Below are 45,669 nucleotides of genomic sequence, written 5' to 3' on the forward strand. Positions count from 1 at the left end.
CCGCCTTCGTGCTGCGCGTGCCGGTCGCCGGCTTGCGGCTGGCCGTCGTGGCCTTCGTGCTGCGCGTGCCCGCCGTGGCCTTGGCCGAACGGCTGCTGGTCGTCGCCTTCTTGGTGGTGCCGGCGCTTTTGCGCGCGGCCGGCTTCTTTGCCGCCGGCGCCTTGGCGGCCGGCTTGCGGCCTGCGGTGCTCGCCTTGCGCGTCCCGGCGCTGCGGCGGGTGGTGCTCATGGCCATGGGCTGCGCCCGGGGCGAGCCACTCTCGTTGTTGTCGCTCACGTGCTGGATCTCCTTACCCACTTAAATGCGGCAACGGTCGCCGTTATGGCGGCTGCTCCGCTGCGCAGATCCGGGGAAAGGATGGAGGCAGGTCCCTCAGCCTCCTCGCCCGATCGATCAGGCTTCCCGAACCGCGATGCGTCGCCGCGGACATAACGCGCACGGCGCTCTTGACAGTCGCTCGTGCGAATCGCGCTCAACCGGTGCGCGCCTGCAACACGCTATCTTCACGCGCAATCTGCTTGTCAACGAAATCCGCCGGGACCCGTTGCAAATTCGTGGCGTCTCGCTCCGCTGCTCCGCATCGCGGTGCCTGGAAGCAAGAACGCGGCGCCCACCGGCGCCGCGTTCCCGCAGGCATGGAGGTGTCTGCGCCGCGTCTAGCTGCGCTCCGTCAGTGCCGGAACCGTGCGCTGGGCGACGCCCGTGTAGTTCGACAGCGGCCGGATCAGGCGGTTGTCGGCGGCCTGCTCGATGACATGCGCCGCCCACCCGGTAATGCGGCTGGCCACGAAGATCGGGGTGAAGAGCGGGATGTCGAAGCCCATGAGGTGGTAGGCGGGGCCTGCGGGGAAGTCGAGGTTGGGGTGGATGTTCTTCTTCTCCACCATCTCGGTGGCGAGGATGCGGCTCATCTCCATCCAGCGCCGGTCGCCCACCACCTCGGCCATCTTCTCGGCGTACTTCGTCATGGTCGGCACCCGGCTGTCGCCATGCTTGTAGACGCGGTGGCCGAAGCCCATCACCAGCGCCTTGTGGTCGAACCGCCCCTGCAGCCACGCGGCCGCCTTCGCCGGGTCGCCGATTTCCGCCAGCATGTGCATCACCGCCTCGTTGGCGCCGCCATGCAGCGGCCCCTTCAGCGCGGCGATGGCCGCCGTGACGGCGCCGTGCAGGTCCGCCCCCGTGCTGGTGACCGTGCGCGCGGTGAAGGTGGAGGCGTTGAAGCCGTGCTCGGCATAGAGGATGAGGGAGACGTCGAAGGCCTTCACCACCTCGGGCTGCGGCACCTTGCCGAGCACGACGTGAAAGAAGTTCTCGGCGAAGCCGAGGCCCGGGTCGGGCGCCACCGGCTCCTGCCCCTTGGCGGCACGGTGGGCGGCGGCGATGGCGGTCGGGATCTTGGCCAGCAGCCGCATCGCCTTGCGGCGCGTCGCCGGCTCGCTGGTGTCGGCGGCTTCCGGGTCCTCCAGCCCCATGAAGCTCACGGCGGTGCGGATCGCATCCATCGGATGAGCATCGTGCGGGAAGGCCTTGATCACCTGATGCAGCGCCGGACTGATGGCGCGGTTGCCGGCCTCCTCCCGGCGGAACTCCGCAAGCTGCGCGGCAGTTGGCAGCTCGCCATTCCAGAGCAGGTAGGCAACCTCCTCGAAGCTGCACTGCTCCGCCAGGTCCTGCACGGCATAGCCGCGGTAGGTCAGGCTGTTGGTCTCCGGCATCACCTTGGAGACCGCCGAGACGTCGGCGACGACGCCGACCAGGCCCTTGCGGATCTCGGGCTGGGTATCGCTCATGGACTGGGTTCCCTGTCGTTGGAGGCGGTGGGAAGGCTGTCGCGGCGGAGCAGGAGGTCGGGCTCGCCCTCCTCGGTCCCGGCGCCGTCGCTCTGCGCGACGACGCGGAAGCCCTGCCGCCGGTAGAAGCGCAACGCAGCCGCGTTGCGGGCGATGCAGTGGAGGCCGAGGCGCGGGCCGAGCGCGGCGCCGGCGGCCGCCAGCAGCCGCGCCCCGATGCCCTGCCCGCGCCACGCCGGCGCCAGATAGAGGTGCAGCACCATCGGCCCGTGCCGCGCATCCTCGCCGAAGCCGATGTAGCCGAGCGGCATGCCGTCCTGTTCGGCCACCACCACCCGATGCTCGCGCATCAGGGTCGTCGCGATCCAGTGCGCCACGTCGGCTTCGTCATGCGCCTCGTGCAGGCCGGGCATGGCGGCCTGCCGGACGCGCCGGTGGATCGCCGCCAGCGCGGGCGCATCGCTGGCGCGCCCTTCCCGGAGGATGATCGCACCGGCGCCGGGCATCAGAAGATGCCCGGCTTGCCCTCCGCCAGCGCACCGCGCGGCAGGGCGATGTTGAGCAGGTTCAGCTCGCCCGCCGCCAGGCGCGGCAGGTCCTGCACCACCTCCAGGAAGCGGTTGCTTTCGCGGGGGGAGAGGATGCCCTCGGTCAGGATCTCGAACTTGCGGATGTAGTCCTCCCGCACGAAGGGCTTCGCCCCGAGCGGGTGGGCATTGGCGACGGCCATCTCGTCGGTCAGCGTGCGGCCATCCTTCATCACGATCTCGACGCGGGCGCCGAAGGCCTTCTCGTTCGGGTCGGTGGAGTGGTAGCGGCGGGTCCACGCCTCCTCCTCCCGGGTTTCGATCTTGTGCCAGAGGCGGACGGTGTCGGGCCGGCCGGCGCGCTTCGGCGCGTAGCTGTCCACGTGGTGCCAGCGCCCGTCCTGCAGCGCCACAGCGAAGATGTACATGATGGAGTGGTCGAGCGTCTCGCGGCTCGCCTTGGGGTCCATCTTCTGCGGGTCGTTCGCCCCGGTGCCGATCACGTAGTGGGTGTGGTGGCTGGTATGGATGATGATCCGCTCGATCGCCTCCAGGTCGGGGATCTGCTCCCGCATCCGGAAGGCCAGGTCGATCAGCGCCTGGGACTGGTACTCGGCCGAATGCTCCTTTGTATAGGTGTCGAGGATGGCACGCTTCGCCTCGCCCTTCTCCGGCAGCGGCACCTGATAGAAGGGCTGGTCATAGACCACCTCGCGATGGCTGCGGCCGTCCAGCACCCAGGCGATGACCGAATCCTCGCCCTCGTAGATCGGGCTCGGGGCGCCCTCGCCGCGCATCGCCCGGTCCACCGCCTCGACCGCCAGCTTGCCGGCATGGGCGGGCGCGAAGGCCTTCCAGGAGGAGATCTCGCCCTTGCGGCTCTGGCGGAAGGTGACGGTGGTGTGCAGCGCCTGCTGCACCGCCTGGTAGACCACCTCCTGCTTCAGCCCAAGCAGCGTGCCGATGCCCGCCGCCGCCGAGGGGCCGAGATGGGCGATGTGGTCCACCTTGTGCTCGTGCAGGCAGATCGCGCGGACGAGGTCCACCTGGATTTCGTAGCCCGTCGCGAGGCCGCGGATCAGCTCCCGGCCCGAGCGCTCCATGCTCTGCGCCACGGCCAGGATGGGCGGGATGTTGTCGCCGGGGTGGGAATAGTCGGCGGCGAGGAAGGTGTCGTGCATGTCGAGCTCGCGCACCGCCGTGCCGTTCGCCCAGGCCGCCCATTCCGGCGAGACGCCCTTGCTGGCCGGCAGGCCGAAGACCGCCGCGCCGCCCTTGCGGGGATGGCCGACCGCCATGGCGCGGGCCGTGGTCGGCGCCGAGCGGTTGATCGCGGCGATGGCGACCGAGGCGTTGTCGATGATGCGGTTGATGATCATCTCCGTCACCGCCTTGTCCACCGCCACGCGGTCCGTGGCGACGCCGGCGATCTTCCAGGCGAGTTGCTCCTCACGCGGAAGCAGCGCCTTGGACGGATGGACCTTCACCGGATGCAGTTTCATGGGTCGGCGTTCTCCCTCACCCTGTCTGAACGGATGCGAAGTTGTGCGCCGCGCCGGACGGATCGTCCATTCCGATTGAGGGGCGCGCAGGATCGCTTTTCCGTATCGCCACCATGGAATTTCGCCTCCTGCGCCGTGTCGGCCATTCCCTCGGCGTTGCCGAGGAAGGGCAATTCGGCCGCGCCGCCACTCGCCGCGCCGGTCCAGGCGCTGGAAGCGGAACTCGGCGTGAAGCCGCTGGAGCGCACCTGCGAGGGCGCGCGTGCGAGACGCGCGGGCGAGGCGCTGCCTCTCCTCGCCCGCCGCCAGGCCGAGGATGCCGGCACGCTGCAGGCGCTGGCGCACGAACTGCGCGCGGAGCGCCCCGAAGCGGCCATCATCGTGCGAGAACTCGACACCACCGATGCGCTGGAGGCGCTGCGCCGCGGCGAGGTGGACATCGCGCTGCTCCGCCCCGGCCGTGACCGCCCGCCGGGGCGCGTGCTGCCCCTCGGCGAAGATCATCTTGTCGCCGCGCTGCCGGAGGACCACCCCCTCCTGGCGCAGCCCGCCCCCTTGCCGCTCGCCGCGCTCATGGAGGAGCCGCTGCCGTTCCTGCCGCGCGCGATCAGCCCCGCCTGCTTCGATTCGCTGGTCGCCGCCTGCCGCGCCGCCGGCTTCGGGCCGCGCGGTGTCCGGGAGGCGGGTTCGGCGATGGCCCAGCTGAGCTTCGTCGCTTCCCGGCTAGGCGTCGCGCTCGTCTCGTCGGGCACGGCTCGGATGCATCCGGCGGGCGTGGTGTTCCGTCCCCTGCACGGCCCGATCCGTGCGGTTTCCGTCGCGCTCGGCTGGAACGAGGAGCGGCAGAGCGAGGCCGCGTGCGGCGCCGTCGCGCTCGCCGGCCGTGTCTTCGCGCGGCCGCCACACTGAGGCCGGGACCTTTCACACGCGCTTTTTCTCGCTGAATCAGTCGATAAGCGCTTTCTTCTCACGCACGATCTCGGCATGTTGCGACTTGGCCCGCTTCCGCAGGGGAACCTGATAACCGCAGTCCTTCCGAGGGGTGTGGCAGGTGCGGATCCGGGCGCGGTCCGGCCGGCGGTCGCCAGCCGGGCATTGGGGACGTGCGGCGTGCGTCGGGGGCGATGGCGCGCCGCACCGAGGGGGGATGCCCATGATGCTGCAGAACGGCCTTGCCGCCGTGTGCCGCGCGGCTGCGCTCGGGTTGACGGCCGCGCTCCTGTTGTTCCAGTCCATTCCAGCCGCGCAGGCGCAGATCGGCAGCAGCCGCTACGCCGCGATCGTGATGGATGCCGGCACCGGCCAGGAACTCTACGCCATCAATGCCGACGAGCCGCGCTATCCGGCCTCGCTGACCAAGATGATGACGCTCTACCTGACCTTCGAGGCGCTGGAGCGCGGGCGGCTCAAGCTCACCTCGCGCGTTCCCGTCTCGCGCCACGCCGCGGGGCAGGAACCCTCCAAGCTCGGGTTGCAGGCGGGCACCAGCATCACCGTTCGCGATGCCATCCTGGCGCTGGTGACCAAGTCGGCCAACGATGTCGCCTCGGCCCTCGGCGAACGTCTGGCCGGCGGCAGCGAGGTGGCCTTCGGGCGGATCATGACCCGCAAGGCGCGCCAGCTCGGCATGCGCAACACCAGCTTCCGCAACGCGTCCGGCCTGCCGGACGCCAACCAGGTGACGACGGCGCGGGACATCGCCATCCTCGGCCAGGCCCTGATCCGCGACTTCCCCCGGCGCTACGCCTATTTCAATGCCCGCGAGTTCGACTGGCAGGGCCGCAGCATCGGCAACCACAACAACCTGCTCGGCGAGTATGACGGAGCGGACGGCATCAAGACCGGCTATATCCGCGCGAGCGGCTTCAACCTGGCCGCCAGCGCGGTGCGCGGCGGCACACGGCTGGTCGCGGTGGTGCTCGGCGGCGCCACCACCGCCGAGCGCGACAACCACGTGATGGCCTTGCTCGATCGCGGCTTCGCCCAGCGCGGCCGCCCGGCCGACATGCTGGTGGCCGGCAACACCCCCCGGCTGATCGGTACCGCGCATGCGGCAGCCCTTGCCGCGCCTCCGCTGCCCAAGCCGCGGCCAGTGGGCCGCGCAGCGCCGCGCAAGCCGGAAGTGGCCAAGGGCGACTGGGCGGTGCAGGTCGGCGCCTTCGTCCGCTCGGCCGATGCCCGCCGCACCGCGCGGCGCGCCGCCCGCGAGCTCGGCGAGGCGCATGTCGAGCGGGTGCGGGTGGATGGCAAGTGGTTCTACCGCGCGCAGGTCACCGGCCTTTCCGCCAGCGCCGCCCGGCGGACATGCGAGGCGCGGCGCGGCCCCTGCATGGTGGTCGCCCCCTGACGCCCTGCGCCGTGGGGCGGGTTGAGGCCAGGGAGAGGCAGGCTTAGTGTCGCTCCCTTGACCGGCCATCGACACTGGACCCACGGACCCATGCAGCTCCCCTACGACCGCGTTCTGCGCGGTGACCTCGTGCTTCCCGACGGCATCCTGCGCGACGGCTATGTGGCGGTGCGCGGCGAGACCATCGCCGCCATCGGCCAGGGCGAGCTGCCGCCGACCCGCGAGGTGAACGACTTCTCCGGCAAGGTGGTGCTGCCCGGCCTGGTGGACGGCCACATGCACACCGGCAGCGCCATCGGCTGGCCGGGCATCGAGGGCGCCACCATGTCGGCCGCCGCCGGCGGCGTCACCACCGTCTGCGACATGCCCTATGACGTGCCCCGCGCCGTCACCAATGCGGGCATCTTCGGCGAGAAGGTGGAGGCGGTGAACGCGCTCTCCCATGTGGACGTGGCGCTCTACGGCACCATCACCAAGACCGGTGGCGTGGACGCCATCGCCGGGCTGGCGGAGGCGGGCGCCTCGGCCTTCAAGCTCTCCACCTATGAGTATGATGCCACGCGCTTCCCGCGCATCGACCACCCGACCATGGTGGCGGCCTTCAAGGAGATCGCCAAGACCGGCCTGATGGTCGCCGTGCACAACGAGGACCAGGAGCTGGTCGAGCGCCTGACCGCCGAGGCGAAGGCGACCGGCCGGGTGGACCCGATCATGCACGCCCGCACCCGCCCGCCGCTGGCCGAGACCATGGCGGACCTGGAGATCTTCGAGATCGGGCTGGAGACCGGGGCGCATGTCCACATCGCCCACTCCTCGGTCGCGCGCGGCTTCGAGATCGCCGAGAGCTTCCGCGGCATGGGCGGCAAGGCCAGTGGCGAGGCCTGCATCCAGTATCTCTGCATGACGGAGGAGGACCTCGTCCGCCTCAAGGGCTTCGGCAAGTGCAACCCGCCCTTCCGCACCGCCGCGGAGGTGGAGCGCATGTGGGGCGCGCTGGTGGCGGGCAAGGTGGCCTATGTCTCCACCGACCACGCCCCCTGGCAGCGCGACAGGAAGCTCGGCGACGACATCTTCGCCTGCGGCGCCGGCCTCACCGGCATGCAGTCCTTCGCGCCGCTGATGTACAGCCTGCTCGCCGAGCGCGGCCTGCCGCTGACCCTGATGGCGCGATACTGCGCCGAGCGCAGCGCCCGCTTCCACGGCCTCTATCCGAAGAAGGGCGCCATCCGGATTGGCTCCGACGCCGACTTCGCGGTGATGGAGCCCGGCGACTTCACCTTCGACGAGTCCACCATCCAGGACCGCGAGGATGCCCGCTGGTCGCCGTATAACGGCCGGCCGATGAAGGCGCGCGTCGCCGCCACCTTCCTGCGCGGCGCCTGCATCTGGGACGGCGCCTCGGTGCTGGCGCGGCCGGGCCAGGGCCGCTTCGTGCCCCGGCAGCATCGCGAGGATTATCTCGGCTGATGCGCATGGTGGTGGTGGCGGGAGCGGCGGTGGCCGCCTTCGCCCTCTGGATCTGGCTCACCGGTCCCGGCACCAGCCTGCCGCTGGCGCTCATCGGCGGGCTGATCGCCGTGGTCGCGGGCCGCCTCGCCTATCGGCTGCTGATGCCACGCTCCGCCGAGAACGACACCGCGCCGCCGCCATCGGCGCCCGCGCCAGGAGAAGGAAACCGCGATGTTTGAGGTGCGCGAGGAAAAGGATGGCAGCTTCTCCGTCTGGATCACCGGGCGCGAGCGCGTCGCCATGCTGAAGAGCGCCGCCGCCGCCGAGGCGCTGATGGACGCGCTGGAAGATGCCTGGGACGACGCCTTCATGCGCGCCGTCGCCGAGGTGCAGGAAGACTACGGCGCCGACTTCATCGATCCACTGCCGCCGGGTGGCGGCCACTGACCTGGCATCCGGCTTGCCAGCGTGTGATTGTCGAAGGCGGAGCCAGCCGGCGACATGAGCCGCGCACGCAGAAGAGGAGCGGGAGCATGATCCATGCACCAGCCTGCCTGGATCATGCTCCCGCCCTGCCGCCAGTCTGCCTGCCGCCAGTCTGCCTGCCGCCAGTCTGAAGGAGTGACCGCCCCCATGGCCCGCAACCTGACCCTTGCCGCCGCCCAGCTCGGCCCGATCCAGAAGGCGGAGGGGCGCGACGTCGTCGTCGGCCGCCTGGTGCGGCTGATGGAGACCGCGCGCAAGCGTGGCGCCGAGGTCGTCGTCTTCCCCGAACTGGCGCTGACCACCTTCTTCCCGCGCTGGTACGAGGAGGACATCGCCAAGGCCGAGCACTGGTTCGAGACGGCGATGCCCTCGAACGAGACCGCCCCCCTCTTCGAGGCCGCCCGCAAGTACGGTATCGGCTTCCACCTGGGCTATGCCGAGATTGCCCATGAGGCGGATGAGGCCGGACAGGTCCGCAAGCGCCGCTTCAACACCGCCATCTACGTCCACCCGACGGGCGAGGTGGTGCTGAAGTACCGCAAGGTGCACCTGCCCGGGCACGCCGAGTTCGACCCCAGGCGCAAGGTGCAGCACCTGGAGAAGCGCTACTTCGAGGTCGGCAACCTCGGCTTCCCCGTGGTGCGGGCGCCGATTGGGCAGGCCGGGCCGGTGAACATCGGCATGATGATCTGCAACGACCGCCGCTGGCCCGAGGCCTGGCGCGTCATGGGGCTGCAGCAGGTCGAGCTGGTGATGCTCGGCTACAACACGCCCTCGATCAACCAGGACGCCAAGGGCTTTGAGGCACACCATCTGCGGGTGCTGCACTCGCACCTCTCCATCCAGGCCGGCTGCTACCAGAATGCCTGCTTCGGCGCCGGCGTGGCCAAGGCAGGCGTGGAGGATGGCTGCGAGCTGTTCGGCCATTCCATCATCGTCAACCCGCAGGGCGAGATCATGGCCCAGGCGACGAGCTGGGACGACGAGCTGATCGTGGCCGACTGCAACCTCGACCAGTGCACCCTAGGCCGCACCAGCATCTTCAACTTCGCCGCTCATCGCCGGCCGGAGGCCTATGGCCGGATCGTCGAGCAGGTCGGCAGCGTGGCGCCGCCGGAATGGCAGCCGGCGGCCAGGGCGGCGGAGTAAGACTCCCCGGGGGAAGGAGTTCCCCCTGTTCCCCTTCCTTCTTCTGGCAGTTCCCCGCGCGGACGGCGGGCGCAGGCCAAACTGACAAGAAGAAGATGGGGGCTTGGGGGAATTCCTTCCCCCGATCTTTTTCCGCAGGGGTTGCCAGTACCGCCCCCCGGGTCAAGGCTACCGGCCGGACCGAGATAGCCGGAGCCTGCCGAATGCCTTCCGAGACCGAATCCCGCATCGCCGCCGTCGCCTCCGAGGCGACGGCTTGGCGCCGCGACATCCACGCCCATCCCGAGCTGGCCTTCCAGGAGCACCGCACCAGCGACCTGGTCGCCGGCCTGCTCCAATCCTGGGGCATCGAAGTGACGCGCGGCATCGCCGGCACCGGCCTGGTGGGCACGCTGCGCGGTGGCAAGGCGGCGAAGGGCGGCGCCAATGCCGGCCGCGCCATTGGCCTGCGCGCCGACATGGACGCGCTGCCGATGCAGGAGATCACCGGCCTGCCCTACGCCTCCACNCAGGAGATCACCGGCCTGCCCTACGCCTCCACCGTGCCGGGCAAGATGCACGCCTGCGGCCATGACGGGCACACCGCCATGCTGCTGGGCGCCGCCAAATACCTCGCGGAGACGAAGAACTTCGACGGCACCGTGCACTTCATCTTCCAGCCGGCCGAGGAGGATGGCGGCGGCGGCCGCGTCATGGTCGAGGAAGGGCTGTTCACCCGCTTCCCCTGCGACGCCGTCTTCGGCATCCACAACGATTCGCGCAGCGAGGCCGGGCAGTTCATCGTCACGCGCGGCACCACCAACGCGGCGGCGGACTCCATCAGCATCCGCGTGCTCGGCCTGGGCGGCCATGCGGCGCGGCCGCACCAGGCGGTGGACCCGGTCGTGGCGGCGGCGCATGTGGTCGTCGCGGCGCAGACCGTCGTCAGCCGCCACACCGACCCGCTGGATTCCGCCGTGGTCTCGCTCTGCATGATCCACGGCGGCACGGCGCGCAACGTCATCCCCGAGGAGGTGACGATCGAAGGCACCGTGCGCACGCTGAAGGCCGAGACGCGGGATGCCGTCGAGCAGCAGCTCCGGGAGGTGATCACCGCCACCGCCGCGGCTCATGGCGCCAAGGCCGAGATCACCTATGAGCGCGGCTACCCCTCGGTGGTGAACAGCGACGCGCCGGTGGAGCGAGCCCGCCTCGCCGCGGCGAAGCTGGCGGGTGAGGAGCGGCTGGTGCGCGAGCGCCCGCCGACCATGGGCGGTGAGGACTTCTCCTACATGGCGCAGACGGTGCCGGGCTGCTTCATCCGGCTCGGGCAGGCGGACCCGTCGAAGGAGAACTTCTCGACCCACCACCCGCGCTACAACTTCAACGACGCCATCCTGCCCACCGGCATCGCTTTCTGGGCCAGCCTGGTCGAGCAGGAGCTGGCGCCGGAAGGCTGAGGGGCGTCGCTCAGGCGGTCGCCAGCAGCGCCTGCACGGCGGCGGCCTGGCAAGGCTCAATGACCGGCACGCCGGCGGCATCCTCGACCGCCGCGCGGTGCCCCGCCATCCCGGCGCAGCCCAGGATCACCGTTTCGGCGCCCTGCCCGACCAGTTGCCGCGCGGTGTCGCACAGTGCGGCGCGCGCGGCCCGCGGATCGGTCAGCGTTTCCATCGGCAGGTTCAGGGCGAGGCTGGCGGCCAGCCTCCCCTCCGCTCCCATGGCCTGCAGCGCCCGCCGCTGGCGCGCTTTCGATGCTTCAACGAAGGCGATCACGCCGAACCGCTCCGCCCGCGCCAGCGCCGCCGCCACCGCCGCGCGGAAGGGGCCGAAGACCGGGCGCCGCGTCGCCGTCCGCACCGCTTCGAGACCGGGGTCGGAAACGCAGGCGATGATGTAGGCCAGCGCCGGCTCGGCCTCGACCATGCGGCAAAGCGGCTCGGCAACCCCGAACCAGTCGCGCCAGGTCACGATTGCCGGCGGTCCTTCCGGCAGGGAGACGACCTCGAAGGCTGGCCCGCCGGGCAAGGCGAAAGGCGCCAGGCTTTCCGCGATCCCGCGTGTGCAGCTTTGCGAGGAGTTTGGGTTGATGACCAGGATTCGGTTGCCCATCTGGTCAGCATCCTCGCCACGGCCTGCCCGTGCAAGCCGGGCGGCGCCGTGCCTTCCCTTGATCGGGACAGCGGGGCATGCCCTAGTGTGCGGCGCACACGGAAACGACCCGGTTACGGGGCCCAGAACGATAAAGTCAGGATCATCAGCCCATGGACCGCCCCACGCAGCGCTGGGAACCCGACCGCAGCGCCGAGCAGCCGCAGCCTCTGCCGCCCATGACCACCATGCTTGGCCGTGGCGCGACCAACCGCTGCCCTGTTTGCGGCCAGGGCAAGGTGTTCCAGGGCTTCCTCCGGCTGGCGCCGGAATGCACGCATTGCCACACCCGGTTCGCCGGCCTGCGCGCCGACGATGCGCCGCCATACTTCACCATCTTCATCGCCGGTCATCTGCTGCTGCCGCCGGTTTTCTGGGTGGAGAGCGCCTACCAGCCGCCGATGTGGGTGCATATGGCCGTCTGGCTGCCGCTCTTCGCCATCGTCTGCACGCTGATGCTGCGGCCGGTGAAGGGCGCGGTGGTCGGCTGGATGCTGCGCCTCGGCTTCACGGGGGACGACCATGACATGCCGGCGCTGCCGCTGAGCAGCCCACCCGACCAGAAGCCCTCGTCGGGGCGGCATGACGGCTGAGCAGCGCCTGCACCGCATCGAGTTGCCGGACAGCGCTCCCCTCCCGAGCCCTTATGCCGAGGCCGACCGCAGCCAGGCGGTCGCCGACCTGCTGGTGTCCAACCGCTTCGATCCGGTCGGCCTGCCCCCCGGCCCCTTTGCGCTGCACCTGGAGGTCCGCGACGGGCGGCTGGTGCTCGACATCCGCGATGATGCGGACCAGCCGCTCCGCATCATCGCCCTTGCGCTCGGCCCTTTCCGCCGCCTGATCAAGGACTACCACATGGTGGTGGCCAGCCACGAGGAGGCCGTGATGGAGGGCAGTTCTGATGCCCGCATCCAGGCCATCGACATGGGCCGGCGCGGGCTTCACAACGAAGGGGCCGAGCTGCTGTGCGAGCGGTTGAAAGGCCGCGTCGCCCTGGATTTCGAGACCGCCCGCCGGCTTTTCACCCTGGTCTGCGCGTTGCACCAGCGCATCTGATCCGGTGGCGCATCCCTCCCCCCCGAAGGCAGCATGACGGTGGCGGGCGGGAGGGCCTATATGCGCGTCACACCGCATTTCCCCGCCCGCCCGCGCGCGGCCCCACGGACGGAGCCTTGCCCCCATGAAGATCGACGGCGTTCCCTATCGCAGCGTCTGGGTTGACCCGGAGGACGGCTGGTCGGTGCGCATCTTTGACCAGACCCGGCTGCCCTGGACGGTCGAGATCCTGCGCCTGACGGACGAGAAGCAGGTGGCCCATGCCATCAGGTCCATGCAGGTGCGCGGTGCGCCGCTCATCGGTGCCGTCGCCGCCTATGGCCTGGCGCTGGCGCTGCGGCGGGACGCCTCGGACGCGGCGCTGGAGAATGTCGCGGCCATGCTGGGCAAGACCCGCCCGACCGCGATCAACCTGCGCTGGGCGCTGGATCGCATGCTGCGCGCGCTGCGCCCGGTCCAGGCCGAAGGCCGCGCCGCCGCGGCCTATGCCGCCGCCGGCGAAATCGCCGAGGACGACGTGGAGACCTGCCGCCGCATCGGCCAGCACGGGTTGCCGCTTCTGCAGGCGATCGCCGCCCGCAAGCCGGGCAAGCCGATCAACATCCTGACCCACTGCAACACCGGCTGGATCGCCACGGTGGACTACGGCACGGCGCTTTCCGTGGTGTACCAGGCGCATGACGCCGGCCTGCCGGTGCATGTCTGGGTGGACGAGACCCGCCCGCGCAACCAGGGTGCCGCGCTCACCGCCTGGGAACTCGGCAAGCATGGCGTGCCGCACACGGTGGTCGCCGATAATGCCGGCGGCCATTTGATGCAGCATGGCGAGGTGGACATCGTGCTGGTTGGCACCGACCGGGTGACGCGCCAGGGCGATGTGGCCAACAAGATCGGCACCTATCTCAAGGCGCTGGCGGCGCAGGACAATGGCGTGCCCTTCTGGGTGGCGCTGCCGCACTCCACCCTGGACATGATGGTGCGCGACGGCGTGAAGGAGATCCCGATCGAGGAGCGCGACGCCCGCGAGGTGCTGGAGACCACCGGCCAGACCTGGGACGGGCGGGTGGAAACGGTGCGCGTCGCCGCCCCCGGCAGCGCCGGCGCCAACCCCGCCTTCGACGTGACGCCGGCGCGGCTCGTCACCGGGCTGGTCACCGAGCGCGGGCGCTGCGACGCCAGCGAGGCCGGGCTGCTCGGCCTCTACCCGGAGTTCGCTGCCGCCGCGGCCTGAGCCGGGCGGCCGCGCCGTGCGATTCCGCAGGCAGGGCGCGGCCGCCGACCGACTTCTGAGACGTTGCACACTTCTTGCAGACCTGTACGGTCTTTTCCGGTCGAAACCCCGGCCGCAGGGAGTGTTCCGTCTGATGCGTTCCTTTGCCTTCGCCCTCCTGTTCGCCGCGCCGCTGGCGCTCGGCGGCGCGCGCCTCGCAGCGGCCCAGGAGCCGCTGCGCACCGCCGTGGATGGCACCTTCGCGCCCCACGCCTTCCCCAAGCTCGGCGGCGGCACCCAGGGCTTCAACGTCGATCTGTTCACCGAGGTGGCCAAGCGCCTCGGCCGTCCGATCACCATCGACAGCGCCAGCTTCTCCGGCCTGATCCCGGCGCTGAACGCCGGCCGCTACGACTTCCTCGCCGCTCCGGTGACGGTGACGAAGGAACGCGCCGAGAACCTGCTCTTCACCGAAGGCTATCTGTACACCGCCTTCCAGTTCGGCATCCGCAAGGGCTCAGACCCGATCAAGAGCCTGGATGACATCCGCGGCAAGGCCATCGCGGTCAACAAGGGCTCCGCCTACGACGCATGGGCGCAGCAGAACGCCGAGAAGTACGGCTTCACCGTGCAGACCTTCGACACCCAGCCCGACGCGGTCCAGGCGGTGGTCTCCGGCCGCGCCTATGCCACGCTCGGCGGCAACACCACGGTCCGCTACGCCGCCACCCGCACGCCGATGCTGGTGCCGGACTTCGTCATCAAGGAGACGCGCGCGCACTGGGCCGCCCCTTTCCGCAAGGACAATGCCGAGTTGCGGAACAAGGTGGAGGCCGTGCTGGAGTGCATGAAGAAGGACGGCACCGTGGCCGCCCTTTCCGAAAAGTGGTTCGGCGACAAGCCGGCGCCGGATGACGCCGAGAACACCGTCTTCCCCGGCTATGGCGTGCCGGGCCTGCCGGGCTACGACCCCGCCCCGCATGAGCTGAACTGCAAGTAATCGCGCGTCCGGGGAGTTTCCGCTCCCCGGATCCTTCGGCCGCAGGCGCCGCGGCTCAGCGCTGCCGCCAGGGCAGGCCCTCGGCCTTCCATCCGGCCACGGTCCCCCGGTGCCCGTCCGCATCGGGCGGTCCTTCGAACCCGTCGGCGACGTTGAAGGCGTGGGTGAAGCCCGCCGCCTGTGCGGCCTGCGCCGCCGCCAGGCTGCGCGCGCCGGAGCGGCAGATGAAATAAAGCTTGTTCAGCGGCGTCAGCCCCGCCTTGCGCAAGTGATCGGCGAAGGCGCCGTTCACCTGCATCGAGGGGTAAACCTGCCAGGGGATCAGCACCGGCTGCTTGCCGGCGTCGCCGAGATCGGCAAGGCCCACGAAGTTCCACTCGGCATCGGTTCGCACGTCCACCAGAACGGCTTCCCCATCGTTGCGCAGCACATCCCAGACGTTGCGCGGCGGCACATCTTCAACGCTCATGGCAGCTCCTCCTTGAGCACGGTCGGTCCGGCGGAGTGTGCGGCGCGCGCGGCGCTTCGTCCATGCCGCTGGCCCTTCTTCGCCTGGACGGGCAGGATAGTGATCCGGCGGCAAAAGGGGCAGGCATGGCATTCGTGGTGGCGGTAGCGCAGCGCAAGGGCGGCGCCGGCAAATCAACCGTGGCGGCCACGCTGGCAACCACCCTCGCATTGGCCGGCCGGCGCGTGACGCTGCTCGACACCGACCCGCAGCAGACCCTCAGCCACTGGCACCAGGCGCGGCAGGGCCGGCCCCAGGCAGCGCCGCTGCATTTCGAGGCGCCTTCGGGGTGGCGCATCCCCGCCACGCTCGGCCGGGTGGCGTCGGAAAGCGACGTGGTGGTGCTCGACACGCCGCCCCATGCGGACACCGACTCCCGCATCGCGATGCGGGCGGCGAACCTCGTCCTGGTCCCGCTGCAACCCTCGCACGCCGACCTCTGGGCCATGCAGGCGACGCTGGAGCAGGCCGCCGCCGAGCACCGCCGCGTGGCGCTGCTGTTGAACCGCGTCCCTTCCAGCGGCCGGCTGCGCCAGGAGATCGCGGCTGAGCTGGCACGACGGGAATTGCCGCTCCTGGAGCCGGTGCTCGGCAACCGGACCGCCTTCGCCACCGCCTTCGGGCAGGGTCTGGGGGTGGCGGAAGCCGCGCCGCGTGGTACCGCAGCGGCAGAGGCCCGCGCCTTCGCGCAGGCCATCGAGCAAATGGCAGGGAACTAGGCAGGGATGACGTTGCTTTTCGTGCTGCACCTCGTGGGCGCCGTCCTTTGGGTCGGGGGCATGGCCTTCGGCATCCTGGCGATGCGGCCCGCTCTCGCGACCCTGCCGCCGCCGCAGCGGCTTGAGGCCAGCGCCGCCGCCCATCGCCGCTTCTTCCTGGTGGTGTGGCACGTCATGCCGGTGATGCTGGCCACCGGCTACGCCCTGCTGTTCGGCTGGTTCGGCGGGTTTGCCGGAGCAGGCTGGCACGTGCATGTGATGAACCTGACCGGGCTGCTCATGTCGGCCGTTTTCCTGGCCATTTTCTTCGGGCCCTGGCGACGGATGCGCGCGGCCCTCGCGGCCGGCGAGGCGGCCGATGCGGCGGCGGCGAACAACAAGGTCCGCCAGATGGTCACGGTGAATCTGCTGCTGGGCCTGCTGACCGTCATTGTCGCGGGTTGGGGGCGCTTCGGCGGGTGATGCCGGCCATCCACTTCAGCACGGACAACCAGGGACCGGAGGCGGAGGCGGTTCTGCGCGGCCTGCGGCAGCATCGCGCGGCTGCGCTGGCAGGACGGCCCGACGGCACCGCGACGCAGCCGCTCTGCTTTTTCCACCGGGACGGCGCCGGCACGCTGCGCGGCGGACTCGTGGCCGAGCTGGCGCTGGAGTGGCTGCTGATCGACAAGCTCTGGGTGGACGAGGCCCTGCGCGGCCAGGGCCTCGGCACCGCGCTGCTCCAGGCCGCCGAGATGGAGGCACGGCGGCGCGGCGCCACCGGGATGCATCTCTACACCAGTTCCTTCCAGTCGCCCGCATTCTACCGGCGGCATGGCTTCCAGGAGATCGGCCGGCTGGAAGGCCGCCCTGCCGGACACGACCGTTTCTGGCTCGCCAAGCGGTTCTGACCGGCTCCCAGCCTGGCTGGCGCTGACGGCGTGGCGCTCCCGCGCGGCGGGACGTCAGCCCGTCGGCCGCGCGCCGGGGGCGGGTGCTGCCAGAGCCGCCTGGATCGCCTGGCGGAAGGAGGCGGAATCCGGCTCCGTGCTGCTTGGGAAGCCCTGCAGCAGGCGACCATCCCGCCCGACCAGGTATTTGTAGAAGTTCCAGCGTGGCGCCACGCTCTGCGCCGCCGCCCAGACAAAGAAGGGATGCGCCTCCGGACCTTTCACATGCGTGGGCGCCGCCATCGGAAACTGCACGCCCCAGGTGGCCTCGCAGAAATCCTTGATGGCGTTGGCGTCCGCATTCTCCTGGTTGAAGTCGTTCGAGGGGACGGCCAGCACCAGCAGGCCGCGCGGGCCATAGCGCTCATGCAGTTCCTGTAGCCCGCTGAACTGGCGGGCATAGCCGCAGAAGCTGGCGGTGTTCACCACCAGCATCGGCTTGCCGCGCCAGTCGGCGAGGTCGATGACCCCGCCCTCGATATCGTCGAAGCGGAAATCATGCCCCCGCTCCGCCGGTGCGGCCGCCAGCAGCAGCGGCGTGGCCAGCAACAGGGCGCGGCGCGTTGTTTCAGCCATAGCGCTCCTCCAGCCAGGGGTCGCCGCGGTCATGATAGCCGCGGACTTCCCAGAAGCCGGGCTTATTCTGCGCCAGGAAGGTGATGCGCTTCACCCATTTCGTGCTCTTCCAGAAATAAAGATGCGGCACGACCACGCGGAGCGGGCCGCCGTGCTGACGGCTCAGGCGCTCGCCCTCCCAGGAGTGTGCCAGCAGGTTCTCCGGCCGCGCGAAATCGTCCAGCGTCAGGTTGGTGGTGTAGCCGTCATAACCTTCGAAGCTGACGAACTTCGCCTCCGGCGCCGGCTTCACGAGGTCCAGCAGCGCGCTCACCGCGACACCCTGCCAGGTGTTGTCGTAGCGGGACCACTGGGTGACGCAGTGGATGTCGTTGAAGCGCGTCTCTTGCGGCAGGGCGGTGAAGGCCGTCCAGTCCAGCGTAACGGGATTCCCGACCAGCCCGTCCAGCGTCAGGCGGAAGCTTTCCTCGGGCAGGTTGGGCTGGATGCCGAGGTCGAGCACCGGGTAATCCGTCACCAGCCGCTGGCCGGGCGGCAGGCGCTGCTCCGGCGTGGCATGCTGCCCTGTCAGCAGCCGCCCGGCCTTGGCCCAGGCCTGCTTGGTTTCCACCAGCTTCTGGCGGATGCCACCCGCCTCCGGCTTCTCGTCCTGGTCCATGCTGCGCGTCCCGCTGAGGTTCCGAGGTTTGCACCCATAGGTGACGCATGGCCGCCGGGATGCAAGAGCGCCTATCCTGGCGGCTGCAACAGGGAATTGCCGGATGCGACGTCTGCTCCTCTCCTTCTGCCTTGCCCTGGTAGCGGCGCCCGCGGCGGCGCAGGACCTCGCCTCCACCCCCGGCGCGTTGGATGCCCCGCGGCCCCCTGCCCGGGCGACGCGGCAGATGGTCGCGGCCGCGCATCCGCTGGCGGCGGAGGCGGGGCTGGCGATGCTGCGGGCCGGTGGCTCGGCCGTGGATGCCGCGGTCGCCGTGCAGGCGGTGCTGTCCCTGGTGGAGCCGCAATCCTCCGGCCTTGGCGGCGGCGCGCTGCTGATGCACTGGAACAGCGAGGCCGGCCACATCACGGCCTGGGATGGCCGGGAGACCGCACCGGCCGCGGCCACAGCCGAGCTTTTCCTGCGGCCGGACGGCACCCCCCTCACCTTCTACGAAGCCGTGCTCTCCGGCCGCAGCGTCGGCGTGCCCGGCGCGATCCCGATGCTGGAGGCTGCCCATCGTTCAGCGGGGCACCTGCCATGGGCCGATCTTTTCCAGCCAGCGATCCGCCTCGCGGAGCAGGGCTTCGAGGTTTCCGAGCGGCTGGCGCGCTCCATCGCCGCCGATGCCGAGCGGCTGCGGCGCGATCCGGCAGCCGCCGCCTATTTTTTCACTGTTGAAGGCGTTCCCCTCGCCGCCGGCCAGCGCCTGCGCAACCCGGCCCTGGCCGAAACCCTGCGCCGCGTCGCCGCCGGAGGCGCGCAGGCACTGCAAACCGGGCAGGTCGCGGCGGAAATCGTCGCCGCCGTGGCGCGGCATGGCGACCGGGGCAACGGCATGACGGCCGAGGATCTCGCCGCCTACACGCCGAGGCGGCGCGAGGCGGTTTGCACGCCCTACCGCATCTGGCGCGTCTGCGGCTTCCCGCCGCCAAGCTCGGGTGGCGTGGCGGTGGCCCAGATCCTTGGCGTGCTGGAGCACTTCGACATGGCACGGCTCGATCCGGTGGGCGCCGAGGCCGCCCACCTGCTGACCGAGGCCAGCCGCCTCGCCTTCGCCGACCGGAATCTCTACCTCGCCGACAGCGACTTCGTCCCGGTGCCCGTCCAGGGCCTGACGGAGGACCTCTACCTCACCCTGCGTGCCCAGTTGGTGGACCGCCTCCGCGCCAACCCCGCGCCGCGCCCAGGCAACCCGCGCTGGCGCGGCGCGATCTCCGCACCGCAGCCGGCGCAGCCGGAGCACGGCACCAGCCAGGTCGCGATCGTGGACGCCGAGGGCAACGCGATCTCGATGACCACCACCGTGGAGGATGCCTTCGGGGCACGTCTGATGGTCGGCGGCTTCATGCTCAACAACGAGCTGACCGACTTCTCCTTCCGCCCGACCGTCGATGGCCGGCCAGTGGCGAACCGCGTCGAGGGCGGCAAGCGCCCGCGCTCCTCCATGGCGCCGACGCTGGTCTTCGACGGCGAGGGGCGGCTGGTGGCGGCGCTGGGCTCGCCGGGCGGGGCGCGCATCATCGGCTACGTCGCGCAGACCCTGCTCGGCCTGCTGGACTGGGGCCTCGACCCGCAGGCGGCGGTTTCCCTCCCGCGCATCGGCAGCCTGGGCACCACGGTGGAACTGGAGGAGGGCACGCCTGCCGCCGCCCTCGCCGCCGACCTGCAGGCGCGCGGACAAAGGACCGACATCCGCCCCTCGCCTTCCGGCCTGCAGGCCATCCTCGTGACGCCACAAGGGCTGCTGGGCGGCGCCGATCCACGCCGTGAGGGCGTGGCGATCGGCGATTGAAAAAGGCCCGGGGAACGCCGTCCCCCGGGCCCTCGCGGCTCAGTGCTTCTTGCCGCCGCCCGCCTGGGCGCGCAGGTCGGCGATGGTGGCGCGGTGCGTCACCTGCTCCGGGTTCACCCGCACCTCGATGATGGCCGGCTTGCCGCTGGCCACCGCCCGCTGGAAGGCGGGCACCAGCTCGCCGTCCTTCTCCACCACCTCGCCATGCCCACCGAAGCTCTCGATGAACTTGGCGAAGTCCGGGTTGGTCAGCCTGGTGCCGGAGACGCGGCCGGGATAGGCGCGCTCCTGGTACATGCGGATGGTGCCGTACATGCCGTTGTTGAACACCATCACCACCGGCGCCACGCCGGCCTGGAAGGCGGTGGCGATCTCCTGCCCCGTCATCAACGCGCCGCCGTCGCCGACCAGGCCGATCACGGTGCGGTCCGGGTAGGTGATCTTGGCGCCGATCGCCGCCGGCACGGCATAGCCCATGGCGCCGTTGGTCGGGCCGATGAATTCCTGCTCCGCCGTCACGTGCATGAAGCGGTTCGGCCAGGTGGCGAAGTTACCGGCGTCGCAGGTGAAGATGGTGTCCTTCGGCAGCACCTTCTCCAGCGCCTGCAGTTCGCGGGCGAGGTTCAGCGGGCCGGCATAGTCCGGCGCCTCGGCCTGCTTGACGCGGGCGGCATGCACCTCCTTCGTCCAGGCGGACCAGCGCGCCCCGCCCTTCGCGGCCGGCAGCCTGGCGAGTGCCTCGGCGAAGGCGTTGATCTCGGCGGTGATGCCGAGCGCGGGGCGGTAGACGCGGCCGATCTCGGCCTGCTCCGGATAGACGTGCACGATCTTTTGGCCGCCATTGGCCGCCCCTTGGCCCGCCATGTCGAACAGGGTGTAGCCCTGGCTGACGGGCTCGCCGATGCGGGTGCCGATGGCGAGGATCAGGTCCGCCTGCTTGGCCTTGGCCACCAGCGCGGCATCGGCGCCAACACCGAGGTCACCGGCGAAGTTCGGCAGGGTGCAGTCATACAGGCTCTGGCGGCGGAAGCCGACGGCCACCGGCAGGTCCCGCGCCACGCAGAACTCGCGAACCTGCCGACGCGCCTCCTGCGTCCAGCGCGAGCCGCCCAGCACCACCAGCGGGCGCTCGGCCGCGTCGAGCATGGCCAGCATCCGCTCCATCGCCGCCGGCGCGGGAGAGGCGGGCGCCACCTCGGCCGGGCCGATGTCGGGGACCGCCACGCGCGCCTTCTGCATCTCCTCCGAGATCGCCACCACCACCGGGCCGGGGCGGCCGGAGGTCGCCACGTCGAAGGCATGCGCCATCAGCTCGGGGATGCGCGCGGCGTCGTCGATCTGCGTCACCCACTTGGCGACCGAGCCGAACATCCGGCGGTAGTCCACCTCCTGGAAGCTCTCGCGGTCGGTCTCGGAGAAGGGGATCTGGCCGACGATCAGCACCAGCGGCGTGCTGTCCTGCATGGCGATGTGCACGCCGATGGCGGCATGGCAGGCGCCGGGGCCGCGCGTCACCAGCGCCACGCCGGGGCGGCCGGTGAGCTTGCCATGCGCCTCGGCCATGTTCACCGCGCCCGCCTCGAAGCGGCAGGTGACCAGCTCAAGCTTGTCCTGGTTGGCGTAGAGGCCGTCCAGCAGATCCAGATAGGACTCGCCGGGCACGCAGAAGGCATGGGTCACGCCCTGGGCCACCAGCGCGTCGGCCAGGAGCTGGCCGCCGGTTCGTGTTGCTGTGCTCATCCCGTCCATGACGCTTGCATTCCCTCCGCTGGTCGTCAGACAAGTGGCGGCACGCTAGCCGAGGCGGCGGTGCGCGGCTACCCCTGGCAAGCGGCGTCTCGCGGCCCTTCCCTGCCCACCCTCTCCGCGCCATGGTGCGCGGCATTTCCCAATCCTGGAGGCCCGAGCGATGCGAGCGATCTTCGTCATGATCAAGTGCGAGATGGGCCAAGCCTATCAGGTGGCGCGGGAGATGGCCGACAGCATCGAGGAACTGTCCGAGATGCACTCCATTTCCGGCCAGTACGACCTGCTCGGCAAGTTCTACCTGGAAGGCGACCGCGATATCGGCCTCTTCGTGGTGGAGCGGGTGCAGACGGTTCCCGGCGTGAAGGATACCTATACGGTGCAGACCTTCAACGCCTTCTCGCGCGCCGCGGGCTGAGGCGCGCCGCGCGGCCGGCCTGCCCAACGGCCGCCTCGATCCTGCCTCAGGAGTGCCTTGCCAGGGAACGAGGATGCATCGCATTGGAGGAGCCACGCCCATGCGACGCATTCTTCCCGCCTTTGCCCTGGCCGGTGGCCTGCTGATCGCCGGCTGCCAGAATGCCGACGGCACGACCGATTGGGGCAGCACCCTGGCGCTCGGCGCCGGCGCGGGACTCGCCACCGGCCTGCTGATCGGCTCAATCGGTGACGATGGCGACCGCCATCACTACCGGCGTCCCCCGCCGCGCCGCGGGTACGGCTACGGTTACGGATATGGCCGCCCGCACGGGCATCGCGGCTATTACGGCCGGGGCTGGTAGCGGCCCCGGCCCTGCAAGGCCTCAGCTCTTCAGCGAGTCCGGCACCTTGCCGCCGTTCTCGGCCAGCTTCTGCATGACCTGCTTGTGCAGCCAGATGTTCATGGCAGCAGAGTCGTTGGGGTCGCCGCTGTAGTTGAGCTCCTTTGCGAGCTCCTTGCGGTTGTCGAGGCTGCTGTCCAGCCCGAGCAGCTTCATCAGGTCCACGATGGAGCGGCGCCAATCCAGCTTCTGCGGGTTCTTTTCCGCCATTTCCGTCAGCACCGCCTCGACGTCCACGGACTGCTGGCCCGCCGCCCCGGGCGCCGGCGTGGCCGCTCCCGCCCCGCTGGGCATCGGTGCCGCGCCGGGCGCCACGGGCGTCGCCGTGCCGGCTTCCGTACCGGGCGCCGAGGCAGTGGTGATCTTGGGCGCGTCGTCCGTGGCGCTGGGTGTTCCGCCCGCCGGGGCTGCGGGCGCGGCGCCGGTGCCGCTGCCGGAAGCCGGCGAGGCGCCGTTCGGGGTCGCGGCGCCGGCCTGGCCGTGGCCGAAAATCCTGGACATGATGGAACCAAAAACGCTCATGCGACTCTCCTCGAAAGCGGACCCGAAAGGGTCCCGGCCTTCAACGCCGCGCTTGGGGTGAAGGTTTTGCCTGCCGCGCCGGCCGGTTTGCCGCGCGGCCGCCCTTGCCGCGCCCAGCCGGCGGTGCGATTGTCCGCCCCGACCCTGCCGCCGGCGGGCTTGCGGGCGCGCCCCTGCGTGTCGCCCGGGCAGCTCCCCGGCGGCGAACCGATGGCGTCCAGACGAGGATCAGCATGGCCAAGATCAAGGTGAAGAACCCTGTCGTCGAGCTCGACGGCGATGAGATGACCCGCATCATCTGGGGGTTCATCAAGGACAAGCTGATCGTCCCCTATCTCGACATCGACCTGAAGTACTACGACCTCGGCATCGAGTACCGCGACCAGACCGACGACCAGGTGACGGTGGATGCGGCCAACGCCATCAAGCAGTACGGCGTCGGCGTGAAGTGCGCGACCATCACCCCGGACGAGGCGCGGGTGAAGGAGTTCGGCCTGAAGAAGATGTGGCGCTCGCCCAACGGGACGATCCGCAACATCCTCGACGGCACCATCTTCCGCGAGCCGATCATCTGCCAGAACGTGCCCCGCCTGGTGCCGCACTGGACGAAGCCGATCGTCGTCGGCCGCCACGCCTATGGCGACATCTACCGCGCGGTCGAGATGAAGGTGCCGGGCGCCGGCACCGTCAAGATGACCTACATCCCCGAGGGTGGCCAGCCGCAGGAGATCGGCGAGTTCGCTTTCAAGGGCGCCGGCGCTGCGATGATGCAGCACAACCTGAACAGCTCGATCGAGGGCTTCGCCCGCGCCTCCTTCAACTATGGCCTGGCGCGCAACTTCTCGGTCTACTTCAGCCACAAGAACACGATCCTGAAGGCCTATGACGGCAACTTCAAGGACATCTTCCGCTCGATCTACGACGCCGAGTTCAAGGCCGAGTTCGAGAAGCGCGGCCTGACCTACGAGGACCGCCTGATCGACGACATGGTGGCCTCCGCCCTGAAGTGGGAAGGCGGCTACATCTGGGCCTGCAAGAACTACGACGGCGACGTGCAGTCCGACATCGTGGCGCAGGGCTTCGGCTCGCTCGGCCTGATGACCTCCGTGCTGCTCTCCCCGGACGGCAACACGGTGGAGTCCGAGGCGGCGCACGGCACCGTCACCCGGCACTATCGCGAGCACCAGAAGGGCCGCGAGACCAGCACGAACCCGATCGCCTCGATCTTCGCCTGGACCCGCGGCCTGGCCTATCGCGGCAAGTTCGACGGCACGCAGGATGTGGTGGACTTCGCCAACGCGCTGGAGCAGGTCTGCATCGAGACCGTCGAGAGCGGATACATGACCAAGGACCTCGCCGTGCTGATCGGCAAGGGGCAGTCCTGGCTGAACACCCAGAACTTCCTGGCCAAGCTGGACGAGAACCTGAAGAAGAAGATGGGCTGAGGCAGCTCAGGCGGCTTCCGGAACCGGCGGGCACCCCCAGGGGTGCCCGTTTTGCGTTGGTCCCTTGCCGTTACGGCGGCGTGCAGCGCCGCCGCGACGGCACCGGCGGGCTCATTCCGTCACGGCCCGGGTCGTGCCGGCCCGGCGGTTCCAGAACAGCGTCACCTTTGAGACGCTGCACAGGTTCAGCGCCTCCCATTCCGACTCATCGCCATCCTCATAGACAACCTTCAGATCCCATTTGCAGGTGCGCGCGCGCGGATTGAAGGTGACGTTCACCGTGCTGCCGTCGGGCACCGCGTCGCGGCCCATGATGTCATCGCCCCATGAGGAGCTGCTCGCGGGACTGACATAGACTTCGTCGATCTGGTAGCCGGTGCGGTTGACGAGGCGGAAATCCAGCGCGCTCTGGGCATGCGCCACGCTGGACACGGCCAGCGCCAGCAAGGCGAGGGCGAACGGAACGCGCATGACAATCTCCTGTCGAGGCCGGCGGTTCCGCAATTGTCCACGGAGTTTGTCAACAAATACCTTCTTCTGCGCCGCCGGGATCAGCGGCGGACCAGGCCGGCCAACGCGGCCACGCCCAGCAGCAGCACCCCCACGCCGCCCAGCGCCACCGGCAGGCCCACCGCCTGCGCCACGAAGCCGATCAGCGCCGGGCCGCCGAGCAGGCCGGCATAGCCGAGCGTCGCCACCGCCGCGATGGCCGTCCCTGGTGCGCTGCCGGGCAGCCGCCCCGCGGCGCTGAACAGCAGCGGCACCGCATTCGCGAGCCCCAGCCCGATCAGCACGAAACCCAGCAGCGCCGCCCAGCTCCAGGGCAGCAGCGTGGCGCCCAGAAAGCCCGCCGCCGCCAGCAGGGCGCCGCCCGCGAGCACCGCCACGGGGCCGAAGCGCTGGTTCACCCGGTCCCCGAGCAGCCGGGCCGCCGCCATCGCCAGCGAAAAGGCCGCGAAGCCGACCCCCGCCAGCCGCAGCGGCTGCCCGCGCTCCTGCGTCAGGAAGATGCCGCTCCAGTCGATCATGCTGCCCTCCGCCATCAGCGCGACGATGGCGAGCAGCCCCAGCCCGACCACCGGGCCGCGCGGCAGGGTGAAGGCGTGGCTTTCGCCGGGCCGGTCGGCGGCGCGCGGCAGCAGCGCGGTGAACTGCGCCGCCAGCAGCACCACCCCGCCCGCCGCGATGAGCAGCGCCGCCTGCACCGGCGGCAGGCCCAGCGCCAGCAGCCCGGTGGCCACGCCCGCCCCCAGCAGCCCGCCCAGGCTGAACAGGCCATGGATGGAGGACATGATCGGCCGCCGCCCGCGTGCCTCGACCGCGACGGCCTGCGCGTTCATGGAGACGTCCATCAGCCCGCCCGCGGCGCCGAACAGGAACAGCGCCAGCGCCAGCAGCGGCCCGGAGGGGGCCAGCGGCAGCACCGGCAGCATCGCCACGAAGCCGAGGCCGGCGGTGACCGAGACCGCCCGGCTGCCATGCCGCTCCACCAGCCCGCCGGCCAGGGGCATGGTCAGGATGCCGCCCGCGCCGAGGGCCAGCAGGATGAGGCCGAGCGTCGCCTCGGCGAGGCCGAGCCGCTCCCGCACCAGCGGGACCAGCGGCGCCCAGGCGGCGAAGATCGTTCCGCTGGCCAGGAACACCAGGCGGATGGCGCGCTGCGCGGCTCGGGGCTCGGCGGTGGTCAGAATCGCTTCCGGGTTCATGCCGCCCCGCTTGAACGCCCGGCGAGCGCGACGCAAGCCGCGCCGCGTGAAGACTGCCGCGCGCGCCGGCTTGTGCTATGCCGCGCGGCATGGACCTGCCGCTCGCCACGCTGGACTGGATCGCGCTTGCCGTCTTCGCCCTGTGCTGGGCGGGCTATGCCATGGTGGTGGACCGGGTGCCCTCCATCCGCGCCCGCAGCGTCATCGCCGCCATGGACGAGCACCGGCGCCGCTGGATGCGCGCGGCACCAGGGCGGGAGAACCGCATCGCCGACATCAGCATCATCGGCAACCTGATGACCTCGACCTCCTTCCTGGCCAACACCAGCATCTTCATCCTGGGCGGGCTGGTGGCGATGCTGGGTGCGCCGGATCTCGGCCGCCGCATCTTCGGCGCGGTGCCCTTCGTGCAGGCGCCCGTGGACGACGCCGGCTGGGAGATCCGCATCTTCCTGCTGATCTTCATCTTCGTGCGCGCCTTCTTCGAGCTGACCTGGGCGCTGCGGCAGTTCAACTACTGCTCCATCTGTGTCGGCGCGCTGGGCAAGCCGCCCGAGGCGCTGGCGGACGCGGAGGTGGCGGCCGAGGTCGCCAACCGCGCCGCGCGCCACTTCAACACCGGCCTGCGCGCCTATTACTTCGGCCTTGCAGCCCTGGCCTGGATCCTGCACCCCCTGGCGCTGATCGTCAGTAGCCTGCTGGTGCTGCGGGAGCTGCATCGCCGTGAGTTCCGCTCGGTGGTGCGCGACGCGCTGAACCAGGCTCCCGCCGGCTCCCCCTGAGCAGCGGCCCGCCATTTGCTTGACGGCTCCGGGTGAAGGGTCTTCAACCCGCCTGATCCAGGAGTCCCAGCGACCATGCATCGCCGCTCGCTTATCGCCGCCGCCGGCCTCGCCCTCCCCGCCCTCCGCGCCGCCCGTGCCCAGGGCGCGACGCCGCTGCGCTTCTCGCTGGACTGGGCGCTGCAGGGCAACCACGCCATGTTCACCATCGCCGCGGAGCGCGGCCTGTTCCGTGATGCCGGCCTGGCGCCACGCATCGACCGTGGCTTCGGCTCGGGCGACACGGTGGTGAAGGTCGCCTCGGGTGCTTATGACCTGGGCTATGCCGAGGTCTCGGCGGCGGTGAAGTTCAACGCGGAGAACCCGGAGCGGCGCGTCGTCTGCATCTATCCCGTGCTGGACCGCACGGCGGCCGCCGTCATCACCGTGAACGGCCGCGGCATCGCGGCGCTGAAGGACGTCGCCGGCAAGCGCCTCGGCGCGCCGGAGGGCGAGGCCTCGCGCGTGCTCTTCCCCACCTTCGCCCGCGCCGCCGGCATCGACACCGGCAGCATCCAGTGGACCAGCATGGCCGCCAACCTGCGCGACACCATGCTCGCGCGCGGCCAGGTGGACGCGGTGACCGGCTTCCTGTTCACCACCCACTTCAACCTGCTGGCCGCCGGCGTGAAGGAGGATGACATCCTCGCCTGGCCCTATGCCGAGAACGGCCTGGACCTTTATGGCAGCGGCATCATCGCCCGCGCGGACTGGCTGGAGAAGAACCCGCAGGCGGCCAGCGGCTTCGTGCGCGGCTGCGTCGGCGGCCTGAAGCTGCTGCTGGCCGAGCCGGACGCGGCTATGGAATCGGTGAAGGCGCGCGAGCCGCTCTTCGACGTCGCGCTGGAGAAGCGCCGCTGGGCGATGACGCGTGACCGCTGCATCCTGACCCCCGCCGTGCGCGAGCACGGCACCGGCCATCTCGACATGGCCCGCGCCGAGACGCTGGTGCGCGCCAATGCCGAGGCCTATGGCCTGAAGAACCCGCCAGGCGCGGAAAGCCTGTTCACCGACCGCTTCCTGCCGCCCGCCGCCGAACGGCGCCTCGCCTGATGCACCGGCGCGCCGGGAGGGCCGCCTGCCTCGCCTTCGCCCCGGCGCTGCTGCTGGGCGGCGGTGCGCTGGCCGAGGCGCTGCGGGACGCCGGCAGCGGCCTCTCCGTAACCCCGCCGCCCGGCTATGCGGCCGCCGCCGCCCCCCCGAGCGGCGCGCAGACCGCGCGCTTCACCCTGCGCCAATCGCAGGACCAGGACACCGGCTGCACCATCGCCTATGTTCCGGCGCCGCAGAACGCGCTCTACACCCAGGAGCAGATCAACAGCCGCACCCGCCTGCCCGGCTGGCAGACCATCGAACGCACCCGGCTTGCCGCCGTCTACACGCTGCGGGAGCAGTCCCTCTTCGAGCAGGCCGGCGTCGCCGGCGTGGAGATCGTGGGCGACCTGCGGCCGGCGGCGAAGCTGCCGGAGCGGGCGCAGGCGCTTCGCTCCTTTTTCGCCACCATGGAGACGCCGCGCGGCCGCATCACCTTGGTCTGCGTGGCCGAGAAGGAAAGGTTCGCGGCTCGCCGGCCGGGGTTCGAGGCGGTGTTGCGCGGCGTCATGCCCCCCGGCTGACAGCGAGCCGGCCCGCCCCCCCACACGCGATAGCGATGGCTTGCCCGGCATCCGCCGGCCGCCCTGGCGGTTGCCTTCGCATCACTCGCATCGAGGGGACGCAGGCATGATCCCGACCCGGCTGCATGGCGCGATCGACTACGCTGTTTCCGCGGCGCTGATCGGCCTTTCCGCCTCGCGCGCCTTCCCGGGGCCGGTGCGGCGGGTGCTGGCCACCGCCGGCGCCGGCCATGCGAGCTACTCGGTGCTGACGGATTACGAAGGCGGCTTCCATCCAGCCCTCACCATGCGTGAGCATCTGGCGCTCGACACGGCCGGCGCCCTGGCGCTCTGCGGAGCCGGCCTGCTGATGCGCAGCCAGCCTGCCGGCGCGCGCGCGCTGCTGCTCGGCATCGGACTGGCGGAGCTGGCGGTGATCGCGACGAGCGGCGCAACCCCGGTCAGCGGACCAGGCCAGAATGCCAGCCCGGCGGCACGCCTGACGGGGCATGACGAAGCCATCTCCGCGCGGCAGGTCGGCTATCCGCCGCTCGACACGCCGAAGCCTGTGGCGGAGAACGTCTTCATCGTGGACAGCCTGCTGCCCGGCCCGCTCGGCGCCGTGCTGCCGGTGCGGATGACGGTGATCCGCCTGCCCGATGGCAGCCTTCTCGTGCACTCGCCCACGCGGTTCAGCGATCCGCTGAAACAGAAGCTGGAGGAGCTTGGCCCCATCCTGCACCTGGTGGCGCCCAGCCTCGCGCACTGGCGGTTCCTGGAGGAATGGCAGCACGCCTGCCCGAGTGCCATCACCTGGGCCGCGCCCGGCCTGGGCGAACGCGCCGCCGTGCGGCGAAGCGGCGTGCGGCTGGACCATGAGCTGCGCGATGCGCCGCCCCTCACCTGGGGCGACGCCGTCAGGCCGGTGACGGTGGAGGGCGCCATGGGGTTCCATGAGGTCGCGCTGTTCCACACGCCGACGCGCACGCTGGTGCTCACCGATCTGGCGATGCGGCTGGAACCGCCCAAGGTCCCTGCATTGTTGCGCCCGCTGATCCGGATGTTCGGCACGATGGCGCCGGACTCCATGCCGCCGCCCTACCTGCGCGCGGTGGTGAAGCAGCGGCGGCGGCAGGCGGCGGACGCCGCCAGGCGGCTGCTGGACCTGCGGCCCGAGCGAGTCATCTTCGCGCATGGCCGCTGGTTCGACCAGGACGGCGCCGCCGAGCTAAGGCACTCCCTGCGCTGGCTGCTGGACTGAGCCGGCCTCAGGCGAGCGGTGCGCCCGGGTCGCCTGGCGCCGTCTCGTGCCCAAGTTCCACCAGCGCCACGATGCGGCGCCCGGCGGCATCGGGGCGGCAGACGATGGCGCCCTGCTCCTCCATATAGGCCAGCAACCGCCGCGCCCGGCCGGGCGAGCGGGTGCCGTAGGCCTGGGCAATGGTCGCATCCGAGGGACACGGCAGGCGCTCCAGCGCGGCGCGGGCGAGCAGCAGGTAGACGCCCTGGGCGTCCTCCGGCAGGGCGGCGGCACGCGCCTCGACCTCCTGCCAGGCATCGCCCTCCGCCGCCTCCGCGCTGACGCCCGCGCGCGCGACGGCCAGCATCCGGCGAAAGGCGGGGATCTCCGGCGGCTTGCCGGAAATCGCGTGGATCCGCAGCCGCACCAGGAAATCCTGGTACAGCACGCTGACGGAGCGGAAGGCGGCCTCCGGCTCGGCCAGGATCTGCCGCAGGATCTCTTCGAGGCGCCGCTTGCGGGCGGCGCGCTCCTCGGGCGTCGGCTCCGGCTCGGCGCGTGGCGCGGCAACGGCGGGACGGGCCTGGGCGAGCTGCGTCAGGATATCCGGCGGCGGCGGCGCGGCAGCGCGGCGCGGCGGCGGACGCATCGCGGGCTCCGGCTCCGCCGCCGCCGCCAGAACAAGCTCCTTCGCCTCCTCGGGCGCCGTTTGCGGCAACGGGATCAGCCCGGGATTGGTGCCGCGCGATTCGGTTTCCACGACGCCGATGCGGATCGGCAGCGGCCGCCGTGAAAGGGCCGGCCCGAGGGCGACGAAGGAGCCGCGCGGCAGGTCGCGGAACATCTCCGCCTGGCGCCGCTCCATGCCCAGCAGGTCGGCGGCGCGCGCCATGTCGATGTCGAGGAAGGTGCGGCCCATCAGGAAGTTGCTCGCCTCGGCGGCGACGTTCTTCGCCAGCTTGGCCAGGCGCTGGGTGGCGATGACGCCGGCCAGCCCGCGCTTCCTGCCGCGCGACATCAGGTTGGCCATGGCGCCGAGCGAGGCGCGGCGAGCCTCGTCCGACACCTCGCCGGCGGCGGCGGGGGCGAAGAGCTGCGCCTCGTCCACCACCACCAGCATGGGCGACCAGTGGTCGCGCTCGGCGTCGAACAGGCCGCCGAGAAAGGCGGCGGCGTGGCGCATCTGCCCGTCGGCGTCGAGGCCCTCGAGGTTCAGCACGACGGAGACGCGGTGCACCCGCACCCGGTCGGCCGCGCGCTGCAGCGCCGCCTCCGTGTGCTGGGCGGCGTCGATGACGAGATGGCCGAAGCGTTCGGCGAGCGTGACGAAATCGCCCTCGGGGTCGATCACCGCCTGCTGCACCCAGGGCGCGGACTGCTCCATCAGCCGGCGCAGCAGGTGCGACTTGCCGGAGCCGGAGTTGCCCTGCACCAGCAGCCGCGTCGCCAGCAGCTCCTCCAGGTCCAGGGTTGCCGCCTGCCCGGCCGTCGTCTTCCCCATCTCGATGCCGACCGTCATCCACCTCTCCGCCGCGTCCGGGCGGACCTAATAGCGGATCGCGGCGGAGTCGCCAGGGATGGCTGGCCTGCGGGGGAAGCGCGGGCCGGCCACGGGTAGTTCAGGCCTTCACCAGCGGGCAGCCCCCTTCGGCGAGCGGCCGGAACGCCTCCTCGGCCGGCACGGTGCCTTCCAGCCGGTAGTAGTCCCAGGGGCCGCGGCTCTCGGCCGGCGCCTTCACCTGGAACAGGTAGGAGGGATGCACCTTCCGGCCGTCGGCGCGCAGCGTTCCGGCGCCGAAGCAGTCGTCGTCGGCCGGCATGGCCTTCATGCGCGTGACGACGTCCAGCCCGCTGGCCTTGGCTGCCGGCAGCCCCATGTCCGCCACCGCCTTCAGGTAGTGCAGCACGCCCGAATAGGTGCCGGCATGCTCCTGGTTCGGCCAGTTGCCGGCCACCTTGGGCTTCACCCGCTCCAGGAAGGCGCGGGTGCGGTCGTTCAGGTCCCAGTAGAAGGCTTCCGAGAGCAGCAGGCCCTGCGCCGTCTCCAGTCCGAGCGCATGGATGTCGGTGACGAACATCGGCGTGCCCGCCAGCCGCACGCCACGCTGCGTGACGCCGAACTCGCGCGCCTGCTTGATGCAGTTGACCATGTCCGCGCCCGCCATCAGCAGGCCGACCACCTTGGCGCGGCTGGCCTGCGCCTGCACGAGGTAGGAGGCGAAGTCGGTCGTGCCCGGGAAAGGGAAGCGAACCGAGCCCGCGACCTTGCCGCCGCTGTCCTTGATGAAGCGGGTCAGATCGCGCTCCATCTGATGCCCGAAGGCGTAGTCGGCGACGATCAGGAACCAGCTGTCGCCGCCACCGCGCACGGTGGCCTTGCCGACGGTGTTGGCCAGCATCCAGGTGTCGGCCGTCCAGTGCACGGTGTTGGCGGAGCAGCGCTCGCCGGTCAGCGCCGCGGAAAGCGCGCCGGTGTTCACCTGGACCTTGTTCTTCTCCTGCACCAGCCCGGCGATCGCCAGGGCGATGGCGGAATTGTTGACCTCGCAGATCATGTCCACGCCGCTCTGGTCGATCCACTGCCGGGCCAGGGCGAGGGCCAGGTCCGGCTTGTTCTGGTGGTCGCCTTGCAGCACCTCGACCGCCATGCCACGGGCGGAAAGGTTCAGGTCCTCCACCGCCTGCTTCGCGCAGGCCAGCGCCGTGGGGCCCGAGGTGTCGCGGTAGGGGCCGGAGAAATCGGCCAGCACGCCGATGCGGAGCGGGGCGGAGGTCTGGGCGCGCACCTTTGGCAGCGGGGCCAGCAGCGCCGTTCCCCCGGCCAGGAGCTGGCGACGGTTGATCTGGAGCATGTCTTGAACTGTTCCCTTCCGGGTGGCGCTTGGTGGCCACCGCGGGGTGGGATGATCGGCCGGGAGCGGGACCCGCCGCAAGCGGAAGTTTTCCGAAGCCGGAATGGCCTTCAGAAGCTGGAACACCTAGCGGTGCAACGGCAGGCGCAGCGTGCCAAGGGCGACGCCGCCCAGCACCAGCGCCATGGCGACGGCATGGTAGGGGTGCAGGCTCTCGCCCAGAATCGCGGCGCCGAGCGCCAGGGCATAGGCCGGCACCAGGTACATGGACATGCTGGCCCGCGCCGCGCCGAGCATGCCCACCACCCGCGCGAAGGCCCCATAGGCCCCGATGCCGGCGACGATGCCGAGGAACAGCATGCCCCAGAAGGCCTGGGCGCCGAGCGCGGGCACACCCATGCTGGCCCATTCCAGTGCCACCAGCGGCACCATTCCGAGCGCGCCACCCGTCGCCACCACCCAGATCAGCAGCATCGGCGGCAGCGGCACGGGATGATGACGCAGCAGCGCCGTGTAGCCGGCCCAGGCCAGGATGGCGCCAAACATCAGCGCGTCGCCCGAGTTCAGCTCAAGGCGCAGCAGCGCCGCCATGTCGCCACGGAAGGCGGCCACGGCGATGCCGCAGAACGCACAGCCGATCCCTGCCAGCATGGCGGGCCGCAGCCGCACGCCCCAGACGACCCGCTCGATGATCGCGACCAGCAGCGGCGACATGGCGGCGATCAAGGCGATGTTGCCGGCGCTGGTATACCGTGCCGCGCCGTATTGCGGGGCCACGCTCGCCACGCCGCCGAGCAGCGCCAGCAGCGCAAGCGCCCCCGCCGGGGCACGCCACAGCGCCCCCTGCCGCAGATGCGGCCAGACCAGCGGCAGGAGCAGCAGCGCGGCGACGGTCCAGCGGCCGAAAGCCAGGGTGACCGGCGGCACGGAGCCGCTGAGCCAACGAGCCCCCACCATGTTGCTGGCGAAAAGCAGCGGCGCCCCAAGGAAAAGCAGGATGACCAGCCAGCGCGGGCCGGAGGGAGTGCCTTGCGGGAGATGGGAATCGGCAACGAGCTTCGGCGGTGACATCGCCCTTGGGCCTGGATCCTGTGTAGGTTCAGGCTAGGGCGATTGGGTCAGTCGTTCTTACCGAATTGAGGGTGGGATGCGAGGAAGGGCAGGGAAATCCTTCCGCGAGAATGCCAAGCTACGGATGAATCTTCCGCAGCCTGAGCGATCCCTCCCCGGTCAGGCCGGCCGTGAGGCGAGTTCCGCCAGTGCCCAGTCGATCCAGGGCAGCACGGCGCGCAGGTCGGCGGTCTCCACCGTGGCGCCGCCCCAGAGGCGCAGGCCAGGCGGCGCGTCGCGGTAAGGCGCCACGTCGAGCGCCACGCCCTCGCCCTCCAGCAGCGCGACCAGCGCTTTCGTGGCGGCCGCCTGCCCGGCAGTGTCCAGCGCGGTGAACCAGGGCGCCACGATGCGCAGGCAGATGGAGGTGCAGGACCGCGTCTCCGGCCGCTCCGCCAGGAAGGCGACCTGCGGCTGGCCCTCAACCCATTCCGCCACCGCGGCCAGATTGGCTTCCGAGCGGGCGATCAGGGCCGGCAGGCCGCCGATGGCCTCCGCCCAGCGCAGCCCATCCAGCGCATCCTCCACCACCAGCATCGACGGGGTGTTGATGGTGTCGCCCTGGAAAATGCCTTCGATCAGCCTGCCTCCCTTCGTGAGGCGAAAAATCTTCGGCAGTGGCCAGGAGGGGGTATGGGACTCCAGCCGTTCCACGGCGCGCGGCGAAAGGGCCAGCATGCCATGCGCCGCCTCGCCGCCCAGCACCTTCTGCCAGGACCAGGTGACCACATCGAGCTTGTCCCAGGGCAGGTCCATGGCGAAGGCGGCGGAGGTGGCGTCGCAGATCGCCAGCCCCTCGCGGTCCGCCGCGATCCACTCGGCATCGGGCAGGCGCACGCCCGAGGTGGTGCCGTTCCAGACGAAGACGAGGTCGTGCTTCGGGTCGGCCCGGGTGAGGTCGGGAAGCTGGCCGTAGGGCGCCTGCAGCAGCCGCACGCCGGGAAGGCGGAGCTGGCTGGTGATGTCGGTTGCCCACTCGCCGGAGAAGCTTTCCCAGGCCAGCACGTCCACGCCGCGCGGGCCAAGCAGCGACCACAGCGCCATTTCCACCGCGCCGGTATCGGAGGCCGGCACGATGCCGAGCCGCCAGCCCGCCGGCATGCGCAGCACCGCCTTGGAGCGCGCGATCACCTCCGCCAGCCGCGCCCTGGCGGCCGGCGCACGGTGGCTGCGGCCCAGCAAGGCGCCGTCCAGCGCCGCCAGCGACCAGCCCGGCCGCTTGGCGCAGGGGCCGGAGGAGAAGCAGGCACTGGCCGGGCGCTGGCTGGGCCGGGGGTTGATTTGCGCCATGGCGGGTCACACTCGCGGTTCGGAACGGTAGGCGGGGTTTGCGCCGCCTGGGCCGGCGGATCAAGCGGCGTGCGGCGGCCGGCGCGCCCGCTCAGCCCAGCGCGGCGAGCCGTGCCGGGTCCAGGGTGACGGCATGGTTGAGCGGGCCATGCCCCTTTCCCAGCCCGGGCGCCGTGCGCAGCGCCGCCTGCACATAGGCGCGCGCCCGCACCACCGCGCCGCGCAACCCCAGCCCCTGCGCCAGCCCGGCGGCGACGGCCGAGGCCAGGGTGCAGCCGGTGCCATGGGTATGGCGGCTCTCGATCCGGTCGCTCTCAAACGCCTCGATGCCTTCCCGCGTCGCCAACAGGTCCACCAGCCGCGGGCCGGGAAGATGGCCGCCCTTCAGCAGCACCGCCGGCGCGCCGAGCGCCAGCAGCTTTTCCGCCGCCGTCCGCATCGCGGCGACCTCGCCTATCGGCATCCCGGCCAGCACCTCCGCCTCGGGCAGGTTGGGCGTGATGATGCTGGCGAAAGGCAACAGGCGGCGCTTCAGCGTTTCCACCGCCGCCTCGGCCAGCAGGTGATGGCCGCCCTTGGCCACCATCACCGGGTCCACCACCACCGGCAGAGGGGTGCCATGCGCCGCCAGCGCCTCGCAGACGGCCTCGATGGTCGCGCTGTCGCCCAGCATGCCGGTCTTGACCGCGTCGGCGCCGATATCCTCCAGGCCGAGGCGGATCTGCTGCCGGATGAACTCCGGCGGCACCGGATGGACGCCGTGCACGCCCAGGGTGTCCTGCGCCGTCAGTGCCGTGATGGCGGTGGCGGCATAGGCACCGAGCGCCGTGCAGGTCTTGATGTCGGCCTGGATGCCGGCGCCGCCGCCCGAATCGGAGCCGGCGATGATCAGAACGCGGCCCCGCATCAGCCGGCCTCCCCAAGCTGGCTGGCCAGGACGCGCTCGGGGCCGGCCGCCGCGCGGGCGCGGATCAGGGCGGCCAACTCCTCCACCGTACTCTCGACGAGCGGCTCCTCCTCCGCCTCGGCCATCACGCGGATCACCGGCTCGGTGCCGCTGGGACGGATCAGCACGCGGCCGCGCGCGCCGAGCCGCGCCTCGGCGGAGGCGATGGCCTCCCGCACCCCGGCATCCTCCAGCGGGCTGCTGCCGGCGTAGCGGACATTCACCAGCCGCTGCGGCAGGGGCGTGAAGCGGCGGCAGACCTGGCTCGCCGGGCGCCCCTCCTCCACCAGCACGGCCAGCACCTGAAGGGCCGCCACCAGGCCATCCCCCGTGGTGCCGAAATCGCTCAGGATCATATGCCCGGACTGCTCGCCGCCGAGGTTGCAGCCGGCCTCGCGCATCCGCTCGCCGACGTAGCGGTCGCCCACCTTGGTCCGCAGCAGCCTGAGGCCCTGCGCCTTCAGGAAGCGCTCCAGGCCGAGGTTCGACATCACGGTGGCCACCACCGCATCGCCCCGCAGCCGGCCCTGCGCCGCCCAGGACTGCGCCACCAGCGCCAGGATCTGGTCGCCATCCACGACCTGGCCCTTCTCGTCGGTGAGAACGAGCCGGTCCGCGTCGCCGTCGAGCGCGATGCCGAGATCCGCCCGGCGCTCGCGAACCAGCTCGGCCAGGCGCTCCGGCGCGGTGGAGCCGCATTCACGGTTGATGTTGAAGCCGTCCGGCGACACGCCGACCGGCACCACCTCCGCGCCCAGTTCCCACAGCACGGTGGGCGCCACCTTGTAGGCCGCGCCATGGGCGCAATCCACCACGATGCGCTTGCCGGCCAGGCTGAGGCCCTTGGGGAAGCTGGCCTTCACCGCCTCGATGTAGCGGCCCGGCGCGTCCTCCAGCCGGCTGGCGCGGCCGAGGCGGGAGGGAACAACAAGCTGGGCGCTGAGGTCGCCCGCCATCAGGTCCTCGATCTCCGCCTCCTCGGCATCGGAGAGCTTCAGCCCGTCCGGGCCGAAAAGCTTGATGCCGTTGTCCTCGAAAGGATTGTGGCTGGCGGAGATCATCACCCCGAGATCGGCCCGCAGCGAGCGGGTCAGCATGGCGATGGCCGGTGTCGGCAGCGGCCCGACCAGCACCACGTCCATGCCGGCGCCGACAAAGCCCGCCGTCAGCGCCGGCTCCAGCATGTAGCCGGAGAGGCGCGTGTCCTTGCCGATCACCACGCGATGCCGGTGCGCACCGCGGTTGAAGAACCGCCCCGCCGCCTGGCCCAGCCGCAAGGCCGTGGAGGCATCCATCGGCGCCCGGTTCGCCACCCCGCGAATTCCATCCGTGCCGAACAGACGGCGCACCGCATCAGCCATGCCGGGCTTCCCTTCGCTTGAGCCTACACGGTGGCTGTAGCGCAGAACCCCCGTGTTGATGAATTCCCCCGAGGGGGGAGGCAGCCGAAAAACCTCACTCCAGTTCCGCCGAGCCCGGCTCCGCGCAGGCCCGCCACATGCGCAGCGCCTGCACCGTCTCCGCCACATCATGCACCCGCAGGATGGAGGCGCCTCCCGCCGCGGCGGCCAGCGCGACGGCGAGGCTGCCCGGCAGGCGTTGGGCCGGTGCCTCCACCCCTGTCACACGGCCGATGAAGCGCTTGCGCGAGGCGCCGACCAGGATGCGGCAGCCGATGCCCGCGAGCAGCGGCAGCCGGTTCAGCAGCAGCAGGTTCTGCATGCCCGTCTTGCCGAAGCCGAGGCCGGGATCCACCACGATCCGGCCGCGGGAGATGCCCAGGGCCTCCGCCGTCTCGACGCGCTGGCGCAGAAAGCGGGCGACATCCAGCACCACGTCGTCGTAGCGGGTCACCTCCTGCATGCGCCGCGGATCGAGCACCGGCATGTGCATCAGCACCACCGGCGCGCGCGCTTCGCGCACCACCCGCTGGGACGCCGGGTCCTGCCGCAGCGCCGTGACGTCGTTGACGATCTCCGCCCCGGCATCCAGCACCGCCCGCATGGTGGCGGGATGGCGGGTGTCCACGCTGACCACCGCGGCCTTGGCCAGTTCCCGCACGACCGGCAGGACGCGGGCGATCTCCTCCTCCGGGGTGACTGGCTCGGCACCCGGCCGCGTGCTCTCCCCCCCGACGTCCAGGATGTCCGCCCCCGCCTCCAGCATGGCGTGGCCGGCGGCGATGGCGGCGGCGGGGTCGAGGTGCTGGCCACCGTTGGAGAAGCTGTCGGGGGTGGTGTTGAGGATGCCCATGACCAGCGGCCGGGAGTTGGGCAGATCGCCGAGCGGAAGCGGGCGGCGGGTCAGCGGAGGCAGCAGGTCCTCCCAGCCTTCCGGCAAGGCGCGGGCCGCATGGATGCCGAGGTCACGCCCGTCCTCGATCAGCCGCGCCAGGGCAAAGGCAGTCGGCCCGCCGGCCAGCGGCAGCGCGTGGCCGTCCCGAATGGCCTGCAGCGCCGCCGGGCCGTGCAACAGGCCGGCCGGCTCCACCCAGCGTTCGCGCATCCCGACCTCCAACAGAAAAGGGCCCCGACTTCCGGGGCCCTTTCCTTAACGCAGGTGGCGGTGCGGGATGAAGGCGCCTCAGGTGCCCGGTTGCGGGGCCGGGCTGCCGAAGCCGCCCCCCGGCCGCGTCGGGCGGCCGGAGCTGGGCACGCTGCCGCGCCCCGCGGGCACTGGCTCGTCCGGGCGGTTGCGCACCACCGGCTCGCCGCGGATCACCTGCCGGATCTCGTCGCCCGAAAGGGTCTCGTGCTCCAGCAGGCCCTTGGCCAGGGCGTGCAGCTCGTCGATATGGGTCTGCAGCGTGTGCTTGGCACGCGCATAGGACTCGTCGATGACCGAGCGGATCTCGCCATCGATCTCGCGCGCCGTCGCCTCGGAGAGGTTCTTCGACTGCGTCACGGAATGGCCGAGGAAGACCTCCTGGTCGTTCGAGCCATAGGCGATCATGCCGAGCTTCTCGCTCATGCCCCATTCGGTGACCATGCGGCGGGCCTGGTCGGTGGCCATCTTGATGTCGCCCGAGGCACCGTTGGAGACGTTGTCCGGGCCGAAGATCAGCTCCTCGGCGACACGGCCCCCCATCGCCATGGCAAGCTCGGCCTTCAGCTTGGACTTGTGCTTGGAGTAGCGGTCCCCGGCGGGCAGCGACATCACCAGGCCCAGCGCGCGGCCGCGGGGAATGATGGTCGCCTTGTGGACCGGGTCACATTCCGGCTCGTGCAGAGCAACAAGGGCGTGGCCGGCCTCGTGGTAGGCCGTCATCTTCTTCTCGTCGTCCGACATCACCAGGCTGCGGCGCTCGGCGCCCATCAGCACCTTGTCCTTGGCCATCTCGAACTCGTGCATCCCGACGGTGCGGCGGCCGCCGCGCGCGGCCAGCAGCGCCGCCTCGTTCACGAGGTTGGCGAGATCGGCGCCGGAGAAGCCCGGGGTGCCCCGCGCGATGGTCTTGGGATCCACGTCGGAAGCCAGCGGCACCTTGCGCATGTGAACGCGCAGGATCTTCTCGCGGCCCTGCACGTCCGGGTTCGGCACCACCACCTGGCGGTCGAACCGGCCGGGGCGCAGCAGGGCCGGGTCCAGCACGTCCGGGCGGTTGGTGGCGGCGATCAGGATGACGCCCTCGTTCGCCTCGAAGCCGTCCATCTCCACGAGCATCTGGTTCAGGGTCTGCTCGCGCTCGTCGTTGCCGCCGCCCAGGCCGGCGCCGCGATGGCGGCCGACCGCGTCGATCTCGTCGATGAAGATGATGCAGGGAGCGTTCTTCTTGCCCTGCTCGAACATGTCGCGCACGCGGGACGCGCCCACACCCACGAACATCTCGACGAAGTCGGAGCCGGAGATGGTGAAGAAGGGCACGTTCGCCTCGCCGGCGATGGCGCGGGCAAGCAGCGTCTTACCCGTACCGGGCGGGCCGACCAGCAGCACGCCCTTCGGGATCTTGCCGCCAAGGCGCTGGAACTTCTGCGGGTCGCGCAGGAAGTCCACGATCTCCTCCAGCTCGCCCTTGGCCTCGTCGATGCCGGCGACGTCCTCGAAGGTGACGCGGCCCTGCTTCTCCGTCAGCAGCCGGGCGCGGGACTTGCCGAAGCCCATGGCCCGGCCGCCGCCGCCCTGCATCTGGCGCATGAAGAAGATCCAGACGCCGATCAGCAGCAGCATCGGGAACCAGGAGAGGATGTAGTGGAAGAGCGGATTGACGTCGCTCTCCTCCGGGCGCGCCACGACCCGCACGCCCTTGTCGGTCAGCTTGCTGACCAGGGTCGGGTCCTCGGGCGTGTAGGTGCTGAAGCTGCGCCCATCCGAGAGCTGACCCGTCAGGGTACGGCCCTGGATGGTGACATCCCGGACACGGCCGGAATTCACCTCGTTCAGGAAGTCGCTGTAGGCGACCTGCTGGCCGGTCTGGCGGGTGGAGGACGAAGGCTGGAAGAGGTTGAAAAGCGCCACCAGCAGCAGCGCGACAATCACCCAGAGAGCCAGATTGCGGCCGAAATTGTTCACCGTGCGGTTCCCATCCGTGTGCCGGCCAAGGGGCAGCCCCAGCCCGGCGCATTGACAAGATAGGACGCCGGACGCCGTTCTGAAACCTTGGCGGGCGCGCCATCTTGCTCCGTTTTCACATTTAGGCGGACAAAGGACCGCCAGCGGGAGCAAAAACCGCGTCCGCGGCGACGCCGAGCCCCAGGCACGGGATGCCCACGGGGCAATCCTCCCTCCACAGCGCGGGAAGGCCGGCCAGAACGCGGGCCGGCAGGCCACGCCGCGCGGCGCGGTCCAGACCGGCGGCGGCCGTGCCCAGGGCACCCCAGCGCAATTCCTCCCCCCCCGGCTGGCCAAGCAGGCGCCAGCGGCCATCCCAGACCGCGCCGGCGCGCGCCGGAACGGGTGGCGCACAGGCGGCGGGCTCGCGGCAAAGCCGATCGCCCTTCCAGACGACGCCGTGCAGCGTTCCCTGCCCCCGCGCCAGCAACCTCGCCACAGCGGCGCCGGCAGGAGCGTGTTCCGCCCCGGCAAGCAGCCTGAGCAAGGCGCCCAATGCCGCTTGCGCCACATCGTCCTTCCCGAGCGACGGGGGATCGAGCTGCGCCCAGCCCTCGGGATGCAGGGCGACGGCCCCGGCGAGGCGCCGAGCGACCTTGGCCTCCAGCCTTGCCCGCCGCCGTGCGAAGGCCCGGGCGGCGGCAGCCAGCGCGGCCGTGCCGGCGCCCGTGCCATCCGGGTCGCGCAAGGCGGTGCGGAGGCGCACGCGGGTGAAGCGCGGATCGGCGTTCGAGGGGTCGCGCAGCGGCTCAAGGCCGCGCCGGCGCAGCAGCGCCTCCAGCCGCGCCGGCGGCATGTCGAGCAAAGGACGCAGGATCAGCGCCTCGGCGGCGGGGCGCAGGGCGGCCATGCCGGCCAGCCCGGCCGGACCGCTGCCGCGCAAGGCCCGGAAGAGCAGCGTCTCCGCCTGGTCCATCCGGTGCTGGCCGAGCAGCAGCCAGGGAAGGCCCCGTGCCGCGCAGGCCTCCAGCAGCGCGGCCAGACGTGCCGTGCGCGCGCGTTCCTGCAGGGCCGGGCCGCGCGGCAGGGCAAGCGTGATCCGGTCGGCGGCGATGCCCTGCGCCGCGAGGGTGCGCAGGGTCCATGCCGCCTCCCCTGCGCTATCCGGGCGGAGGCCGTGATCCACGACCAGCGCCTGCACCTCCCCGCCACGCGCAAGGGAGAAGTCATGCGCCAGCAACGCGAGGGCCAGGGAGTGCGGGCCGCCGGAGACGCCAACCGCAAGGCGGGGCGCCTGCCCGAACGGCCCGAGCGGCGCCATCAGCGCCGCGAATTCCGCCCCTTCGGGCGGAGTGTCGGCCGTCAGCGGCACCCGCCACGCTGGCGGGCGTCGGCGGCGCGCTGCGCCAGGTTGCCGGAGAGCTTCGGGAACTGGCTGCGCAGATCGTCCAGCGTGGCGCAGGCCTCCCGCTTGGCGCCGAAGCCGAGAAAGGAATTGCTCAGCCCGATCAGCGCCTCAGGGGCACGGGCGCCGCTGCGGTTGCGCCGAAAGGCATCGTCGAAGGCCAGGGCGGCGTTCTGGTACTCGCGCCGGCCGAGAAGCGACTCCCCGAGCAGCAGTTGCGCATCCTGCATGCGGGCGGTGTTGCGGGCGCCGATCACCTCGCGCGCGGCGGCCTCCGCCGTGCTGTAGTCGCGGCGGGAAAGCGCCGCCTGCCCATCCGCGAGGGCGCGCTCGGCGGTGCGCGGCCCGGCATTCGCGGCCGGCGCCACGGGGGTCTCGGCCTCGCTGCGCTGCTGCGGGCGCGGCGCCTGGCTGGCAGGCCGCGCCGCGCCGCCCCCGCCCTGCTCAAGCTGCTGCAGCCGGTAATCCATGTCGCCCTGCAGCTTCTCCAGCGCCTGCTGGTTGGTGCGGATGCGGTAGTCGGACTCCTCCACCCGGCCACGCAGGCGGCGCACCTCGTCCTCCAGCGCGCCAACGCGGTCGAGCAGTTGGGTCAGCAGCTCGGAAGAGCCCGCGGCCGGCGCACCGCCGCGCATCGGCGGCGCCATCGGCACGGGCGTCGCATAGCCGCTGCCGCCCTGCTGACGAAGCGCGTCGAGTTCCTGCCGCAACTGCAGGATCTGGTTCTGCAGCGCGATGCCTTCGCGGCTGTCCATCTGCGCCAGAGCAGGCGCGGCGCCCAGCAGGGGCAGCAACGGCGCGAGGCGGAGGAGCGTGCGGAGCATGGCGAAGTCCTTCCGGTGGCGAGTCGGGGCCGCGAAAAAAAACTCAATTGGCGAAAATTAAAGCGGCGGCTCCCTCTCCTTCGAGCAGGGGCCGCCGCTTCTCTCAGCCTGTCGGCCCCGCGTCAATGCAAGGCCGCGTTGGGCAAGGCCGCGTTGGACAAGGCCGCTTGGCGCGGCTCAGCGCACCGCGGTGACGGCGCGGCGGTTCTGCGCCCAGGCGTCCTCGGTGGAGCCGAGCGCCGCCGGGCGGTCCTTGCCGTAGGAGATGGTGCTGATGCGGCCGCCGGCCACGCCGTTGGCGACCAGCACGTCGCGCGCCGCATTGGCGCGGCGCTGGCCGAGAGCGAGGTTGTACTCGCGCGTGCCGCGTTCGTCGGCATGGCCTTCGACGGCCACCTGCGCCTGCGGATACTGGGCGAGCCACTGCGCCTGGCGCTCCAGCGTCGGGCGCTGGTCGGCGCTGACGCTGCTGCTGTCCGTGGCGAAGAAGACGCGGTCGCCAACATTGGCGACCAGGTCCTCCTGGCTGCCGGGCCGGATGGTGCCGGCGCCGAAGCCGCTGGCGCCGGCCCCACCGGCCGCACCGGCGCCGGTGGCGGCGCCGGAGGTGTCCTCGCTGGCGCAGGCCGCGAGGAGCGCAACAGCGGCAAAAGCGCCAAGGAGCTTGGTCTGCATGCGTTCGATTCCTGATGTCAGAACGAATTAAGGCGGCGGTTACGCTGCGATTGAGGCAGGTTCAAGGCAACCAACCTTCGCGCGAGGAATGGTTGCCCCTCCGAAACTGCACAGCTTCCGCCGCATTGTTTCAGGACGACAACAAGGGCGACCAGTTCGGGTCGGTCGCGTCGGTGGGGGTGAGGATCTGCCGCTCGTTGAAGCCGGCGATGTCGATCATGGCGAGCCGCGCGGAGTATCCGCCGCCCCGCGCGTCGCGCGCCGGCGTCTCGCGGTAGAAGGCGAGCACGCGGCCGTTCGGCGCAAAGGTCGGCCCTTCCATGCCCCAGCCCTCGGAAAGGATGCGCTCACCGGAGCCGTCCGGCCGCATGACGCCGATGGCGAAGCGGCCGCCCGACATCCGGGTGAAGGCGATCAGGTCGCCGCGCGGCGACCAGACCGGAGTCGCGTAGCGTCCGTTGCCGAAGGAGATGCGCCGCGCGCCGCCGCCATTGGCATCCATGACGTAGATCTGCTGGTCGCCGCCGCGGTCGGAGTTGAAGACGATCTGCGAGCCGTCCGGCGAGTAGCAGGGCGAGACATCCAGCCCGCCGCCGGAGGTGAGCTGCCGCTCGCGGCGGCTCGCCAGGTCCACGACATAGATGTTGGCGTCCCCGCCGCGGGCGGAGGAGAGCACCACGCTGCGCCCGTCCGGCGAGAAGCGGGGGGAGAGCGTCATGCCCTGGAAGTTGCCCAGCACCTCCTGCCGGCCGCTGTTCAGGTCGAACAGGTAAACCCGTGGCTGGTTGTTGTAGTAGGACATGAAGGCGATCTGCCGCGCGTTCGGATGGAAGCGCGGCGTCAGGGCCTGGAAGGTGCCGTCGGTCAGGAAGCGGTTGTTCTCGCCGTCCTGGTCCATGATCGCGAGGCGGCGGGTGCGCCGGTCGCGCGGGCCGCTCTCGGCGATGTAGACGATGCGGGTGTCGAAATAGCCCTTCTCGCCCAGCATCCGCTCGTAGATCACGTCCGAGATGACATGGGCGATCTGCCGCCAGTTGTTGGCGGCGGCGGTATAGGCGGTGCCCTGGAGCTGCTGCTCGGAGTTCACCTCCCAGAGGCGGAACTCGATGCGAGCGCGGTCGCCCTGCGGCTCGGCGCGGCCGGTGACGAGCGCCTGCGCGCCGATCACGCGCCAGTCCTGGAAGCGCGGCGCGGCGGCGGCGGCATCGGCCGTCTGGATGTAGGCGGCGCGCTCCACCGGCCGGAACAGCCCGGAATTGCGCAGGTTGTTGGCGATGACGCGGGTGATGTTCTGCCCGAGCTGCTGCGCCGCCGGGGAGGAGCCGGCGAAGTCGGGCAACGCGATCGGAATGGGGTCGGTGCGCGCGCGGGTGATGTCGATCACCTGCCCGCCGGCGGCGGTGCCGCCCGGTGCCGGCGCCTGGGCGCGCGCCAGCGAGGGCGCCGCGAGCAGGCCGGCGCCACCGAGCAGCGCGAGGCGGCGGGAGAACAGCGGGTTCGGCTGGGTCATCGGACGAGGCCCTTCGGATTGAAACGGAAGGTCGCGGCGTTCAGCGACTGGATCTTCTCGCGGGGGACGGGCAACGGGCTGCATTTCTGGTCCAGCAGGGCGCGGCGGGCGCTCTCGTAAACCGCGCGGGCGCGCGGGTCCGAGGGAACGCCGCTTGCCGGGCGGACGTTGCGTATGACCCCCGAGGGGTCCATGTCCACCTTCAGCTCGACCACGATCTGGTCAAGCCCGAGCATTCCCGCGTCCACCGACCAGCACTCGCTGATCCGCTCGGCGACGCCGCGCACCTCGCCGGAGGTCAGCAGCGCGGTCCCGGTGGGGGCGCCGCCGCCCTGGACCGGCCGCCCGGAGGCCTCGGAAGGCCGGGCGCGCGGCGGCTGGTTCTGCTGCTGCGCGGCGCGCAGCTTCTCCAGCGTGCTCAGCACCGAAGAACTGCGCTCGGCCGCGCGGGGCGGCGGCGGGGTCTGGCCGGTGCCGGCCTCCTTGCTCGGCTCCGGTGCGGGCGGCGCCGTCGAGGGCTTGGTCGGCGTCGGGCGCGGCGGGGCTGGCGGCGGCGCGGAAGCCTGCTTCTGCGGCTGCGGGCGCTCCGCCTCCTTGCTCGGCTGCGGCGGCGCGGGTGGGGCCGGCGGCGTGGGGGCGGGCGGTGGCGGCATGGGCAGCGGCGGCGCGGCGGCCTGTTGCTGCTGCTGTGGTTGCGGCTTCGGCGCCTCCGGCGCGGCGGCAATCTCGCCCTGCTCGGCAGGCGGCGCCGGGGCGGGCGGCGGCGGCATGGGCAGCGGCGGCTGCGGGGCGGGCGGCT

At 71.2% G+C, this 45,669-nt stretch carries 47 protein-coding genes; 22 read left to right on the forward strand and 25 right to left on the reverse strand.

Features of this window, described 5'->3' with window-relative positions:
• The 4 genes from E0493_RS21025 to E0493_RS21040 form a co-directional block, all read right to left on the reverse strand.
• On the reverse strand, positions 1–277 hold a 277-nt coding region (locus tag E0493_RS21025), incomplete at its 3' end, for a hypothetical protein (protein ID WP_202397264.1).
• Between the two features lie 380 nt (positions 278–657).
• Entirely contained in the window at positions 658–1,794 is a 1,137-nt protein-coding gene (locus tag E0493_RS21030) for a bifunctional 2-methylcitrate synthase/citrate synthase (protein WP_160939233.1), read from the reverse strand.
• Entirely contained in the window at positions 1,791–2,300 is a 510-nt protein-coding gene (locus E0493_RS21035) for a GNAT family N-acetyltransferase (protein WP_160939234.1), read from the reverse strand. The genes E0493_RS21030 and E0493_RS21035 overlap by 4 nt, the downstream gene beginning before the upstream one ends.
• Positions 2,300–3,823, reverse strand: a complete 1,524-nt coding sequence (locus E0493_RS21040; protein WP_160939235.1) for an MmgE/PrpD family protein — start codon at positions 3,821–3,823, stop codon at positions 2,300–2,302. Before E0493_RS21040 ends, E0493_RS21035 begins: the two co-directional genes overlap by 1 nt.
• A 135-nt stretch (positions 3,824–3,958) precedes the next feature.
• Here E0493_RS21040 and E0493_RS21045 point away from each other — a divergent pair, with 135 nt between their 5' ends.
• The 7 genes from E0493_RS21045 (at position 3,959) to E0493_RS21075 (ending at position 10,693) form a co-directional block, all read left to right on the forward strand.
• Complete coding sequence (locus E0493_RS21045) at positions 3,959–4,732, forward strand: LysR family substrate-binding domain-containing protein (protein ID WP_160939236.1); 774 nt, start codon at positions 3,959–3,961, stop codon at positions 4,730–4,732.
• Positions 4,733–4,976: 244 nt separating this feature from the next.
• Positions 4,977–6,170, forward strand: a complete 1,194-nt coding sequence (locus E0493_RS21050; protein WP_235913933.1) for a D-alanyl-D-alanine carboxypeptidase family protein — start codon at positions 4,977–4,979, stop codon at positions 6,168–6,170.
• A gap of 90 nt (positions 6,171–6,260) precedes the next feature.
• Positions 6,261–7,637: a dihydroorotase gene (locus E0493_RS21055; RefSeq protein ID WP_160939237.1), complete on the forward strand. Its 1,377-nt coding sequence runs from the start codon at positions 6,261–6,263 to the stop codon at positions 7,635–7,637.
• Positions 7,637–7,858, forward strand: a complete 222-nt coding sequence (locus E0493_RS21060) for a hypothetical protein (protein WP_160939238.1) — start codon at positions 7,637–7,639, stop codon at positions 7,856–7,858. The genes E0493_RS21055 and E0493_RS21060 overlap by 1 nt, the downstream gene beginning before the upstream one ends.
• A complete protein-coding gene (locus tag E0493_RS21065) occupies positions 7,851–8,066 on the forward strand; it encodes a hypothetical protein (protein WP_160939239.1) in 216 nt (71 codons plus the stop codon). The genes E0493_RS21060 and E0493_RS21065 overlap by 8 nt, the downstream gene beginning before the upstream one ends.
• A gap of 186 nt (positions 8,067–8,252) precedes the next feature.
• The gene (locus E0493_RS21070; RefSeq protein ID WP_160939240.1) at positions 8,253–9,254 is read left to right on the forward strand and encodes an N-carbamoyl-D-amino-acid hydrolase; all 1,002 of its coding nucleotides are present in this window, start codon (positions 8,253–8,255) and stop codon (positions 9,252–9,254) included.
• Between the two features lie 203 nt (positions 9,255–9,457).
• On the forward strand, positions 9,458–10,693 hold the full coding sequence (locus E0493_RS21075) for an amidohydrolase (RefSeq protein WP_160939241.1): 1,236 nt from the start codon (positions 9,458–9,460) through the stop codon (positions 10,691–10,693).
• Between the two features lie 10 nt (positions 10,694–10,703).
• On the opposite strand, the gene E0493_RS21080 is transcribed toward E0493_RS21075, so the two are convergent.
• Positions 10,704–11,345, reverse strand: coding sequence for an aspartate/glutamate racemase family protein (locus E0493_RS21080; RefSeq protein ID WP_160939242.1), 642 nt, complete (start codon positions 11,343–11,345; stop codon positions 10,704–10,706).
• A 152-nt stretch (positions 11,346–11,497) separates the two neighbouring features.
• On the opposite strand from E0493_RS21080, the gene E0493_RS21085 reads away from it, so the two are divergent.
• The 4 genes from E0493_RS21085 (at position 11,498) to E0493_RS21100 (ending at position 14,650) form a co-directional block, all read left to right on the forward strand.
• Positions 11,498–11,977: a DUF983 domain-containing protein gene (locus E0493_RS21085; protein ID WP_235913934.1), complete on the forward strand. Its 480-nt coding sequence runs from the start codon at positions 11,498–11,500 to the stop codon at positions 11,975–11,977.
• Positions 11,967–12,440, forward strand: a complete 474-nt coding sequence (locus E0493_RS21090; protein WP_160939243.1) for a UPF0262 family protein — start codon at positions 11,967–11,969, stop codon at positions 12,438–12,440. The genes E0493_RS21085 and E0493_RS21090 overlap by 11 nt, the downstream gene beginning before the upstream one ends.
• A 124-nt stretch (positions 12,441–12,564) precedes the next feature.
• Positions 12,565–13,671, forward strand: a complete 1,107-nt coding sequence (gene mtnA / locus E0493_RS21095; protein WP_160939244.1) for an S-methyl-5-thioribose-1-phosphate isomerase — start codon at positions 12,565–12,567, stop codon at positions 13,669–13,671.
• Positions 13,672–13,804: 133 nt separating this feature from the next.
• Complete coding sequence (locus E0493_RS21100) at positions 13,805–14,650, forward strand: transporter substrate-binding domain-containing protein (protein ID WP_160939245.1); 846 nt, start codon at positions 13,805–13,807, stop codon at positions 14,648–14,650.
• A gap of 55 nt (positions 14,651–14,705) precedes the next feature.
• Here E0493_RS21100 and E0493_RS21105 read toward each other — a convergent pair whose 3' ends face one another.
• On the reverse strand, positions 14,706–15,119 hold the full coding sequence (locus E0493_RS21105; RefSeq protein ID WP_160939246.1) for a rhodanese-like domain-containing protein: 414 nt from the start codon (positions 15,117–15,119) through the stop codon (positions 14,706–14,708).
• Positions 15,120–15,244: 125 nt separating this feature from the next.
• Between E0493_RS21105 and parA the strand changes: the two genes are divergently transcribed.
• From parA to E0493_RS21120, 3 genes are read left to right on the forward strand one after another with little or no spacing between them, the layout of a single operon-like run.
• Complete coding sequence (gene parA / locus E0493_RS21110; protein ID WP_160939247.1) at positions 15,245–15,877, forward strand: ParA family partition ATPase; 633 nt, start codon at positions 15,245–15,247, stop codon at positions 15,875–15,877.
• 6 nt (positions 15,878–15,883) lie between these two features.
• Positions 15,884–16,339, forward strand: a complete 456-nt coding sequence (locus E0493_RS21115; protein WP_160939248.1) for a CopD family protein — start codon at positions 15,884–15,886, stop codon at positions 16,337–16,339.
• Positions 16,339–16,767: a GNAT family N-acetyltransferase gene (locus E0493_RS21120; protein ID WP_160939249.1), complete on the forward strand. Its 429-nt coding sequence runs from the start codon at positions 16,339–16,341 to the stop codon at positions 16,765–16,767. Before E0493_RS21115 ends, E0493_RS21120 begins: the two co-directional genes overlap by 1 nt.
• Positions 16,768–16,821: 54 nt before the next feature.
• Here E0493_RS21120 and E0493_RS21125 read toward each other — a convergent pair whose 3' ends face one another.
• Together E0493_RS21125 and E0493_RS21130 are read right to left on the reverse strand one after the other, a co-directional pair.
• Positions 16,822–17,382, reverse strand: a complete 561-nt coding sequence (locus tag E0493_RS21125; RefSeq protein WP_160939250.1) for a glutathione peroxidase — start codon at positions 17,380–17,382, stop codon at positions 16,822–16,824.
• Positions 17,375–18,040 (reverse strand): sulfite oxidase-like oxidoreductase, encoded by a 666-nt coding sequence (locus tag E0493_RS21130; protein WP_160939251.1) that lies wholly within the window; start codon positions 18,038–18,040, stop codon positions 17,375–17,377. The genes E0493_RS21125 and E0493_RS21130 overlap by 8 nt, the downstream gene beginning before the upstream one ends.
• A 103-nt stretch (positions 18,041–18,143) precedes the next feature.
• Here E0493_RS21130 and ggt point away from each other — a divergent pair, with 103 nt between their 5' ends.
• Positions 18,144–19,874 (forward strand): gamma-glutamyltransferase, encoded by a 1,731-nt coding sequence (gene ggt, locus E0493_RS21135; protein WP_160939252.1) that lies wholly within the window; start codon positions 18,144–18,146, stop codon positions 19,872–19,874.
• 39 nt (positions 19,875–19,913) lie between these two features.
• Here ggt and E0493_RS21140 read toward each other — a convergent pair whose 3' ends face one another.
• Positions 19,914–21,623: a thiamine pyrophosphate-dependent enzyme gene (locus E0493_RS21140; RefSeq protein ID WP_160939253.1), complete on the reverse strand. Its 1,710-nt coding sequence runs from the start codon at positions 21,621–21,623 to the stop codon at positions 19,914–19,916.
• Between the two features lie 160 nt (positions 21,624–21,783).
• On the opposite strand from E0493_RS21140, the gene E0493_RS21145 reads away from it, so the two are divergent.
• Positions 21,784–22,038 (forward strand): Lrp/AsnC ligand binding domain-containing protein, encoded by a 255-nt coding sequence (locus E0493_RS21145; RefSeq protein WP_160939254.1) that lies wholly within the window; start codon positions 21,784–21,786, stop codon positions 22,036–22,038.
• 100 nt (positions 22,039–22,138) lie between these two features.
• A complete protein-coding gene (locus E0493_RS21150) occupies positions 22,139–22,402 on the forward strand; it encodes a hypothetical protein (RefSeq protein ID WP_160939255.1) in 264 nt (87 codons plus the stop codon).
• A gap of 21 nt (positions 22,403–22,423) precedes the next feature.
• Here the strand turns inward: E0493_RS21150 and E0493_RS21155 are convergent, their stop codons facing one another.
• On the reverse strand, positions 22,424–22,963 hold the full coding sequence (locus E0493_RS21155; protein WP_160939256.1) for a DUF3597 domain-containing protein: 540 nt from the start codon (positions 22,961–22,963) through the stop codon (positions 22,424–22,426).
• Between the two features lie 233 nt (positions 22,964–23,196).
• On the opposite strand from E0493_RS21155, the gene E0493_RS21160 reads away from it, so the two are divergent.
• The gene (locus tag E0493_RS21160; protein WP_160939257.1) at positions 23,197–24,408 is read left to right on the forward strand and encodes an NADP-dependent isocitrate dehydrogenase; all 1,212 of its coding nucleotides are present in this window, start codon (positions 23,197–23,199) and stop codon (positions 24,406–24,408) included.
• Between the two features lie 111 nt (positions 24,409–24,519).
• Here the strand turns inward: E0493_RS21160 and E0493_RS21165 are convergent, their stop codons facing one another.
• Together E0493_RS21165 and E0493_RS21170 are read right to left on the reverse strand one after the other, a co-directional pair.
• Complete coding sequence (locus E0493_RS21165; RefSeq protein WP_160939258.1) at positions 24,520–24,879, reverse strand: hypothetical protein; 360 nt, start codon at positions 24,877–24,879, stop codon at positions 24,520–24,522.
• 80 nt (positions 24,880–24,959) lie between these two features.
• Positions 24,960–26,114: an MFS transporter gene (locus E0493_RS21170; RefSeq protein ID WP_160939259.1), complete on the reverse strand. Its 1,155-nt coding sequence runs from the start codon at positions 26,112–26,114 to the stop codon at positions 24,960–24,962.
• An 89-nt stretch (positions 26,115–26,203) separates the two neighbouring features.
• Here E0493_RS21170 and E0493_RS21175 point away from each other — a divergent pair, with 89 nt between their 5' ends.
• From E0493_RS21175 to E0493_RS21190, 4 genes are all read left to right on the forward strand, one after another.
• Entirely contained in the window at positions 26,204–26,896 is a 693-nt protein-coding gene (locus E0493_RS21175; RefSeq protein ID WP_160939260.1) for a DUF599 domain-containing protein, read from the forward strand.
• Between the two features lie 75 nt (positions 26,897–26,971).
• On the forward strand, positions 26,972–27,988 hold the full coding sequence (locus tag E0493_RS21180) for an ABC transporter substrate-binding protein (RefSeq protein ID WP_160939261.1): 1,017 nt from the start codon (positions 26,972–26,974) through the stop codon (positions 27,986–27,988).
• The gene (locus tag E0493_RS21185) at positions 27,988–28,551 is read left to right on the forward strand and encodes a hypothetical protein (protein WP_160939262.1); all 564 of its coding nucleotides are present in this window, start codon (positions 27,988–27,990) and stop codon (positions 28,549–28,551) included. The genes E0493_RS21180 and E0493_RS21185 overlap by 1 nt, the downstream gene beginning before the upstream one ends.
• 106 nt (positions 28,552–28,657) lie before the next feature.
• Positions 28,658–29,791, forward strand: a complete 1,134-nt coding sequence (locus tag E0493_RS21190) for a DUF4336 domain-containing protein (RefSeq protein WP_202397265.1) — start codon at positions 28,658–28,660, stop codon at positions 29,789–29,791.
• Positions 29,792–29,798: 7 nt separating this feature from the next.
• Here the strand turns inward: E0493_RS21190 and E0493_RS21195 are convergent, their stop codons facing one another.
• The 13 genes from E0493_RS21195 to E0493_RS21255 all read right to left on the reverse strand — a co-directional run.
• Positions 29,799–31,289: an ATP-binding protein gene (locus tag E0493_RS21195; protein ID WP_160939263.1), complete on the reverse strand. Its 1,491-nt coding sequence runs from the start codon at positions 31,287–31,289 to the stop codon at positions 29,799–29,801.
• A gap of 100 nt (positions 31,290–31,389) precedes the next feature.
• Positions 31,390–32,622: an ABC transporter substrate-binding protein gene (locus E0493_RS21200; RefSeq protein ID WP_160939264.1), complete on the reverse strand. Its 1,233-nt coding sequence runs from the start codon at positions 32,620–32,622 to the stop codon at positions 31,390–31,392.
• Positions 32,623–32,748: 126 nt separating this feature from the next.
• Positions 32,749–33,693: a DMT family transporter gene (locus E0493_RS21205; protein WP_160939265.1), complete on the reverse strand. Its 945-nt coding sequence runs from the start codon at positions 33,691–33,693 to the stop codon at positions 32,749–32,751.
• Between the two features lie 159 nt (positions 33,694–33,852).
• Positions 33,853–35,022, reverse strand: a complete 1,170-nt coding sequence (locus E0493_RS21210) for a phosphoserine transaminase (protein ID WP_160939266.1) — start codon at positions 35,020–35,022, stop codon at positions 33,853–33,855.
• Between the two features lie 91 nt (positions 35,023–35,113).
• Positions 35,114–35,929, reverse strand: coding sequence for a bifunctional hydroxymethylpyrimidine kinase/phosphomethylpyrimidine kinase (thiD, locus tag E0493_RS21215; RefSeq protein WP_160939267.1), 816 nt, complete (start codon positions 35,927–35,929; stop codon positions 35,114–35,116).
• Positions 35,929–37,329 carry a phosphoglucosamine mutase gene (gene glmM, locus E0493_RS21220; RefSeq protein ID WP_160939268.1) on the reverse strand — a complete coding sequence of 467 codons (1,401 nt, stop codon included), beginning with the start codon at positions 37,327–37,329 and terminating at the stop codon, positions 35,929–35,931. The genes thiD and glmM overlap by 1 nt, the downstream gene beginning before the upstream one ends.
• A gap of 94 nt (positions 37,330–37,423) precedes the next feature.
• Entirely contained in the window at positions 37,424–38,473 is a 1,050-nt protein-coding gene (gene folP, locus E0493_RS21225; RefSeq protein WP_160939269.1) for a dihydropteroate synthase, read from the reverse strand.
• A gap of 78 nt (positions 38,474–38,551) precedes the next feature.
• Positions 38,552–40,477 carry an ATP-dependent zinc metalloprotease FtsH gene (gene ftsH, locus E0493_RS21230; protein WP_160939270.1) on the reverse strand — a complete coding sequence of 642 codons (1,926 nt, stop codon included), beginning with the start codon at positions 40,475–40,477 and terminating at the stop codon, positions 38,552–38,554.
• A 121-nt stretch (positions 40,478–40,598) separates the two neighbouring features.
• The gene (gene tilS / locus E0493_RS21235; RefSeq protein WP_367614563.1) at positions 40,599–41,828 is read right to left on the reverse strand and encodes a tRNA lysidine(34) synthetase TilS; all 1,230 of its coding nucleotides are present in this window, start codon (positions 41,826–41,828) and stop codon (positions 40,599–40,601) included.
• Entirely contained in the window at positions 41,819–42,685 is an 867-nt protein-coding gene (locus E0493_RS21240; protein ID WP_160939271.1) for a YbgF trimerization domain-containing protein, read from the reverse strand. The genes tilS and E0493_RS21240 overlap by 10 nt, the downstream gene beginning before the upstream one ends.
• Positions 42,686–42,862: 177 nt before the next feature.
• Positions 42,863–43,360, reverse strand: a complete 498-nt coding sequence (pal, locus tag E0493_RS21245; RefSeq protein WP_160939272.1) for a peptidoglycan-associated lipoprotein Pal — start codon at positions 43,358–43,360, stop codon at positions 42,863–42,865.
• Positions 43,361–43,490: 130 nt separating this feature from the next.
• Positions 43,491–44,870: a Tol-Pal system beta propeller repeat protein TolB gene (tolB, locus tag E0493_RS21250; RefSeq protein WP_160939273.1), complete on the reverse strand. Its 1,380-nt coding sequence runs from the start codon at positions 44,868–44,870 to the stop codon at positions 43,491–43,493.
• Positions 44,867–45,669 (reverse strand): hypothetical protein (locus E0493_RS21255; protein ID WP_160939274.1); only part of this gene is annotated, 803 nt, incomplete at its 5' end. The genes E0493_RS21255 and tolB, both read right to left, overlap by 4 nt.

The sequence above is a fragment of the Teichococcus coralli genome (assembly GCF_009829925.1).
Lineage (GTDB): Bacteria > Pseudomonadota > Alphaproteobacteria > Acetobacterales > Acetobacteraceae > Pseudoroseomonas > Pseudoroseomonas coralli.

Bases quoted from the DNA above. Each gene is read 5' to 3' on its own strand.
- E0493_RS21030 (WP_160939233.1), bottom strand. From the start codon at position 1,794: ATGAGCGATACCCAGCCCGAGATCCGCAAGGGCCTGGTCGGCGTCGTC.
- E0493_RS21035 (WP_160939234.1), bottom strand. From the start codon at position 2,300: ATGCCCGGCGCCGGTGCGATCATCCTCCGGGAAGGGCGCGCCAGCGAT.
- E0493_RS21040 (WP_160939235.1), bottom strand. From the start codon at position 3,823: ATGAAACTGCATCCGGTGAAGGTCCATCCGTCCAAGGCGCTGCTTCCG.
- E0493_RS21050 (WP_235913933.1), top strand. From the start codon at position 4,977: ATGATGCTGCAGAACGGCCTTGCCGCCGTGTGCCGCGCGGCTGCGCTC.
- E0493_RS21055 (WP_160939237.1), top strand. From the start codon at position 6,261: ATGCAGCTCCCCTACGACCGCGTTCTGCGCGGTGACCTCGTGCTTCCC.
- E0493_RS21060 (WP_160939238.1), top strand. From the start codon at position 7,637: ATGCGCATGGTGGTGGTGGCGGGAGCGGCGGTGGCCGCCTTCGCCCTC.
- E0493_RS21065 (WP_160939239.1), top strand. From the start codon at position 7,851: ATGTTTGAGGTGCGCGAGGAAAAGGATGGCAGCTTCTCCGTCTGGATC.
- E0493_RS21070 (WP_160939240.1), top strand. From the start codon at position 8,253: ATGGCCCGCAACCTGACCCTTGCCGCCGCCCAGCTCGGCCCGATCCAG.
- E0493_RS21080 (WP_160939242.1), bottom strand. From the start codon at position 11,345: ATGGGCAACCGAATCCTGGTCATCAACCCAAACTCCTCGCAAAGCTGC.
- E0493_RS21085 (WP_235913934.1), top strand. From the start codon at position 11,498: ATGGACCGCCCCACGCAGCGCTGGGAACCCGACCGCAGCGCCGAGCAG.
- E0493_RS21090 (WP_160939243.1), top strand. From the start codon at position 11,967: ATGACGGCTGAGCAGCGCCTGCACCGCATCGAGTTGCCGGACAGCGCT.
- mtnA (WP_160939244.1), top strand. From the start codon at position 12,565: ATGAAGATCGACGGCGTTCCCTATCGCAGCGTCTGGGTTGACCCGGAG.
- E0493_RS21100 (WP_160939245.1), top strand. From the start codon at position 13,805: ATGCGTTCCTTTGCCTTCGCCCTCCTGTTCGCCGCGCCGCTGGCGCTC.
- E0493_RS21105 (WP_160939246.1), bottom strand. From the start codon at position 15,119: ATGAGCGTTGAAGATGTGCCGCCGCGCAACGTCTGGGATGTGCTGCGC.
- parA (WP_160939247.1), top strand. From the start codon at position 15,245: ATGGCATTCGTGGTGGCGGTAGCGCAGCGCAAGGGCGGCGCCGGCAAA.
- E0493_RS21115 (WP_160939248.1), top strand. From the start codon at position 15,884: ATGACGTTGCTTTTCGTGCTGCACCTCGTGGGCGCCGTCCTTTGGGTC.
- E0493_RS21120 (WP_160939249.1), top strand. From the start codon at position 16,339: ATGCCGGCCATCCACTTCAGCACGGACAACCAGGGACCGGAGGCGGAG.
- E0493_RS21125 (WP_160939250.1), bottom strand. From the start codon at position 17,382: ATGGCTGAAACAACGCGCCGCGCCCTGTTGCTGGCCACGCCGCTGCTG.
- E0493_RS21130 (WP_160939251.1), bottom strand. From the start codon at position 18,040: ATGGACCAGGACGAGAAGCCGGAGGCGGGTGGCATCCGCCAGAAGCTG.
- ggt (WP_160939252.1), top strand. From the start codon at position 18,144: ATGCGACGTCTGCTCCTCTCCTTCTGCCTTGCCCTGGTAGCGGCGCCC.
- E0493_RS21140 (WP_160939253.1), bottom strand. From the start codon at position 21,623: ATGGACGGGATGAGCACAGCAACACGAACCGGCGGCCAGCTCCTGGCC.
- E0493_RS21145 (WP_160939254.1), top strand. From the start codon at position 21,784: ATGCGAGCGATCTTCGTCATGATCAAGTGCGAGATGGGCCAAGCCTAT.
- E0493_RS21150 (WP_160939255.1), top strand. From the start codon at position 22,139: ATGCGACGCATTCTTCCCGCCTTTGCCCTGGCCGGTGGCCTGCTGATC.
- E0493_RS21155 (WP_160939256.1), bottom strand. From the start codon at position 22,963: ATGAGCGTTTTTGGTTCCATCATGTCCAGGATTTTCGGCCACGGCCAG.
- E0493_RS21160 (WP_160939257.1), top strand. From the start codon at position 23,197: ATGGCCAAGATCAAGGTGAAGAACCCTGTCGTCGAGCTCGACGGCGAT.
- E0493_RS21165 (WP_160939258.1), bottom strand. From the start codon at position 24,879: ATGCGCGTTCCGTTCGCCCTCGCCTTGCTGGCGCTGGCCGTGTCCAGC.
- E0493_RS21170 (WP_160939259.1), bottom strand. From the start codon at position 26,114: ATGAACCCGGAAGCGATTCTGACCACCGCCGAGCCCCGAGCCGCGCAG.
- E0493_RS21175 (WP_160939260.1), top strand. From the start codon at position 26,204: ATGGACCTGCCGCTCGCCACGCTGGACTGGATCGCGCTTGCCGTCTTC.
- E0493_RS21180 (WP_160939261.1), top strand. From the start codon at position 26,972: ATGCATCGCCGCTCGCTTATCGCCGCCGCCGGCCTCGCCCTCCCCGCC.
- E0493_RS21185 (WP_160939262.1), top strand. From the start codon at position 27,988: ATGCACCGGCGCGCCGGGAGGGCCGCCTGCCTCGCCTTCGCCCCGGCG.
- E0493_RS21190 (WP_202397265.1), top strand. From the start codon at position 28,658: ATGATCCCGACCCGGCTGCATGGCGCGATCGACTACGCTGTTTCCGCG.
- E0493_RS21195 (WP_160939263.1), bottom strand. From the start codon at position 31,289: ATGACGGTCGGCATCGAGATGGGGAAGACGACGGCCGGGCAGGCGGCA.
- E0493_RS21200 (WP_160939264.1), bottom strand. From the start codon at position 32,622: ATGCTCCAGATCAACCGTCGCCAGCTCCTGGCCGGGGGAACGGCGCTG.
- E0493_RS21205 (WP_160939265.1), bottom strand. From the start codon at position 33,693: ATGTCACCGCCGAAGCTCGTTGCCGATTCCCATCTCCCGCAAGGCACT.
- E0493_RS21210 (WP_160939266.1), bottom strand. From the start codon at position 35,022: ATGGCGCAAATCAACCCCCGGCCCAGCCAGCGCCCGGCCAGTGCCTGC.
- thiD (WP_160939267.1), bottom strand. From the start codon at position 35,929: ATGCGGGGCCGCGTTCTGATCATCGCCGGCTCCGATTCGGGCGGCGGC.
- glmM (WP_160939268.1), bottom strand. From the start codon at position 37,329: ATGGCTGATGCGGTGCGCCGTCTGTTCGGCACGGATGGAATTCGCGGG.
- folP (WP_160939269.1), bottom strand. From the start codon at position 38,473: ATGCGCGAACGCTGGGTGGAGCCGGCCGGCCTGTTGCACGGCCCGGCG.
- E0493_RS21240 (WP_160939271.1), bottom strand. From the start codon at position 42,685: ATGCTCCGCACGCTCCTCCGCCTCGCGCCGTTGCTGCCCCTGCTGGGC.
- pal (WP_160939272.1), bottom strand. From the start codon at position 43,360: ATGCAGACCAAGCTCCTTGGCGCTTTTGCCGCTGTTGCGCTCCTCGCG.
- tolB (WP_160939273.1), bottom strand. From the start codon at position 44,870: ATGACCCAGCCGAACCCGCTGTTCTCCCGCCGCCTCGCGCTGCTCGGT.